This is a genomic window from Microtetraspora malaysiensis, assembly GCF_001528665.1.
In the GTDB taxonomy this organism is placed as follows: Bacteria; Actinomycetota; Actinomycetes; order Streptosporangiales; family Streptosporangiaceae; genus Microtetraspora_A; species Microtetraspora_A malaysiensis.
Genome location: NZ_BBYJ01000024.1, coordinates 55,242 through 110,948 on the forward strand (window position 1 = coordinate 55,242; position 55,707 = coordinate 110,948).

Annotated in this window: 57 protein-coding genes and 2 tRNA genes (1 of these 59 cut by a window edge); 18 read left to right on the forward strand and 41 right to left on the reverse strand. The window is 69.2% G+C overall.

Annotated elements, in window-relative coordinates; all coding sequences use genetic code 11:
• Positions 1 to 52: 52 nt before the first annotated feature.
• Positions 53 to 214, reverse strand: a complete 162-nt coding sequence (locus AWQ71_RS40680; RefSeq protein ID WP_169806652.1) for a nitroreductase/quinone reductase family protein — start codon at positions 212 to 214, stop codon at positions 53 to 55.
• Between the two features lie 79 nt (positions 215 to 293).
• Here AWQ71_RS40680 and AWQ71_RS28695 point away from each other — a divergent pair, with 79 nt between their 5' ends.
• Positions 294 to 680 carry a winged helix-turn-helix transcriptional regulator gene (locus AWQ71_RS28695; RefSeq protein ID WP_067138605.1) on the forward strand — a complete coding sequence of 129 codons (387 nt, stop codon included), beginning with the start codon at positions 294 to 296 and terminating at the stop codon, positions 678 to 680.
• Positions 681 to 938: 258 nt separating this feature from the next.
• Here AWQ71_RS28695 and AWQ71_RS28700 read toward each other — a convergent pair whose 3' ends face one another.
• The 12 genes from AWQ71_RS28700 to AWQ71_RS28740 all read right to left on the reverse strand — a co-directional run bounded on the left by AWQ71_RS28700 (position 939) and on the right by AWQ71_RS28740 (position 9,782).
• The gene (locus tag AWQ71_RS28700) at positions 939 to 1,859 is read right to left on the reverse strand and encodes a DUF8094 domain-containing protein (RefSeq protein ID WP_157570630.1); all 921 of its coding nucleotides are present in this window, start codon (positions 1,857 to 1,859) and stop codon (positions 939 to 941) included.
• 273 nt (positions 1,860 to 2,132) lie between these two features.
• Entirely contained in the window at positions 2,133 to 2,513 is a 381-nt protein-coding gene (locus AWQ71_RS28705; protein WP_218002000.1) for a tail fiber domain-containing protein, read from the reverse strand.
• A 26-nt stretch (positions 2,514 to 2,539) separates the two neighbouring features.
• Positions 2,540 to 2,728: a hypothetical protein gene (locus AWQ71_RS28710; protein WP_067138609.1), complete on the reverse strand. Its 189-nt coding sequence runs from the start codon at positions 2,726 to 2,728 to the stop codon at positions 2,540 to 2,542.
• Positions 2,729 to 3,452: 724 nt separating this feature from the next.
• Positions 3,453 to 3,875 (reverse strand): hypothetical protein, encoded by a 423-nt coding sequence (locus tag AWQ71_RS28715; RefSeq protein WP_067138611.1) that lies wholly within the window; start codon positions 3,873 to 3,875, stop codon positions 3,453 to 3,455.
• A gap of 75 nt (positions 3,876 to 3,950) precedes the next feature.
• Complete coding sequence (locus AWQ71_RS44695; RefSeq protein WP_369407219.1) at positions 3,951 to 4,106, reverse strand: DUF6193 family natural product biosynthesis protein; 156 nt, start codon at positions 4,104 to 4,106, stop codon at positions 3,951 to 3,953.
• A gap of 156 nt (positions 4,107 to 4,262) precedes the next feature.
• Positions 4,263 to 4,613, reverse strand: coding sequence for an SCO4225 family membrane protein (locus AWQ71_RS44920; RefSeq protein WP_500778566.1), 351 nt, complete (start codon positions 4,611 to 4,613; stop codon positions 4,263 to 4,265).
• Positions 4,614 to 5,040: 427 nt separating this feature from the next.
• Positions 5,041 to 5,847: a hypothetical protein gene (locus tag AWQ71_RS28720; RefSeq protein WP_218002001.1), complete on the reverse strand. Its 807-nt coding sequence runs from the start codon at positions 5,845 to 5,847 to the stop codon at positions 5,041 to 5,043.
• 229 nt (positions 5,848 to 6,076) lie between these two features.
• A complete protein-coding gene (locus AWQ71_RS42030) occupies positions 6,077 to 6,694 on the reverse strand; it encodes a hypothetical protein (RefSeq protein WP_157570631.1) in 618 nt (205 codons plus the stop codon).
• A gap of 104 nt (positions 6,695 to 6,798) precedes the next feature.
• Positions 6,799 to 7,092 carry a hypothetical protein gene (locus AWQ71_RS28725; protein ID WP_157570632.1) on the reverse strand — a complete coding sequence of 98 codons (294 nt, stop codon included), beginning with the start codon at positions 7,090 to 7,092 and terminating at the stop codon, positions 6,799 to 6,801.
• A 188-nt stretch (positions 7,093 to 7,280) separates the two neighbouring features.
• Positions 7,281 to 7,357, reverse strand: a tRNA-Thr gene (locus AWQ71_RS28730).
• A 65-nt stretch (positions 7,358 to 7,422) separates the two neighbouring features.
• The gene (locus AWQ71_RS28735) at positions 7,423 to 8,967 is read right to left on the reverse strand and encodes an alpha/beta hydrolase (RefSeq protein WP_245658539.1); all 1,545 of its coding nucleotides are present in this window, start codon (positions 8,965 to 8,967) and stop codon (positions 7,423 to 7,425) included.
• Positions 8,964 to 9,782 (reverse strand): PSP1 domain-containing protein, encoded by an 819-nt coding sequence (locus AWQ71_RS28740; RefSeq protein WP_387417352.1) that lies wholly within the window; start codon positions 9,780 to 9,782, stop codon positions 8,964 to 8,966. The genes AWQ71_RS28735 and AWQ71_RS28740 overlap by 4 nt, the downstream gene beginning before the upstream one ends.
• A gap of 115 nt (positions 9,783 to 9,897) precedes the next feature.
• On the opposite strand from AWQ71_RS28740, the gene AWQ71_RS28745 reads away from it, so the two are divergent.
• Positions 9,898 to 10,557, forward strand: a complete 660-nt coding sequence (locus AWQ71_RS28745; protein ID WP_067138618.1) for a trimeric intracellular cation channel family protein — start codon at positions 9,898 to 9,900, stop codon at positions 10,555 to 10,557.
• 1 nt (position 10,558) lies between these two features.
• On the opposite strand, the gene AWQ71_RS28750 is transcribed toward AWQ71_RS28745, so the two are convergent.
• From AWQ71_RS28750 to topA, 9 genes are all read right to left on the reverse strand, one after another.
• The gene (locus tag AWQ71_RS28750; RefSeq protein ID WP_218002002.1) at positions 10,559 to 11,821 is read right to left on the reverse strand and encodes an amidohydrolase; all 1,263 of its coding nucleotides are present in this window, start codon (positions 11,819 to 11,821) and stop codon (positions 10,559 to 10,561) included.
• 91 nt (positions 11,822 to 11,912) lie between these two features.
• Positions 11,913 to 12,539, reverse strand: a complete 627-nt coding sequence (locus AWQ71_RS28755; protein ID WP_067138622.1) for a permease-like cell division protein FtsX — start codon at positions 12,537 to 12,539, stop codon at positions 11,913 to 11,915.
• Positions 12,536 to 13,030, reverse strand: a complete 495-nt coding sequence (locus AWQ71_RS28760) for a SigE family RNA polymerase sigma factor (protein WP_245658541.1) — start codon at positions 13,028 to 13,030, stop codon at positions 12,536 to 12,538. The genes AWQ71_RS28755 and AWQ71_RS28760 overlap by 4 nt, the downstream gene beginning before the upstream one ends.
• A 163-nt stretch (positions 13,031 to 13,193) precedes the next feature.
• Positions 13,194 to 14,714, reverse strand: coding sequence for a hypothetical protein (locus AWQ71_RS28765; protein ID WP_067138624.1), 1,521 nt, complete (start codon positions 14,712 to 14,714; stop codon positions 13,194 to 13,196).
• Positions 14,711 to 15,214, reverse strand: a complete 504-nt coding sequence (locus tag AWQ71_RS28770) for a SigE family RNA polymerase sigma factor (RefSeq protein ID WP_245658543.1) — start codon at positions 15,212 to 15,214, stop codon at positions 14,711 to 14,713. The genes AWQ71_RS28765 and AWQ71_RS28770 overlap by 4 nt, the downstream gene beginning before the upstream one ends.
• 95 nt (positions 15,215 to 15,309) lie before the next feature.
• A complete protein-coding gene (locus AWQ71_RS28775) occupies positions 15,310 to 16,497 on the reverse strand; it encodes a DNA polymerase III subunit delta' (RefSeq protein ID WP_067138626.1) in 1,188 nt (395 codons plus the stop codon).
• A gap of 41 nt (positions 16,498 to 16,538) precedes the next feature.
• Positions 16,539 to 18,596, reverse strand: a complete 2,058-nt coding sequence (gene tmk, locus AWQ71_RS28780) for a dTMP kinase (RefSeq protein WP_067138628.1) — start codon at positions 18,594 to 18,596, stop codon at positions 16,539 to 16,541.
• Positions 18,597 to 18,752: 156 nt separating this feature from the next.
• The gene (locus AWQ71_RS28785; RefSeq protein ID WP_084259402.1) at positions 18,753 to 20,051 is read right to left on the reverse strand and encodes a metallophosphoesterase; all 1,299 of its coding nucleotides are present in this window, start codon (positions 20,049 to 20,051) and stop codon (positions 18,753 to 18,755) included.
• 90 nt (positions 20,052 to 20,141) lie between these two features.
• Positions 20,142 to 22,832, reverse strand: a complete 2,691-nt coding sequence (gene topA, locus AWQ71_RS28790; protein WP_067138632.1) for a type I DNA topoisomerase — start codon at positions 22,830 to 22,832, stop codon at positions 20,142 to 20,144.
• Positions 22,833 to 23,084: 252 nt separating this feature from the next.
• Between topA and AWQ71_RS28795 the strand changes: the two genes are divergently transcribed.
• Positions 23,085 to 23,270: a DUF5703 family protein gene (locus tag AWQ71_RS28795; RefSeq protein WP_067138634.1), complete on the forward strand. Its 186-nt coding sequence runs from the start codon at positions 23,085 to 23,087 to the stop codon at positions 23,268 to 23,270.
• Positions 23,271 to 23,459: 189 nt separating this feature from the next.
• Here AWQ71_RS28795 and AWQ71_RS44005 read toward each other — a convergent pair whose 3' ends face one another.
• The 3 genes from AWQ71_RS44005 to AWQ71_RS28810 form a co-directional block, all read right to left on the reverse strand.
• Positions 23,460 to 25,172: a chaplin family protein gene (locus AWQ71_RS44005; protein WP_067138636.1), complete on the reverse strand. Its 1,713-nt coding sequence runs from the start codon at positions 25,170 to 25,172 to the stop codon at positions 23,460 to 23,462.
• Between the two features lie 224 nt (positions 25,173 to 25,396).
• Positions 25,397 to 25,969 carry a hypothetical protein gene (locus tag AWQ71_RS28805; RefSeq protein ID WP_084259404.1) on the reverse strand — a complete coding sequence of 191 codons (573 nt, stop codon included), beginning with the start codon at positions 25,967 to 25,969 and terminating at the stop codon, positions 25,397 to 25,399.
• 95 nt (positions 25,970 to 26,064) lie between these two features.
• Positions 26,065 to 27,363 (reverse strand): M20/M25/M40 family metallo-hydrolase, encoded by a 1,299-nt coding sequence (locus AWQ71_RS28810; protein WP_067138640.1) that lies wholly within the window; start codon positions 27,361 to 27,363, stop codon positions 26,065 to 26,067.
• A gap of 193 nt (positions 27,364 to 27,556) precedes the next feature.
• On the opposite strand from AWQ71_RS28810, the gene AWQ71_RS28815 reads away from it, so the two are divergent.
• Positions 27,557 to 27,645 (forward strand) — tRNA-Leu (locus AWQ71_RS28815).
• A gap of 98 nt (positions 27,646 to 27,743) precedes the next feature.
• On the opposite strand, the gene AWQ71_RS28820 is transcribed toward AWQ71_RS28815, so the two are convergent.
• Positions 27,744 to 27,980: a tyrosine-type recombinase/integrase gene (locus tag AWQ71_RS28820; protein ID WP_067138642.1), complete on the reverse strand. Its 237-nt coding sequence runs from the start codon at positions 27,978 to 27,980 to the stop codon at positions 27,744 to 27,746.
• 35 nt (positions 27,981 to 28,015) lie between these two features.
• The gene (locus AWQ71_RS28825) at positions 28,016 to 28,753 is read right to left on the reverse strand and encodes a hypothetical protein (RefSeq protein WP_218002003.1); all 738 of its coding nucleotides are present in this window, start codon (positions 28,751 to 28,753) and stop codon (positions 28,016 to 28,018) included.
• A 135-nt stretch (positions 28,754 to 28,888) separates the two neighbouring features.
• Between AWQ71_RS28825 and AWQ71_RS28830 the strand changes: the two genes are divergently transcribed.
• Positions 28,889 to 29,305, forward strand: coding sequence for a hypothetical protein (locus AWQ71_RS28830; protein ID WP_067138644.1), 417 nt, complete (start codon positions 28,889 to 28,891; stop codon positions 29,303 to 29,305).
• A 37-nt stretch (positions 29,306 to 29,342) separates the two neighbouring features.
• Here the strand turns inward: AWQ71_RS28830 and AWQ71_RS44700 are convergent, their stop codons facing one another.
• The 3 genes from AWQ71_RS44700 to AWQ71_RS28845 all read right to left on the reverse strand — a co-directional run bounded on the left by AWQ71_RS44700 (position 29,343) and on the right by AWQ71_RS28845 (position 31,290).
• Complete coding sequence (locus tag AWQ71_RS44700) at positions 29,343 to 29,642, reverse strand: DUF6247 family protein (protein WP_067138646.1); 300 nt, start codon at positions 29,640 to 29,642, stop codon at positions 29,343 to 29,345.
• A gap of 106 nt (positions 29,643 to 29,748) precedes the next feature.
• Positions 29,749 to 30,714 (reverse strand): cation diffusion facilitator family transporter, encoded by a 966-nt coding sequence (locus AWQ71_RS28840; protein ID WP_067138648.1) that lies wholly within the window; start codon positions 30,712 to 30,714, stop codon positions 29,749 to 29,751.
• 195 nt (positions 30,715 to 30,909) lie between these two features.
• On the reverse strand, positions 30,910 to 31,290 hold the full coding sequence (locus tag AWQ71_RS28845) for an ArsR/SmtB family transcription factor (RefSeq protein WP_067138650.1): 381 nt from the start codon (positions 31,288 to 31,290) through the stop codon (positions 30,910 to 30,912).
• Between the two features lie 425 nt (positions 31,291 to 31,715).
• Here AWQ71_RS28845 and AWQ71_RS28850 point away from each other — a divergent pair, with 425 nt between their 5' ends.
• From AWQ71_RS28850 to AWQ71_RS28865, 4 genes are read left to right on the forward strand one after another with little or no spacing between them, the layout of a single operon-like run.
• A complete protein-coding gene (locus AWQ71_RS28850; RefSeq protein WP_218002004.1) occupies positions 31,716 to 32,492 on the forward strand; it encodes a transporter substrate-binding domain-containing protein in 777 nt (258 codons plus the stop codon).
• Positions 32,492 to 33,139 carry an amino acid ABC transporter permease gene (locus tag AWQ71_RS28855; protein ID WP_067138654.1) on the forward strand — a complete coding sequence of 216 codons (648 nt, stop codon included), beginning with the start codon at positions 32,492 to 32,494 and terminating at the stop codon, positions 33,137 to 33,139. The genes AWQ71_RS28850 and AWQ71_RS28855 overlap by 1 nt, the downstream gene beginning before the upstream one ends.
• Positions 33,136 to 33,858: an amino acid ABC transporter ATP-binding protein gene (locus AWQ71_RS28860; protein WP_281196290.1), complete on the forward strand. Its 723-nt coding sequence runs from the start codon at positions 33,136 to 33,138 to the stop codon at positions 33,856 to 33,858. Before AWQ71_RS28855 ends, AWQ71_RS28860 begins: the two co-directional genes overlap by 4 nt.
• Positions 33,855 to 35,024, forward strand: coding sequence for an aminotransferase class V-fold PLP-dependent enzyme (locus AWQ71_RS28865; RefSeq protein ID WP_067138656.1), 1,170 nt, complete (start codon positions 33,855 to 33,857; stop codon positions 35,022 to 35,024). Before AWQ71_RS28860 ends, AWQ71_RS28865 begins: the two co-directional genes overlap by 4 nt.
• A 3-nt stretch (positions 35,025 to 35,027) precedes the next feature.
• Here the strand turns inward: AWQ71_RS28865 and AWQ71_RS28870 are convergent, their stop codons facing one another.
• The 5 genes from AWQ71_RS28870 to AWQ71_RS28890 form a co-directional block, all read right to left on the reverse strand.
• Positions 35,028 to 35,615, reverse strand: coding sequence for a vitamin K epoxide reductase family protein (locus AWQ71_RS28870; RefSeq protein WP_067138657.1), 588 nt, complete (start codon positions 35,613 to 35,615; stop codon positions 35,028 to 35,030).
• Positions 35,596 to 36,318 (reverse strand): DsbA family protein, encoded by a 723-nt coding sequence (locus AWQ71_RS28875; protein WP_084259406.1) that lies wholly within the window; start codon positions 36,316 to 36,318, stop codon positions 35,596 to 35,598. Before AWQ71_RS28875 ends, AWQ71_RS28870 begins: the two co-directional genes overlap by 20 nt.
• 93 nt (positions 36,319 to 36,411) lie before the next feature.
• On the reverse strand, positions 36,412 to 37,341 hold the full coding sequence (locus AWQ71_RS28880; RefSeq protein ID WP_067138659.1) for a M56 family metallopeptidase: 930 nt from the start codon (positions 37,339 to 37,341) through the stop codon (positions 36,412 to 36,414).
• Positions 37,341 to 37,736 (reverse strand): BlaI/MecI/CopY family transcriptional regulator, encoded by a 396-nt coding sequence (locus AWQ71_RS28885; protein ID WP_245658545.1) that lies wholly within the window; start codon positions 37,734 to 37,736, stop codon positions 37,341 to 37,343. Before AWQ71_RS28885 ends, AWQ71_RS28880 begins: the two co-directional genes overlap by 1 nt.
• 66 nt (positions 37,737 to 37,802) lie before the next feature.
• A complete protein-coding gene (locus tag AWQ71_RS28890; protein WP_067138663.1) occupies positions 37,803 to 38,327 on the reverse strand; it encodes a DUF4232 domain-containing protein in 525 nt (174 codons plus the stop codon).
• A gap of 161 nt (positions 38,328 to 38,488) precedes the next feature.
• On the opposite strand from AWQ71_RS28890, the gene AWQ71_RS28895 reads away from it, so the two are divergent.
• The 5 genes from AWQ71_RS28895 to AWQ71_RS28915 all read left to right on the forward strand — a co-directional run bounded on the left by AWQ71_RS28895 (position 38,489) and on the right by AWQ71_RS28915 (position 44,259).
• Positions 38,489 to 39,532, forward strand: a complete 1,044-nt coding sequence (locus AWQ71_RS28895; protein WP_218002005.1) for a helix-turn-helix domain-containing protein — start codon at positions 38,489 to 38,491, stop codon at positions 39,530 to 39,532.
• Between the two features lie 280 nt (positions 39,533 to 39,812).
• Positions 39,813 to 40,685: an RNA polymerase sigma factor SigJ gene (gene sigJ, locus AWQ71_RS28900; RefSeq protein ID WP_067139010.1), complete on the forward strand. Its 873-nt coding sequence runs from the start codon at positions 39,813 to 39,815 to the stop codon at positions 40,683 to 40,685.
• Between the two features lie 65 nt (positions 40,686 to 40,750).
• Positions 40,751 to 41,905, forward strand: coding sequence for an NAD(P)/FAD-dependent oxidoreductase (locus AWQ71_RS28905; RefSeq protein ID WP_067138667.1), 1,155 nt, complete (start codon positions 40,751 to 40,753; stop codon positions 41,903 to 41,905).
• A 286-nt stretch (positions 41,906 to 42,191) separates the two neighbouring features.
• Positions 42,192 to 42,647 (forward strand): hypothetical protein, encoded by a 456-nt coding sequence (locus AWQ71_RS28910; RefSeq protein ID WP_218002006.1) that lies wholly within the window; start codon positions 42,192 to 42,194, stop codon positions 42,645 to 42,647.
• Positions 42,640 to 44,259, forward strand: a complete 1,620-nt coding sequence (locus AWQ71_RS28915; protein WP_084259407.1) for a multicopper oxidase family protein — start codon at positions 42,640 to 42,642, stop codon at positions 44,257 to 44,259. Before AWQ71_RS28910 ends, AWQ71_RS28915 begins: the two co-directional genes overlap by 8 nt.
• A 130-nt stretch (positions 44,260 to 44,389) precedes the next feature.
• Here AWQ71_RS28915 and AWQ71_RS28920 read toward each other — a convergent pair whose 3' ends face one another.
• The 3 genes from AWQ71_RS28920 to AWQ71_RS28930 form a co-directional block, all read right to left on the reverse strand.
• Positions 44,390 to 45,577, reverse strand: a complete 1,188-nt coding sequence (locus AWQ71_RS28920) for an NAD(P)/FAD-dependent oxidoreductase (RefSeq protein ID WP_067139018.1) — start codon at positions 45,575 to 45,577, stop codon at positions 44,390 to 44,392.
• A gap of 169 nt (positions 45,578 to 45,746) precedes the next feature.
• Complete coding sequence (locus AWQ71_RS28925) at positions 45,747 to 46,502, reverse strand: hypothetical protein (protein ID WP_067138669.1); 756 nt, start codon at positions 46,500 to 46,502, stop codon at positions 45,747 to 45,749.
• A 135-nt stretch (positions 46,503 to 46,637) separates the two neighbouring features.
• The gene (locus AWQ71_RS28930; protein ID WP_067138671.1) at positions 46,638 to 48,155 is read right to left on the reverse strand and encodes a DUF7405 family protein; all 1,518 of its coding nucleotides are present in this window, start codon (positions 48,153 to 48,155) and stop codon (positions 46,638 to 46,640) included.
• Positions 48,156 to 48,371: 216 nt separating this feature from the next.
• On the opposite strand from AWQ71_RS28930, the gene AWQ71_RS28935 reads away from it, so the two are divergent.
• Positions 48,372 to 49,181, forward strand: coding sequence for an AAA family ATPase (locus AWQ71_RS28935; protein WP_067138673.1), 810 nt, complete (start codon positions 48,372 to 48,374; stop codon positions 49,179 to 49,181).
• Here AWQ71_RS28935 and AWQ71_RS28940 read toward each other — a convergent pair.
• On the reverse strand, positions 49,178 to 49,522 hold the full coding sequence (locus tag AWQ71_RS28940) for a winged helix-turn-helix transcriptional regulator (RefSeq protein WP_067138675.1): 345 nt from the start codon (positions 49,520 to 49,522) through the stop codon (positions 49,178 to 49,180). The genes AWQ71_RS28935 and AWQ71_RS28940 overlap by 4 nt on opposite strands.
• A 96-nt stretch (positions 49,523 to 49,618) precedes the next feature.
• On the opposite strand from AWQ71_RS28940, the gene AWQ71_RS28945 reads away from it, so the two are divergent.
• Positions 49,619 to 50,500: an NAD(P)-dependent oxidoreductase gene (locus AWQ71_RS28945; RefSeq protein ID WP_067138677.1), complete on the forward strand. Its 882-nt coding sequence runs from the start codon at positions 49,619 to 49,621 to the stop codon at positions 50,498 to 50,500.
• 33 nt (positions 50,501 to 50,533) lie between these two features.
• On the opposite strand, the gene AWQ71_RS28950 is transcribed toward AWQ71_RS28945, so the two are convergent.
• Together AWQ71_RS28950 and AWQ71_RS28955 are read right to left on the reverse strand one after the other, a co-directional pair.
• The gene (locus AWQ71_RS28950) at positions 50,534 to 51,178 is read right to left on the reverse strand and encodes an SRPBCC family protein (RefSeq protein WP_067138679.1); all 645 of its coding nucleotides are present in this window, start codon (positions 51,176 to 51,178) and stop codon (positions 50,534 to 50,536) included.
• A gap of 72 nt (positions 51,179 to 51,250) precedes the next feature.
• The gene (locus AWQ71_RS28955; RefSeq protein ID WP_067138681.1) at positions 51,251 to 53,527 is read right to left on the reverse strand and encodes a polysaccharide lyase 8 family protein; all 2,277 of its coding nucleotides are present in this window, start codon (positions 53,525 to 53,527) and stop codon (positions 51,251 to 51,253) included.
• 142 nt (positions 53,528 to 53,669) lie between these two features.
• Here AWQ71_RS28955 and AWQ71_RS28960 point away from each other — a divergent pair, with 142 nt between their 5' ends.
• Together AWQ71_RS28960 and AWQ71_RS28965 are read left to right on the forward strand one after the other, a co-directional pair.
• Positions 53,670 to 54,401: an ABC transporter ATP-binding protein gene (locus AWQ71_RS28960; RefSeq protein WP_067138683.1), complete on the forward strand. Its 732-nt coding sequence runs from the start codon at positions 53,670 to 53,672 to the stop codon at positions 54,399 to 54,401.
• Positions 54,395 to 55,707, forward strand: the 5' portion of a protein-coding gene (locus AWQ71_RS28965; protein ID WP_067138685.1) for an FtsX-like permease family protein. It continues 1,072 nt past the right edge of the window; 1,313 of the gene's 2,385 nt are visible here — the first part of the coding sequence; the start codon lies at positions 54,395 to 54,397; the stop codon falls past the right edge of the window. The genes AWQ71_RS28960 and AWQ71_RS28965 overlap by 7 nt, the downstream gene beginning before the upstream one ends.

Genomic DNA, 55,707 nt, shown 5'->3' on the forward strand with positions numbered 1-55,707 from the left:
CCAGCGGGTAGGCCACAAGGCTCCTACCGCCTACGGACCCCAACGCCCGTCGTCAGACACGTTCCAGGAGGACCACGAGGATCTCGCGCGTAGTTTGCTCCTGGTAGACCGCATACTGCGGCATGGCCGACACGATCAGGCGCCACAGATGTGGACGCTCTGCCGCGGTGGCGGGGCGCGCTCGTGCGGTGAAGGTTTCCGTACCGACCTGCACGGTGACACATACTCCCAGCCGATTCCCGGACGCTATCCGGGGCCGCGGTTACCGCCGGGATACCGGCTATCGTGAGGCCATGAGGGAACCCCTGCCCGCCGACATGTTCGACGAGCTGTGTCCGTCCTCGCTCAATCCGATCCGATTCGGTGACAAGTGGGCGCCGCTCATCATCCGCTGCCTCGAGCACGGGCCGCGCCGGTTCTCCGAGCTACGCGTGCCGCTGAGGCGCGTCACTCCCAAGGTCCTCACCCAGTCGCTGCGGTCCCTCGAACGGGACGGCCTGGTCAAGCGCACCGTCTACGCCGAGGCCACCCCGCATGTCGAGTACGAACTGACCCCGCTCGGCCGCAGCATGCTCAAGCCGATGGCGGTCGCCTGCGCCTGGGCGGCGGAGCACTGGGACGAACTGCTCGACGCCCGCGAGTCGTACGACAACGCCACCCAGCTCGACCGCGTCGGCTGACGCGGTGGGGAACGGCCCCACACGTATCCGCTGCCCTGATCACCTCGTTCGCCATTTGCTTTCGATCACGACTGCCGGTCTGCCAGGCTCGCCGCATGGCGGTTTCGCAGCAGCTCGTCCGGGTTCCTGAGCCCCGGCTCGCCGGCTGCCGCCGGTCGGTCGAGGAACTGCACCGACTCTGCTCCTTCGAGCTGGCTCCTCGCGCGGATCATCTCGATGTGGACTGGGCGCCCGCGCCTTTGCTTTGTCAGCAGGCCTTTACGAGAACCAGCTTGCGCCGAGTTCCTGGATGGTCTTACTGCCCTTGGGCACCAGCAGTGCCTCGCTCAGCACATTGTTGACGCTCTTGGAGTCGTTGAGCAGGGCGAACAGGAAGAACGAGCCGCCACTCGCCGTACGGAAGCCGAAGACGGAACCGTAGCCGGCGAACCCGACATACAACCCCTTGTTGACCTCGGGGAACGCCTTGCGACTGTAATTGTTCTTGGCCAGGCGGTAGCCGGAGTCGCCCTCCTTCTTCCTCTCTCCGTTCCAGAAGTTCTGGTACTCCTCGGCCACGGCGCGCGCCACGGCGTTGTCCATGTCAGTGACATAGCCGTCGGCGTCGAGCAGCGGCTTGGGCATCTGCTGGCCCCAGTGAATCGGGGTCGCGACGGCCAGCCTGAAGGACTGCCCAGGGGAGCGGAAGAACCCGAGCACGTGCGGGCGGTCATGGCCCTTGGTGTCCTTGTAGGTCGCCTGCGCGATGAACCAGTCACCGGCCGATGGCTGCTGCTCCGGCCTGGGCAGGTAGACCGTCGGGGCGCCGGTCAGGTTGATCGGCTTGTGCTCCGGCTTCCATCCGTAGTCCTCACGGCTACGTTCGAGCACGCCCTCGTGCATTGCCCCCTCGATGAACAGCGCGTCAATCCGGGCGTTCGATCGCCACCACTTGCGCTTCTTGAGCACCGCGTTGTACTTGGCCGCCCACTGCCGCATGGCCTGCCTGGCTTGGGGGATTGTCAGGGCCGTCTTGGTCGCCGAGGGAGTGGGGGCGGCGCTCTCGGAGGGCGTGGCGCCCGACGACGGAGGCAGCGAGGTGGCATGTGAGGTGACCGGGGTCGGCGTGGGCGCGTCGACGGGCCAGACGAACACGCCAGGGACCGCACCGCAGCCGGACAGGCTCAGAACAAGAGCCACGATCAGCAGTATCGCGCGCACCGACAACGCCCCCAAAGGCAGCACAAAGGCATGACAAAGAGAACGTATCGGATTAAATCTGCCGAAAACTCCGTCCATACAGTTCAAGCGCGATGCGAGTACGCGTCGACCCCCGGCACGACGGGGAGGAGCGGAAGGAGATCCTCAAGAACGCGGGAGTGCGTGACGCCCGCGTTCACGACGGCCGCCACACAGCGGGAACACTCCTGATCGACAATGGTCGGGAACCCGTGCCGGGGCAGTCGGGCCAGGTCAGCCGGTCCGCGACGGGTTCTGCTGGCCAGGCCCGGATGTTGAGGCGATACGGCGGAGCTCATCGACTTGGTTCTGCAGGTCAACGACGAGCCGGTACAGGGTCTGGATGGCGACGAGAGCTACCCCGTTGGCGTCGACGGCCGGGATGCGGGTATCCGGCTGTCCGAAGTCGAAGGCGGCCTTCCAGTCCTGGGCCATCGGCCCCAGATGGCGTACCCCGTCCGGCTCCCACTCGTACCGCCACGTGCTGACGGGCAGCTCGGCGACCTTGGCGAGGATCTCGTAGCCGTTAACAGCGCTGGGATATGGCTCCGGCGGAGCATCGTCTCGATGGTCTTGGAGCGGCTGCGTAGCCGGCTGGTTATGTCGGTTACGCAACCGCATGAACGCTGACAGCTTCAAGATCAACGATCCCACTGCACGGGGACGATGTCGCGCTTGATGTTCCGGTCGCTGAAAAGAAGGGAGCCGAGGGGCACGAAGTGGACCTCCGCGCCGACACCGACGTCGGCGCTGGCAGCGGCGGCGGTGACCACGATAGTGCCGGCGGTGACGGCGGTGGACGTGGCGAGGAAACGAATGATCCTGCGCATGGAGCCCTCCCGAGGGACAGAGATCAACAGACTTGGCTACGCAGAGTACGTGATCGACTTCGGATCGCGCATAGTTTTCCGTCTGTCGAGCGAAGCAGAGCCGTTCAGGATCACTCGCCGACCAAGCCGGTAGCGGCGGCAGCCGACCCGGGTGTCGCGGCCACGAGCAAACCGCTCCTCGCGCTCGCAGCCGGCCAGTTCCATGACCGCACATCAAGTCGCGCCGTACTGGTTGCGTGAAACCGCAACTCGAACCGCACCCGGAAACGATCACAGGGCGTCTCCCGGATGGGAAACGCCCTGATCATTAATGGAGCCGCCTTGGGGAATCGAACCCCAGACCTACGCATTGCGAGAAGTAATCAAGTCGTCCACGAGCGTCCACGGATGCGTCAGCTTCGGAAGCGACGCGTGACGTGACCGCCTGCTTGCAAAGACGTATGCCGATCTTGCTCGACCTGCGTTCTTGCTGCTCATGCTGCCGATCGCGTTCCCCGTGAGTCCCCGCCATTCCCCCTTGATCGCCGCCCCATCGGGCACGCAACGGGCACGGCGCCGAACTGCCGACGGTTTTACAGCGGACCGGTATCACGACTGGCGTCATGCCCTCCACCTGGCCGGACGGAATGGTTACGCTCAGCAACCCTCAAGATCATGCCGTACATATCCCGGATCTTGACCCAATCGGTCCTGGGCGTGCCGAACTACGGCCGGCCCGGCGTGCTCACCGCTGGTCGCTGGCTTCCGTTCGCACGATGGGCAGATCCCGGCACGGCGCCAGGAACCTCTCCAAATACCAGCCCAGATCGACGAACTCGGGCATGTGCGCAATGGTGCGGTAATCCAGCAGGGGAATCAGCGAGACCGACGTCCTTCCCTCGTGGAACAGCATGTTCGCGAAGGTTTCCCCGTCGGGCAGCCTGGTGGTTATGCCTACCGCCTCCCCAACCTCGTAGGAGGCGCGCATGTCGCGCTTTGCCTCGGCCAGGCCGTCCAGCGGCAGATCCTTCCAGGCGAAGTCGGCCATATACCAGATGGAGTCTTCATTGCGGAGGAACGCCCAGCCCGCCAGGGCGAGCCGTTCGAGAATTTCCTCGAAGTCCATTTCGTGTTCGAACTGCAGGCTGATGATGACGTCGCGGCTCATCTTTCCTCGGCCAGATTGATGGAGAAATGCTCCTGGTGAGCGGTCCTATCGCGGATCGCCCTGGTACGGCGCGCTCTACTCCTCGTACCCCCCGGCCACGGCTGGCCCGATGTCGGCTGGCAGGTGGCTGATAGCCAGCGATACCGCCTCCTCCGCTGCGGTGGTTTCCCCCAGTACTGCCGTCCGCCAGCGTCCAATATTGTTCGTTGGCGTTGTCACGCAGTTGGTCACTCACCCGACCTTCTGTTTACAAGGGAAGGGGAGAAGCCTCGTCGGCCGCTCCTCGTCCTGCTTGGCCGGTAGTTACGGGCCGGTCAGGTGTGACGGTGTGAGGTGGGGTTGCTGTACGCGCTGCTGTACGGCGATCCTCTCGGCAGGCCTTGAAGGCTAGTCGCCTTGTCGGCGGTGCCGATCAATCCCACGCAGGAGTATGCGCAGAACTACCGCTTGAATAAGCCCCGAAAATAGGAACGGAGCCCATACCAGTATTGGAATCAACCAGTTAAGTTCGTCAGGCATCCCTTGAAATGAAATATGGTCACTCTGAAAAATAAGCGCCGGCAACATGCTCATTGGAAAGCCGACCAGCCACAGCGGCCAAAGAGCGACGCTATCCTTTCCATCTAGCATGGGAATGAGTGAAACTAAGCCGACAACTCCAACCAGAGCGGCGTACGAAGCGACTAATTTATCAATAACGGACAGGCTAATGACCCATCCACGGAGGCGCGCGAGCATAACATTTCCGCTACATCGATATCACCGAACTGTCCCGGGCACCTTGGAGTGCGCCAAGCGGTGGAATTCCTACTTTCGCTCCTGCCCGTACTACGGGCTTCAGCCTCCCATACTTCTGCATGCTCCTCCCCCTGATCACCTCGTACGCCGTCGACCCACCGCGAAGCGGCAGCGGGCCGGGTCCTGTGCGGGTAACACGTGGCCTTCTGCCCGAATCAACACCTCAAGGGATCACACGTCGTAGATCTGACGAGCAGTTGTTGATGTAGCGCGAACACCAGCGCCGCTACCAGGGCCTATGTACGCCGCTCCTGGTCAGGGCGCATATTCGCCCTTCAACGCCTTTCGTTGATCTCCAGGATTTCTCATGGTCATGTGCCCTGGATGTGCCCTGCCCTTGCAGATCCGGGTGATCTCAAGCGACTCCCTACGAATAGTCGGCGCGTGGCTGAGCAATGCCGGACCCCCCGGTGTGCGGTGTCGGCACGTAGCCGTCTGGGGGGATAGGGAGGGTGTCGATGCAGGCTGGCGAGCAGGCGTTGACCAAGAGAGGCAGGGTGTCAGTGCCGACCCGCAAGGAGATCCACACTTGGTAGAGCCCGGCTTCGGCGATCGGCCGACTGCAGACGCTACATGCCTGGATCACGTCGGTGCCCCACACCTTGGGGTCGAGGTCACTGATGTCGAGGTCCCGGATCGATGCCCTGCCCGGCTGGAGCGGAGGGAACGGCGGTCGAATCTTGAAGTTGCCGTATAGCGAACGGGTGCTGACCGTGCTGGCCTTCAGTTGTCGGCACCTGGTCAGCTCGTAAGGGAACCAGTGCAGGCGATGCGAAGTGTAGGGGGTGAACTCCTCCAAGTTGGTCATCGCGCCGATCTCCGGTGGGATCCGCACTAGGTTGCTGCCGTAGAGCACCAGGTGCTTGACATCGGTGAGCTTGGCGATGGTTGGCGGCAGGGTGACGATCTGCCGTCGTTCGGTCGGGCTGAGCTCTACGAGGGGCTGGAACACCTCTCGGCCGTCAGCCGCCGCTTCTTCCACAAGCTCAACTAGACGTTGCCACCCAGAAGATGCGGTGTCCTGACGCTGAGCATGGAAGCGCACCACGCGTGGTGAACGAGCCTTGTGCTGGTCGCAACACCGGCAGATCTCCCTGCTGGCCATGTAGCCTCCTTCGCCGACGGCGTCGGCCCATAGGTTGGCCATTAGGTGCGGGGCGGCTTCGTCCTCCATGGACGCACGGTAGGCGGTCTGCCGTTCTCTGATCAATCGGCCCGAGGTCGTGACAGGCTTCCCGCCCCGCGGGTTCATAGAGTCTGGCCACAAGATCAACGGTGTGCGGTCCTGCGCATCTTTCCCCTCGGTTGATGGTTGACATGATCAATCCGGAATGGGGCCGGGGGTGCGACTCGCGGCAGAAGAGTGCGTCGCTCAGTAGGGTTATTCGACCTTGGCTTCCAAATCAGGCGGCAGTTTTCAAGAGAGCGACTACGTCAATTCCGCAGCGTCTTGATTTGTCTGCCGATGCTGCCCCGCTCGACCCTGGCGGCGCAGCCACTTCGTGGAACGAACAGGTGATGATGGACATCACCGACGGTCGGCATCGTCGAGGCGTTGAGGACTGGATGCAGAAGCTGGTCGGCTGTGACACCGAGAACCGTTCGACCTCCGCCGCGAACGAGTGAGGACGCGGCGGGCCCCACATCGCCGCCAGCATGTTGGCGGCCTGCCTGCGCCGGACCTCGAACTCGGTGTACACCCGCTCGTAGATGTCGACGATCGTGCCCTCGTCGTCGGCTGGCGTCTCGTAGAGGCTTGGGCTCGACGCGATCGGCGCGAAGTGGCCGCCCGGCACGGACTCGGCCTCGCCGATGAGCCAGGACCCACGGCCGGATCCATCAGCGGGGAACGGCCGTGCGACCAGATCCAGGACCGCGGCCACAAGGCTGTGATCGTCTACGCGGGGGACTGTAAGAACAACTGCGACAGAGCCGTTGACTGGACAGCCCCCCTTCCGCGTGTACGCCCACGTCGTCCGCCAGGCGGAAGCCTCCGCCGCCGACATCTTCGCGAAGGCCATTTCAGAAGCCGGGTAGGCGTTCCTGATCGCAAGCCCTTCGCGATGATCCGTGAAGGGCTTTTGCGTTCTCTCGCTGCACGTCAGTGGTTGGAGCGATTAGGCAGTCATGTGTCTGCCTTCCGAAGGACCTCTTCCCGTTGTTCCTTCGCGTTCACCGCGCCGGCCGCGAACAGCGTGGCAACACCGGCCGCGATCAGCACGATTACTGGAATCCGGACGAGGTTCCGCACGTCCTTGCAGCCCGTCAGCCTGATCGAGACGTCATCGAGTGAGGTGATCCTTGACTCAACGAATGCTGAGCCGCAGTCTCGCCCGCTCGATGTAACGGGGAGCACACCGGCGAGCAGGCCCGAGCCGATCAGCAGGAACGCAACGAACGCGACCGCCTTGGAAGTCATGCAGTCGTCCTCTTTGTCGACGGGGGTTCCCCATTCACGAAGGATCATGTCATGTCGCCATGAATTGAGGAATCGAGGACCATCGCTGCTGTGGCGCCTGTTAGCACTAGCGTTAGCAAGATCGAGAGATTGTCCTGACAAACAGAAGACCCCTGCGCTGGTTTTCCCAGGTCAGGGGTCTTATTTGCTGGAGCCGCCTTGGGGAATCGAACCCCAGACCTACGCATTACGAGTGCGTCGCTCTGGCCGACTGAGCTAAGGCGGCGTGCCGTACGGCAGCGTAGAGAAGTCTACAGGCTCATGAGCCCTTCTCGCGCCCCCTCGGCGACGTCACGTGACCTTCGGGCACATCGTGCCCTGCTTGGGTGGCTTGAGGGAGATGAGATAGTCGTCGACCGCTTTGTCGACGCACGTCGAGCCCATCCCGTACGCGGTGTGCCCGTCACCGTCGTAGCCGAGCAGGACACCAGAGCTGAGCTGGGACGCGAGCCCCTCCGCCCACTCGTACGGCGTGGCCGGGTCACGCGAGGTGCCGACGACGACGATCGGCGGGGCGCCGGCGGCGGTGAGCTTCTTGTCGGCGCCCTTGGGCGCCACCGGCCAGTACGCGCACGGCAACGACCCCCACATCACGAAATTTCCGAAATGGGGGGCGATCTTCACCGCTTCGGCGGCTCCCTCGGCGTACGCGGACGGCTCCTTGGGATAGGGGTGATCCACGCAGTTGATCGCCATGTTCGCCTCGGTCTGGTTGGAGTACGAGCCATCCGGCTTGCGGTCCAACATCAGGTCGGCCATGCGCAGCAGGTCGGTGCCGTCACCGTTGAAGGCGTGCCCCAGCGCCTGGCGCAGCACCGGCCATGCCTGCCGCTCGTACAGCGGTGTGACGATGCCCAGGACGACCCACGACTCGTTGATCTCCCGGCCGTCGCCGAGGGTGTTCTTCAGGGGATGCGCGTCGGCCTTCTTCAACAGGTCGGTGAGCTCGTCCATGGCCCCCTCGACCGTACGGCTGGAGAAGGGGCAGGCGCCGTCCTCGAAGCAGTCCTGCAGGAACGCCTTCAGCGCCACCTCGAAGCCGACGGCCTGGGTCTCGTTGGACTTCAGCGCCGGGACCGACGGATCGACCGCACCGTCGAGAACCAGGGCGCGGACCTTCTTCGGGAACAGGTCGGCGTAGACAGCGCCCAGATAGGTGCCGTACGACTTCCCGAGATAGGTCAGCCCGGAGTCGCCGAGGGCGGCGCGCAGCACGTCCATGTCCCTGGCCGCGTCGGCCGTGCCGACGTGGGGCAGCAGCTGGGCCGCCTTCGCGCCACAGGCGTCGGCGAACGCCTTCGACTCCTTCTCCATCGCGGCGACCTCGGCCGGCGTGTCCGGGCTGGCGTCCAGCCCTGCATAGGCGTCGAGCTCGCTTCCGGACATGCAGCGGATGGGGCTGGACTCGCCCACGCCCCTCGGGTCGAAGCCGACGACGTCGAACTGCGACCGGACCTTCGCGCTCAGCACCGAACGCGCCGCCCGGCCGTACTGGATGCCGGAGCCGCCGGGTCCGCCCGGGTTGATGAGCAGCGAGCCGACGCGCTTCCCGGTGGCGGGCAGCCGGATCAGGCTGATGCCGATCTTCTCGCCGGACGGCGCGGAGTAGTCGAGCGGCACCTCGGCCCGCGAGCACTGGAAGCCGTCACCGCAGTCTTTCCAGTCGAGGTTCTGGCTGTAGAACGGCTGAAGCGCGGGTGTCGGGGCCTCCGCGCGGGGCTTCGCCTCCTCCTGCGTGTGCGTGCAGCCCGTGACGGCCAGCGCGAGCGCGAGGAACGCCGCCGCGGCTCCGCGGGCAGGGGTCGGGGGGACACGCCGTGATCGGAAGATCTTCACGCTTGCGGCTCATACCTCTCGTCGTGGGCCTTGCGCGGGCCGCAGACCGAGGCGCGCGAGCACTGGCAGCGCCGCCCCCCGTCGTCGAGCCGCACGGTGACGTAGTCTCCCGGCACGTTCCTGCCGACGACCTGGCCCGGCCCTTCGTCCGTCTCCACCCGGGCTCCCGCCCTCGGGAAGGTCCGCTGCGCCTCGACGTACAGCGGGTGCTCGAACTTGAGGCAGCACATCAGCCGACCGCACGCTCCGGCGATGCGCAGCGGGTTGACCGGCAGGTCCTGGTCCTTGGCCATCCGGACCGAGACGGGTTCGAAGTCCTTCAGGAAGGTCGCGCAGCACAGGTCCCGGCCACACGGGCCGATGCCGCCCTGGAGGCGGGCCTCGTCGCGCGGCCCTATCTGCCGCAGCTCCACCCGCGCCCGCAGGTTGCGGGCGAGGTCCCGCACCAGCGCCCGGAAGTCGACCCGGTGCGGGGCCGAGAAGTAGACAGTGAAGACGTTGTCGGCGTCCACATAGTCGACCCCGACGACCTTCATGGGCAGCTCGTGCCGCTTGATCAGGCGCTTGGACACGCTGCGGGCCTCGGCCCTGCGGCGCCGGTTGGTCTCGTCCCTGGCCAGGTGCTCCTCGGTCGCGATGCCCGCGCAGACCGGCAGGCCGTCGACGTCCTCGCTCACGTACTGCGGCGCCCAGATGCACTCGGCCACCTCGGGCCCGGAATCAGTCGGTACGAGCACCTTGTCGCCGACTTTGGGGGAATGCCCTCCGGGATCGAGGTAATAAAGCCGCCCGTACCGGGTGAAACTCACCGCCATCATCATGCCCAAGCGCCCGGCCTCCTCGATCTTGTACGGCTGCCGCCCGCCCTTACCCTACGCGGCATCGGCACCATGCCGTCAGGGCCGGCCGTATATCGGGTATCGACGCCAGGTGAACGCCGAACCGCCGCTGCTGCTGCTCGCCCTCGACTTGGCGGGCACCTTCGCGTTCGGACTCAACGGCGCGTTGACCGCGGTGCGCGCCGCCCGGCTCGACATCGTCGGCGTGGTCACCCTCGGCATGGTGACCGCGCTGGGCGGCGGGATCATCCGCGACATCCTGATCGACTCCCTGCCGCCCGCCACGTTCGGCGACTGGCGCTATCTGGCGGTCGCGGCCGCGAGCGGTCTGGTCGCGTACGCGCTCGGCCGGCGGCTGGACCGGCTGGCCGGCCCGATCATCGTGTTCGACGCCCTCGGGTTGAGCCTGTTCGCGGTGACCGGGGCGAGCAAGGCGCTGGACTACCGCCTCGGCATCGGGCAGGCGGTCATCCTCGGCGCGATCACAGCCGTGGGCGGCGGCACGCTCCGCGACGTGCTGATCCGGCGGATCCCCACAGTGCTGTACAGCGAGCTGTACGCCATCCCCGCCCTGATCGCGGCCGCGATCACCGCGGTCACCGTCCGCACCGGCGTCTACGGGATCCCCGCCGCCATCGGGGCCGCCGCCATCTGCTTCGTCGTCCGGCTGGTGGGCGTCCGCTTCGGCCTCAACGCTCCGGGCCCGCCGGGCGCCCGGGGCGACGTCCCCGGTTCCGGGGACCGGCGGTGAGTCAGCGGCCGAGCCACGCGAGAGCGGCGACGACCAGGGCCTGGGAACCGGTGTCCAAGGTGGGCTGCGGGATCGGGGCGAACGCGGCGGAATGGTTCACCGGGATGTCCTGCGCCACCCGGCCGGCGGCCTCGGCCCTGCGGTAGGTCTCGGGGTCGATGCCGCCGATGCCCCAGTAGGTGTACGGGACTCCCAGGGCGTTCGGGATGTCGCTGAAGTCCTCGCTGGCGGTCTGCCGGCCCATCGGCCCGGCCCGGTCGCCGAAGAACTCACCGAACGCGGCGGCCACCCGGCTGGTGGTCTCGGGATCGTTGTCGGTCAGCGGGAAGCGGTCGAACAGCTCGATCTCCGGAGCCTTCGGACACCGCGACGCCTGGCACTCGGCGAGGACGATGCGGCGCACCGCGTCCAGGATCGCGCTTCTGGTCCGCTCGTCGTAGGTGCGGATGTTGAACTCCAGCACGGCGTGATCGGGGATGATGTTGCTCTTCGTGCCGGCCTGGACGCTGCCGACCGTGACCACCGCGGTCTCCCCCGGCGAGGTCTCACGGGACACGATGGTCTGCAGCCGGATCACGATCATCGCCGCGAGGACCACAGGGTCGACGGCCGCCTGCGGCATCGAGCCGTGGGCTCCGCGTCCGTACACCGTGACGCGCCCGCTGTCGGCGGCGGAGAGCACCGGACCGGCATGAGTGCCGACGTACCCGGCCGGCGCCGGCAGCACGTGTTGCGCGAGCGCCACGTCCGGGACCGGAATCAGCTCGGCGAGGCCGTCGTCGAGCATGGCCCGCGCGCCGTCGCCGGTCTCCTCGGCCGGCTGGAACAGCGCCACCAGCGTGCCCCGCCAGCGGTCGGTCCCCTCGGCGAGCAACTGGGCCGCGCCGAGCAGACAGGTGACGTGTACATCGTGTCCACAGGCGTGCGCGATCGGTATCTCGCGCCCGCCGGGGCCCGTGACCGTGTCGGCGCTGGCGTACGGCAGGCCGGTCGCCTCTCGCACCGGCAGCGCGTCCATGTCCGCCCGGAGCAGCACCGTCGGGCCGTCGCCGTTACGCAGCACCCCGACCACACCGGTGCCGCCGACCCCCTGGTGTACCTGGCAGCCGATCCGGCCGAGGCGCTCGGCGATCTTCGCGGCGGTACGCCGCTCATGGTGCGACAGCTCAGGATGCCGATGCAGGTCCCGGTAGAGATCCTCCTGCCATCCCCGCACGGACCCCAGACGGGCCGCCACAGATGACGCGGGTGACATGGCAGCCATGACGCCCTCCTCACGGCGGCGGCACACGTGCCCTCCTTCGAGGCTAGGCCCTCCGGTTCGGCCGGGCGGGACCGCGTCCGGCGTCAGGGCCTCAGCACTTCGACCGGTCCCGAATGCACGCCGAGTCGACGACGTTCGAGATTCCGGGCAGGTGCTCGACGCCCCTCACCACCGCCTTGTGATCGGCCCCCTGCTTCAGCTTCGCACGGAAGGACTCCGGAAGATCCGTCGGTTTGATCACGTCGAGAAGCTTCTGGGTTACCTCTTCGTTGGGCCGGGGATTGCTCGCCCGGAATCTCTCGTAGGCCTCCATCTGCGACTCGAACTTCACGGACTCGACCCCGGGCAGTGACTCCAGCACCTGCCGGATCCGCCGCCGATCGTCCTCGGTCGCCGCACGCTCCTTGCACACCGGGAAGGCATCGTTCTTTCCGCAAAGGAACACCACGACCTCGTCCTGCCAGGAATCCGCCCCCGCCAGGCTGAGCTGGACCAGGCTGTACGCCACAGGACTGGCCGCCGTCGTCTCCGGAGGCGCGGGCCGTACCAGCAGAAACACTCCGACGGACATCGCGGCGACGAGCGCGGCGGGGATCACGACGAACCGGGAGATCCGGGCGCGGGAACGCCCGCGCGGCGCGCTCAGCGGGCGGACGGAACGGAGGTCGGCGGTCGCCGCCGCTTCGGACAGGGCTTCACGCAGACGTTGTTCGATCATGATTCCTCCCCAAGGGTCCGGCCGAGGGCGGCGAGCCCCCGTGTGATGGTGGAGCGCGCCGTGCTCCCGGCGACGCCCATGGTGTCGGCGATCTCCTCGTACGACAGATCGAGGTAGAACCGCAGCACGAGCGCCTCGCGCTGCCGTCGCGGCAGGCCGCTCAGAGCGACCAGGACCTCCCGGCGTTCCTCGCCGATCATCGCGACGCTCTCCGCCGACCAGACGGGCGGCGCGTACGGCACCGCCCGCCGGAAGGCGAGGCTCCTGCGCCGCAGCACGGATCGGCAGCCGTTCAGCACGGCCGACCGCACGTACGCCAGGGCGCTGCCCGGCTCACGCAACCGCTGCCGCCCCGCGTGCATGCGCGCGAACGCCTCCTGGACGACGTCCTCGGCCGTGGCGAGGTCACCCACCATGAGCAGCGCCAGCCGTACCAGGCCGAGATGATGGTCGGCGAACAGCGCCGCGACGTCGACGCGTTCCTGGATCAAGGGCTCTCTCTCCGAGAGCAGTTCGGCTTTCACACCAAAGAGACGCACTGGTGTGGCTTCTGCTGCTTCTGTTCCGGAAGAAACACTCCCACGGGGCGGAAACGGGAACGGCCGGCCTGCCCGGGCGGATCCCTCGGCAGGCCGGCCGTACCGGCGGTGACGGCTACCAGGCGAACCTGGAGCCGAAGACGCGGGAAGGTTCCTCGGTCTTGGTCAGCGCCCGGTAGCCCGCCGCGTCGACCGCGCCGATCTCGTCGCCCCGGGAGACGATCACGTGTTCGCCGGTGCCGTCGAGGTCGAGCAGCCGGATCGCCGCCTCGCCCGCGTCGTGGTAGACGACACCCGCCGCCTTCCCGTCGGCGGTGTCGTACGCGATGAGGTCCGCGGATCCGCCCACCTGCCGGCCCGTTTTACCGTCGATCTCCGTGTTCTGGAACGCGGCCACGATCCGGCTGCCGTCCGGGCTGATGGCGGCTCCCTGCATGCCGCCTGACGCTTCGCCGCCCCGTGCGGAGAGGGAGATGCTGCTCGCCTGCTCCAGGCTGTCGCCGGGCGCTCCGGTGTCCAGGAGGCGCAGATCCGACAGGCCGGGACACACCTTGACGACCGCGTGCACCTCGACCGGAGCCTCACCCGGAGCGACAGCGGGCGACGACCCCTCGCTCGGCTCGTCCAGCATGGTCGCCGAGGGGAAGCCGCACCACTCGGCCTCCACGCTCGGCTCAACCGGTGACACCTCGGTCATCACGAACGGCGTCTCGACACTCGGCGTCACAGAGGGCTCGGCCGTCGCGGGACTCGGGACGGCGGTCGCCGTCGCCTCGGACGCCACCGGACTCGCCATGATCGCATCAATCACTGGCGCCGGGGGTTCTCCCACCCGGCTGACCATCGGATACGGGGACGGCGCCTCGGTCGCCGTGGGCGTCGCCTCATCGGTCACCGGAGCCGATGACCCGAGCTCCATCCGAACGTAACCGGCGAAGAGCACGAAACGGCCATCGGCCGTCATCGACAGTTCGGAGACGTCGACGCCGGCCTTCGCGGTCCACGTGCGGCTGTCGCCGGTCGCCGTGTCCGTGACCACCAGGCGGCCTTTCTCGCCACCGCGGCACGGCACCACGCCATACGCGAGCTTGCCGCCGTCACCGCTGACCGCCAGGGAGGTCGGCCTGGTGCCCTCGGGCGGCGCGAAGGGCAGCGGGCCGAACGACCCGACCTTCCCCTCCTCGTCCAGCGTGAAGCGGTACAGCCGCGGCCGGCAGTCATCCTGGGCCGACACCGCATAGAAGAGCCGGTTGTCTTGCGCCGCCTGGATCCCGACGAACCGCTCTGTCCCGGAGGGGTTCGGGACCCGGGAGGTCTCCGCGCCGCCGCTCACGCTCCTGACGGTGATCCCGCCCTCCCCGGCCTCGGCGAAGAACGTGGGGGCGGCGGCGAGGCCCGCGCTCGTGGCGGCGTCCTGGCCAGGGCCCCCGCCCCCGCCCCGGGCGACCGCCACGCCGCCGGCCACCGCGACCGTCACGGACGCCGCCGCGGCGAGCGGGACCAGCCAGGCTCTCCGCGCCCGGCTCGCGCCCCCCGAGCGCGTACGGCCCGCGCTCAGCGAGAAGGCCGGCACCTGGTCGATGGTCTCGCCCACCGCCCTGGTGGCGTCGCGCAGGCGATCGGTGATGTCGTTCATCGTGCGTTCCCCAGCAGTCGGCCGAGCGCGTCCAGGGCTCGGGAGGTGGTCGACTTGACGGTGCCCCGGCTGACGCCCATGACCTGGGCGGTCTCCTCTTCGGAGAGGTCGGCGTAGTAACGCAGCACGAGCGCCTCACGCTGCCGCCGGGGCAGGCGGTGCAGCGCCTCCATGACCTCGCGCCGTTCGGCCCCCAGGAGGGCGGCGGATTCGGCCGACCACACGGGCGGCTCGTACGTCCCGGCGAACCAGGACGGCAGGCGCCTCCTGCGCAGCACGGTCCTGGCGTTGTTGAGCACGGCCGACCGCAGGTAGACGAGCGCCTTGCTCCGGTCCCGCAGGCCGCCGAACCGGCGATGGAGGCCGAGGAACGCCTCCTGGACCACGTCCTCGGCAGCCTCACGGTCGCCGAGCATGATCAGTGCCAGCCTGGCGAGGCCGATCGCGTGCTCGGCGTACAGAGCCGCGATCGTCTCGTCCGCAGATTCCGGGGCGGTCACCGACGCTCCGGGAGGTTTATGGATATCCAGCGTTTCGGCCTGCATGCACCAGAGACGCCGAATCGCCTCTCAGGTTGCTCCCGTCACCCGGCTCGCTATCGCGGGACGCGCGGATCCCGGAGGGCGAGGGTCATGGCCTCCACCGCGATCTGCGGGTTCACGTTCGCCGCGAGCCGCTCCCGGCAGATCATGATCGCCTCGGTACGGCGCAGCGTGTCCTCGGGGGTCGATCTGGCCGCGAGCGTCTCCACCTCGCGCCTGCGGTCCTCGTTGGCCAGCCCCACCCCGGCTCCGAGCTGCACGGCGAGGACGTCCCGGTAGTACGCCACCAGATCGAGCAGCGCCACGTCGATCGAGTCGCGCTTGATCCGGGTGGCGCGGGACTTCTGCAGCGTCTCCAGCTCCTTCAACGCGCCGGCGCCGCCGCGGACCAGGCCCTTGCCCAGCCCCTTGCCCGACGATCCCTCGCCGTAGACCCTGCGCAGCTCGGCGGTCTCGACCTCGTTCAGCGTGGCCGTCGCCGCGTCGGCGTCCTCGGCCGAGGTCTTCACCAGCCGTTCGGCCGCCGCGATGCACTCGCCAACGCCGGTGAGCGACGCGGGGATGGACAGCACCTCCTCACGGCGCCGCCGGACCTCCTCGTCCAGGGCCAGCCGCCGGGCCCGCCCGACGTCGCCGTGCGCGGCCCGCGCCGCGAACCAGGCCATGTCGTCCGGCACGTTGTCCCGGGTCGCCAGCACGTGCGCGACCGCCTCGGTGGACGGCGTACGGAGCGTCACGACGCGGCAACGGGACCGGATCGTGATGATCATGTCGTCGGGCGACGGGGCGCAGAGCAGCCAGACCGTCCGCGGCGGCGGCTCCTCGATCGCCTTGAGCAACGCGTTGGCGGCGGCCTCGGTGGCGCGGTCGGCGTCCTCGAACAGCACGATCCGCCAGCGGCCGAGCGTCGGGGCGCCCGCGCCCTTGAGCACGAGGTCGCGGGTCTGCTTGGCGCTGTAGGAGAGCCCCTCGGGCCGCACCCAGGTCAGGTCCGGGTGGGAGCCGATCTCGACCTGGTGGCAGGAGTCGCAGTGCCCACAGCCCTGGTCGGGGCAGAGCAGCGCCGCCGCGAAGGCGCGGGCCGCGTCGGAACGCCCGGAGCCGGGAGGGCCGGTGAAAAGCCACGCGTGGGTCATCCCGGCGCCGCGACCGCCCGCGAGGACGTCGGCGGCGGCGGAGGCGGCCTGTCCCAGCACGGCGGCGGCCCGATCCTGGCCCACCAGATCCTCGAACACACCCACGCGCCCAACCTACCGTCAGATCGCGAGCGCGCCCGGCCGTCTCAGTCGCGGATGGCCGGGATGGTGCCGGTGGCGGCCTCGGTCTCCCCCGGCACCGGGTCGGGCAGCACCTCGCGCACCCGGTCCTGGATGATGCGGGAGATCTCGTCCTGGGGCAGCGTGCCGTCCACGACCAGGTAACGGTCGGGCGCGGCCGCCGCGAGCGCCCGGAACTCGTGCCGGACCCGCTCGTGGAACTCCATCGGCTCGGACTCGATCCGGTCGGCGGGCGAAGCCATCCGGCGCAGCCCCACGGACGGGGGCACGTCGATCAGCACCGTCAGGTCGGGGAGCAGTCCGCCGGTCGCCCAGGCGTTGACCCGCGCCACATCGTCCGGGTCGAGCGTCCGGCCGGCGCCCTGGTAGGCCAGGGACGAGTCCACGTACCGGTCGCAGACCACCGTGGAACCCCGTTGCAGCGCCGGGCGGATCACCTTCTCCACGTGCTCGGCCCGGTCCGCCGCGTACAGCAGGGCCTCCGACCGGGCGGACAGCCCCTGGTGGGCGGCGTCGAGCAGGATGGCACGCAGCCGCATGCCGATCTTGGTCGAGCCCGGCTCGCGGGTCTGCACCACGTCGAAGCCCTGGTCGCGCAGCCAGATGGCGAGCAGCCGCGACTGGGTGGTCTTGCCCGAGCCCTCGCCGCCCTCGAAGGTCACGAACAGGCCGGCCCGGGGCTCCTCGTCCTCGACGGTGAAGCGCTCGCCCCGCAGCGCGGCGAACAGGTCGGCCCCGATGGGGACACCCGGCCGGTCGTCCATGTGGCGCAGCGCGAGTGCCCCGACCACGACCGCGAGCAGCGCGCCCAGGAGCAGCACCAGGTTCGTGCCGTCGAAGCGGTACGTCATGTCGCCGATCACGAGGAGGTGCGCGCCGAAGAGCCCGGCGAACGCGGAGACCACCGTGAGGACCAGGAGCAGCGTCACCCTGGCCAGCGACTGCAGGAAGGAGAACGTACGGCCGCGCAGGCCGTCCTCGACCTCCAGGCCGATCAGCGTGTATCCGATGATCCAGGCGGTCCCGGCGCAGGCGCCGAGCACCACGGTCAGCACGACCACCAGGGCCAGGTTGTGGATGAGCGCGATGGCCGCGAGCGTCACCCCGGCCAGGACGATGGCCACGCCGAACATGCGCCGCCGGGACAGCGCCCCGAGCAGCCGGGGGCCGAAGAACATGCCGGCCCCCATGCCCAGGAAGACCGCGCAGAACACCGCGCCGTAGCCCGCGTCACCGCCGCCAAGCGCGCTCACGTACGCCTTGGCCACGCCGACGACCGCGCCTCCGGCGGCGAAGGCGCCGAGCATGCCGATGACCAGCCCGCGCACCACGCGCTCGCCGCCGACGAACCGCCAGCCTTCGATCACCTGCCGCAGCACCGGCGGCGTGGACACCCTGAGCGTGTGGCCCTTCGGGATCTCCCGCAACGTGAAGATCAGAGCCGCCGAGACCAGGTACGCCAGGGCGTTGACCGCCAGGGCCACGTCCGTCGGCTGCGCGCCGAACCCGGGGGCGGCGGCGCTGATCATGCCCACGACAGCCGACAGCACCGCGAAGAGCGCCGCCGCGACCGGGGCCGTGCCGTACGTGACGAGCAGGTTGAGCCGGTTGGCCTCCTCCAGCCGTTCCCTGGGCACGAGGTTGGGCACCGTCGCGTCCTTGGCCGGCACCCAGAACAGGTTCGCGCACTCGACCAGGAACGACGCGATGATCACCCACTGGTAGCTGCCGACCAGCGGGATCGACGCCACGACGGCGAATCTCGCGACGTCGGCGCCCACCATGGTCAACCGGCGGTCGAACCGGTCGGCGACCGCCCCGGCGAGCGGCCCGAGCAGGATCGCCGGCAGCATCTTGGCGACGAATACGCCGCCGACGGCGAGGGTCTGCGTCTGAAATCCCGATGCCGCGGTGAGGTTCCCGGCGAGGGCGGTCAGCGCGATGATGTTCAGCCAGTCGCCGAGGCTGCAGACCGACATGGCCGTCCACAGCCTGCGGAAAGGCGCGTTGACCAGCACGTTCGGCGGCCTGCGTCGCGTGGCTGCCCGGCCATGGGTGCTCATGATGTCAGCGTATCCAGGTGCTCGCTGGGCGGGAGAACGGTGTGAGGGGGCCGGATTTCCGCCCGCTCGTCGCCTGAGGGTAGTACGTCCCGCCCTGTCCCGCAGGACGGATGCCGGGAACTGCCCCATATTTCCGGTCCGCGCGGGTGCCGACGGTCAGGCGCGAAGCTCGATGAGGGTGATCTCCGGCGGCGCGCCGACCCGGACCGGCGGCCCCCAGTAACCCGCGCCCCGGGTCACGTAGATCTGCGTGCCGTCCACCGTGTCCAGCCCCGCGACCACCGGCTGCTGCAAAGGAACCGCCAGGTTGAACGGCGCCATCTGCCCGCCGTGGGTGTGCCCGGACAGCTGGAGATCGACGCCGTACCCGGCGGCCTGCCTGACCTGGACCGGCTGATGCGCGAGCAGCACGACCGGCCGCGCGGCGTCCCGCCCGCCCAGGGCCTTCTCCAGGTCGGGACCGTCCCCGGACGGCGTTCCGTACAGGTCGTTGACCCCCGCGAGATCGAGTACGGCTCCCGCGTGGGCGATCTCGACCCGCTCGTTGCGCAGCGACCGGACGCCGAGGGAGTTCAGCTCCTCGATCCACTCCTGGGGGCCCTGGGACGTGTAGTACTCGTGGTTACCAGTCACGAAATATGCCCCGTAGCGGGATTCGAGGTGGCGCAGCGGGGCGGCCAACTGCCCGAGTTCGGCGACCGTCCCGTCGACCAGGTCGCCGACGATCGTCACCATGTCGGCCTGGAGACCATTGACCATCCGGACGATGCGCTCCGTGTGGCCCTTCCCCGTCAGCGGTCCGATGTGGATGTCACTCACCACGGCGATCCGCAGGCCGCTCATCCGCGGATCCAGCTTGGGCAGGCGGACCGGGATCCGCTCGATCACCGGGTCGCCCATCGCCGTGCGCATGCCGTACCCCACGGTGGCCAGCGCCCCGACGCCCGCGACCGTGGCGGCCGTACGCGCGATGAACACCCGCCGGTCGACCCGGGACGTTTCCGGGCCGGCGGATATCGGCGGGGCTGTGGATATCGTCGAGGCGCCGGACGTTCCCGATCCGGTGGACGGTCCCGGCGCCAGAGGCGATCCGAGCACAGGATCGCCTGAATCCACCGGCTCACGGGATTCCACCGGCCCGGGTGACTTCTCGGAACGCCTGGCCAGCCACAGGGCGATCGCCCGGGGAATCTCCAGGGCCACCGTGAACACGACGAGATAGAACATGATCGCCAGCCACATGTAGCCGGGCCACGCGATGACACGCTCGAACGACATCCCGAAGACCTGGCCACCGATGGTCCTCAGCGGCAGCAGGAACACGAGCAGGACGAGCCCCCACGTGAGCACGCGACGCGGCACGCTTCCCGGACGGGTGGCCGGCCTGACCAGCCGCCACCACAGGTAGCAGTGCACGACGACCACGACGGCCAGGATCGTGACCAGGAACCCCACGGCGTACTCCCTCTCGCTCCGCTGCCGGACGATCTTACGGAGCGATCCCAGAGGAGCGCGTCGAGCCCCCGACAGCGGGGGCTCGACGGGCTAGGACTTCGTGGTGGACTTGGCCGCGGGCTTCTTCGCGGGCGCCTTCTTGGCCCGGGTGGTCGTCGCCCGCTTGGGCGCCGGCGCCCGCTCGCGGCGCTCCGCCAGCAGCTCGGCGGCCCGCTCGGTCGTGATGTCTTCGACCGTGTCGCCCTTGCGCAGCGAGGCGTTGGTCTCGCCGTCGGTCACATACGGACCGAACCGGCCCTCCTTCACCACGATCGGCTTCTTGGAGTTCGGGTCCTCACCCAGCTCGCGCAGCGGCGGAGCGGCCGCGGCCCGGCCCCTGCCCCGGGCCTTGGGCTGCGCGAACAGCTCCTTGGCCTGGTCGATCGTGACCGTCAGCAGGTCCTCTTCGGAGGCCAGCGAGCGCGAGTCGGTGCCCTTCTTGATGTAGGGCCCGAACTTGCCGTTCTGCGCGGTCACCTCCTCGCCCTCGATCTCCCCGACGACCCGGGGGAGCGTCAGCAGCATCAGCGCCTGTTCGAGCGTGATGGTGTCCAGCGACATGGACTTGAAGAGCGAGCCGGCCCGCGGCTTGGGCACGTCGGCCTTCTTGACCCGCTTCTTCCCCTCGGCGGGCGCCGGCTCCTCCGGCAGGACCTCCGTGACGTACGGGCCGAAGCGGCCGCTCCTGGCCACGATGACGTTGCCGGTGACCGGGTCCTTGCCCAGCTCGCGGTCGCCACTCGGCCGGGAGAACAGCTCCTCGGCCTTCTCGGCGGTCAGCTCGTCGGGCGTCATGTCCTCGGGCACGTTGACCCGGGCGCCTTCGCGGTCGAGGTAGGGGCCGTAGCGGCCCACCCGGATCACGATGTCGCTGCCCCTGATCGGGAAGGAGCTGATCTCCTTGGCGTCGATCTCGCCCAGGTCGGTGACCATCTCCTTGAGGCCCTCGTCGCCGTCGCCGCCGAAGTAGAACCGGCGCAGCTCCGGCAGCCGCTCCGCACGGTCGTTGGCGATGTCGTCGAGGACCTTCTCCATGTCCGCGGTGAAGTCGTAGTCGACCAGGTTGCCGAAGTGCTGCTCCAGCAGGTTGACCACGGCGAACGCGAGGAAGGACGGCACCAGCGCGGTGCCCTTCTTGAACACGTATCCCCGGTCCAGGATCGTGCCGATGATCGACGCGTACGTCGACGGGCGGCCGATCTCGCGGTCTTCCAGCTCCTTGACCAGCGACGCCTCGGTGTAGCGGGACGGCGGCTTGGTGGAGTGGGCCAGGGCCTTCAGCTCGGCCGCGGTCAGCCGCTCGCCCTCCGACAGGTTGGGCAGCCGCTTCTCGGCGTCGTCCCGGTCGGTGGATGGGTCGTCCGCGCCCTCGACGTACGCCTTCAGGAAGCCGTGGAAGGTGATCGTGCGGCCGGTCGCGCCGAACTCGACCCTCTCGCCGGCGCTGGAGGTGCCGCCGACCTTGACGGACACCGACTCGCCGACCGCGTCCTTCATCTGGGAGGCGACCGTACGCTGCCAGATCAGCTCGTACAGGCGGAACAGGTCCCCCGACAGGCCGGTCTCGCCGGGCGTGCGGAACTCCTCGCCCGACGGGCGGATCGCCTCGTGCGCCTCCTGCGCGTTCTTGACCTTGCTCGTGTAAACGCGCGGCTTGTCCGGCACGTACGCGGAGCCGTACAGCTTGACGGCCTGGCCACGCGCGGCGGCGACGGCGGTCTCCGACAGCGTGATGCTGTCAGTACGCATGTACGTGATGAAGCCGTTCTCGTACAGCCGCTGCGCGATCTGCATGGTGTATTTCGCCGAGAAGCCGAGCTTGCGGCTCGCCTCCTGCTGCAGCGTCGTCGTCCGGAACGGCGCGTACGGCTTTCGCGTGTACGGCTTGCGCTCGACGGACGTGACGGAGAAGGACGCGTTCTCCAGGCGGGCGGCCAGCGCGCCGGCGGCGGCCTCGTCCAGGTGGAGGACGTCCGCGCTCTTGAGCGCGCCGGTGGACGCGAAGTCACGGCCCTGCGCGACCCGCCTGCCGTCCACGGAGGCCAGCGTGGCGCCGAACCGGCGCGGGTCCTCGTCCCTGCCCGTGTCGAAGAGGGCCTGCAGGTCCCAGTAGGCGGCGGCGGTGAAGGCCATCCGCTCGCGCTCGCGCTCGACCACCAGCCGGGTCGCCACGGACTGGACGCGGCCGGCGGACAGCCGGGGCTTGACCTTCTTCCACAGGACCGGGCTGACCTCGTAGCCGTACAGCCGGTCGAGGATGCGCCTGGTCTCCTGCGCGTCGACGAGCCGCAGGTTCAGGTCGCGCGGGCTGGCCACGGCCTCCTGGATCGCCTGCGGCGTGATCTCGTGGAAGACCATCCGGTGCACCGGCACCTTCGGCTTCAGCACCTCGCGCAGATGCCAGGCGATCGCCTCGCCCTCGCGGTCCTCGTCGGTGGCGAGGTAAAGCTCGTCGGCGTCCTTGAGCAGCTGCTTCAGTTTGGAAACCTGGGACTTCTTGTCCGGGTTGACGACGTAGAGCGGCTCGAACTCATGGTCGACGTTCACCCCCAGACGGGCCCACGCCTCACCTTTGTACTTTTCAGGGATGTCGTCGGCTTTCTCCGGAAGATCTCGGATGTGGCCGATGCTGGATTCCACGATGTAGCCGCGCCCGAGGTACCCGGCGATGGTCTTCGCCTTGGCAGGCGACTCGACGATCACCAGGCGGGTTGCGCCGGCGTTGCCGTCCTTGGCTGGCACGCTGCTTCCTACCTCGCTGTTCCCTGTCGTTCCCCGTGTCCCCGGTCGGGACGGCCGCCTTCACAGGCTCGGCCGGCCCTTGCCCCGGCTCGGCCACGGGACCGTCTCGACGGTAACCCGTCGCCGGTTGTCCTTCCCCCTCGGGCTACCCGGTCCGGCCCCTGTGTGTAACTCACCTGGACCTTCTATCCGCAAGGACGCAGAATAGAGCCAGGAGCGTTCCCCTAACACACCTCTCGGAGACTAATCGCTTTGCTGGACTACTCCTACAAGGACCTGTATCTGCCCTGCGGGACCTCACGCGAGGCCGCCAGGCAGGTTCTCACGGAGCATGCCGAGTACGGAAGCTGGGAGCTGGACCGGCTGCGACTCTATCCCGACGGAAGCAGGCGCATCCGACTGCGCCGCAAGATCATACGTGTCGTCCGCACCATGTGACCACGCCCCGTGCTGATCCGCGGACGGTTCACATCGGGCGGGGATCACACGGCGATCGAGCACGGCTGTCAGACATGGCATTGCCCGCCCCGGGCCGCGCCCCCGGAGCGGGCAAGCTCTTCATCCTCCGGAGAGGAGAAGCGCTTCTACTCGTTCACGTGTGCACCCGTGACGAGCACGTACGTGTCCCTACCGCTGGCCGCGCGGGCGCAGTCGCCGCACGACCGCGAACATGGTGGCCGAGGCGGCGAACAGGGCGCCCAGGGCCAGGGCGATCAGGGAGCCGGGGTTCATCCCGGTCACGCCGACCGGCTGCTCGGCGCTCATCAGGCCGAGGTTGCCGAGCGGGAGGACGTCGGTGGCCCCGCCGAGGGAGTTCGCGACGGGCAGCGAGCCGACCAGACCGGTCACCGGGGCGAGCGCCCCGGCGGCGCCGCCCTTGCCCGCGGCCGGCCGGGCCGGCGACGCGGCGGCGGTGGGCAGCAGGCCGCTGTCCGGAACGCCGGGGACCATCGGCAGCGCGGAGAGCATCCCGCTCGTGTGCACCTTGTGCGCGCCCTTGCGGGCCTTCTTGTTCCAGGTGCCGTGCCAGTTCGTGCGGCCGTGGTCCTGGCCGCCCACGCTCGCGCCACCGAGGCATCCGGCGGCGGCGTCGCCCAGAACGGCGACGGCGTTGCCGCACAGGTTGATGGGCGCGGTGATCGGGGCGACGATCTGGTTGCCGCCCAGGATGCTCTGCGCGCCGCTCGTCACGTTGCGACCGCCCCCGGTGCCGCCGGTGACGGAAGCTCCGCCCTTGCAGCCGGCCTTGGCGTCGCCGAGCACGGCCACGGCGTTGCCGCAGACATTGATCGGCGCGGTGATCGGCGCCACGATCTGGTTGCCGCCCAGGATGCTCTGCGCGCCGCTCGTCACGTTGTGGCCGGCGCCGTTGCCCCTGCCGCCGCCGCTCACCGAAGCGCCGCCCTTGCACCCGGAGAAGGCGTCACCCAGGACGCCGACCGAGTTGCCGCACAGGTTGATCGGCGCCGTGATCGGAGCCACCACCTGGTTGCCGCCCAGGATCGAGGAACGTCCCGAGGTGATGTTGCCGCCTACGCCCGAGCCGCCGGAGTTCTTGACGGACGTGCCACCCGCGCACCCGGCTCGGCCGTTGCCGACGGCGTTGCCGCAGACATTGATCGGCGCGGTGATCGGCGCCACGATCTGGTTCCCGCCGAGGATGCCGTGCTCACCACTCGTGATGTTGCCGCCGGCGCCGCCGCCGCTCCAGTGGCCCCGGCCGCGGCCGCGGTAGCCCTTGCCACCACCCTTGCCGCCCTTGCCGCCGCCGCTCACCGAAGCGCCGCCCGTGCACCCGGAGAACGCCTCACCGAGGACGCCGACCGAGTTGCCGCACAGGTTGATCGGCGCCGTGATCGGAGCCACCACCTGGTTGCCGCCCAGGATCGAGGAACGGCCGGAGGTCCGGTTGCCGCCGGCACCCGAGCCGCCGGAGTTCTTGACGGACGCCCCGCCCTTGCACCCCGCGGTGGCGTCACCGAAGATCGCGATCGCGTTCCCGCAGGCGTTGATCGGCGCGGTGATCGGGGCGACGATCTGGTTGCCGCCGAGGATGCTGTTCTCGCCGTTCGTGGTGTTGCCGCCGGCGCCTCCGCCGGAGCCGCCCCGGCCGCTGTCGACGACCGCCGCCCCGCCCCGCGAGGAGGCGGTCGAGTCACCGAGGACGCCGACCGCGTTGCCGCTGATGTCGATCGGAAGCGAGATGGGGAGGTTGAGCTGGTTGCCTCCGCCGATCGAGCCGCGGCCGTCGGTGTCGGCGAAAGCCGTACCGCCACCGAGGGACAGGACACCGACGGCGAGAAGCGCCACGGGGGTCGAACCCTTCGCCCACGTTCGCATGATGGATGCTCCTAGGTTTTCTGGGGGATTACCTGACGGGCTCATGACGGAGTGCGGCCGGGCACAGCGAGGCCGTGGGCCGTCATGAGTGATTGGGAAAAGAAACTCGCGTCCACCCGCACGGAGCCGCGCAGACGATACGACTCAGAGGAGTCGAGGCCGTCGCAGGGCGCGCTCCGCCACCGGTCCGACGTTCGATGAGCAGGACCGGCGCGATGGCGGGATCAGTCCGGCGAGATGGATGGGTCGTCCGCCGCTGTGCGCACGACCGGGGGAAGGACTGCCGCGCAAGGTGCGGGCAGCGCCACGAGCCGCACGTCGGAGATAGAACGTGCGACGTCCCCGAACAGAATGGATCCACCGCTCCCCTGGGGGACCATGCCCTGGCTCCCTGGGGTGTGATCGGCGGTGGACGGTGATGGGAAACCGGGCTTCGACTGACTCGTCAGCCCGTCGACATTGCGCCCGGCCATCGCTTCGGCGTTGACCGACGCGTCGTCAGTCGTGGGGAAACCGTCGGCCCTCGTGGAGGCACCACCCTCGACGACCGACCCGATGACGCCCGCTGAGGGGACCGCGTCGGCACTGGCCGGGGCCGCGCCGAAGACGCCGAAGATCACACCGAGCACCCACGCGGCGGCGACGAATCCGCAGACGATCAGAAAGCGGACCACACGCGAACCGGCCGCGAACCGCGCGACCCGGCTGCGCTCGCCGACCTCGGAAGCAATCGCGGGCACGCACGGGTCGGCGGCGGGCATCTCTGCCCGCGACCGCTCGTCCGGCGTGCGTGCCACGCGACCTCCCCGAGATCAACCGAGTCCGCCTGATGCGGATCGCCCCTCAACGGAGAGTTACTTTAGCGGTACGCCAAGTGATCGCAACCGATTTCTCAGCAGTAATCGAGGAAACGGTCAAGAACTCGAACCCCGAATTTGAGCGAATCCACCGGAACCCGCTCATCTACCCCATGGAACATTCCGGAGAAATCCAGATCCGCCGGAAGACGCAGGGGGGCGAAACCGAATCCGCGGATGCCCAGACGGCTGAACGCCTTGAGGTCCGTGCCCCCGCTCAGCGTGTACGGCACCGCCTTGGAACCCGGGTCCTCCGCCTGGAGCGCGTCGGACATGGCCTTGACCAGCGACCCCTCGAAGGCCGTCTCCAGGGCCACGTCGTGGTAGACGAACTCCCTGGTGACGTTGGGGCCGAGGAGCTCGTCCACCGTGCCGAAGAACTCGTCCTCGTACCCGGGCAGGAAGCGGCCGTCCACGTGCGCGGTGGCGGCCTGCGGGATGACATTGGCCTTGTAGCCGGCGTCCAGCATCGTGGGATTGGCCGTGTTCCGCAGGGTCGCGCCCACCATCCGCGCCAGCGGGCCGAGCTTGGCCACGGCCTCCTCCGCGTCCTCGGCCTTCAGCTCGATGTCGAACGCCTCGCGGAAGAAGGACCGGACGGTCGGCGTCAGCCGCACCGGCCACTGGTAGCGGCCCAGGCGGCCGATCGCCTCGGCCAGCTCGGTGACCGCGTTCTCGTCGTTCAGCATGGAGCCGTGACCGGCCCGGCCGGTCGCAGTCAGCTTCATCCAGGCGATGCCCTTTTCCGCCGCCTCGATGAGGTAGAGACGGCGGCTGTCCGAGATGCTCACACTGAAGCCGCCGACCTCGCCGATCGCCTCGGTGCAGCCTTCGAGGACCTCCGGGTGCCGATCGACCAGCCACTGCGCGCCGTACGTGCCTCCGGCCTCCTCGTCGGCGGTGAAGGCGAGCACGATGTCGCGCGGGGGCTTCCTGTTCTGGCTGAGGCGCTGCCGTACGACCGCGAGGATCATGGCGTCCATGTCCTTCATGTCCACGGCTCCGCGGCCCCAGACGCACCCGTCGGCGATCTCACCGCTCATCGGGTGGTGCGTCCAGTCGGCCGCGTTGAACGGGACCACGTCCAGGTGCCCGTGGAGCACCAGGGCACCGCGCCCGGAGTCCGCGCCCTCGATCCGGGCGATGACGTTGGCCCGCCCGGTGTCGGACTCGAGGATGCGCGGTTCGAGGCCCACCTCGGCCAGTTTCTCCGCGACGTACTCGGCGGCCCGGCGCTCGCCCGGACCGGCGTTGTCGCCTGCGTTCGTGGAGTCGATGCGGATCAGGTCACGGCACAGGCCGACGACCTCTTCCTCACCGTTGAGCGGAGTCATGCGCCTCTCTCCGGAATCTTCCGTGCTTCGGTCGGTCACGGCGTGCTCCTCCTGTTCGGTACGGCCTGCGCCTCCCATCCTGCCGTCCACCCGGCCAAAGGAGGAGCGCCGATTCTCGGTGTGAACCACGCGCCGGAGAGTGCTAATCTGTGTGAGCCGACGCGGGATGCAGGTCCCGCGGGTCAGGCACCAAGTCCGGGTGGCGGAATAGGCAGACGCGCTAGCTTGAGGTGCTAGTGCCCAGTGATGGGCATGGGGGTTCAAGTCCCCCCTCGGACACCAAGGAGGCCCCGAGTTTGTGCAGGTCACAGACTCGGGGCCTTTGCTTTTTCGTCACCAGAACGAGCCGTGATACTGCTCTGACTACTTCCCGGCCTTGATCAGCCGTTGCCGCCCATGATCGCGGCGAACCTCTCAACGACTTCACGCTGGATCGTCGGGAGGCAGTGCGAGTAGATGTCGAGCGTGATGCTCACCGTCGAGTGCCCGAGGCGCTCGCTCACGATCTTCGGGTTCACGCCGGCAATCAGCATGATCGTGGCGTGCGTGTGGCGGAGGTCATGGAGCCGGATGTCGGGCGGCGGCTCGACCCCCTGCTTGGCGAGTTCCGGTCGCACCGCATTTGTGGGGGAGCCTTTCGCGATATCCCCTATTACGGTCGCATCAGGTCAAGGTCCTCGCCCCACGCGTCCAGCACCGCGCCGTGCCCTGCGCGCCGGGCCGCCGCCTCGACATGGGCGAAGACGCGCCGTTGCAGGGGCACGTCGCCCGTTGTTGAGATGCGGTGCGCGGCGTCCAGCAACATGCCGGTGTCCCAACCAGGCAGCGGGTATCGGGCGAGTTCCCATTCCAGGTACTTGTTGTAGGGCCGGGAGCGATGGTCCATTGCGAAAAGCAGCTCCAACAGAAACCGGATGCTGTCAGCCGCATCGAGGCGGGCCGCGAGTGAATGTCCGTCACGGTCGTTCTTGACGGAGCGGTAGAGAGAGTTGGCATAGGCGTCGAGCCATTCGCCGGAGTCCCGGAATGCTTCATCGGCGTCGAGCCGTGCCTTAGCGGCCAGGATGTGGGCGATGCCTCCGTCGAGCCGGTCGAGCACGACCCTGGCGCGAGCGAGGGCGTAGCGCTCGAAGCCGGGCATTCCGGCCCTGCGGAAGTCGGCGAGGGAGATGATGACGAGGTCGAGTTCCGGGGTGCGGTAGCCCACAAACCGCGTGAGATCCGTTGTCGCGCCGTCTGCGAGGACAACGTACAGGTCATAGTCCGAATACTCGGTGATCATGCCGTCGTGGGCGCGGGAGCCCTTGAGGACGAGACCGACGACGGCGGGGTCGGCTGCGGCGAGTTCAACGAACGCGTGGTACGTGAAGGGCTGCTCAGCGGTCATCATGTGATCTCCGTGGGATGGTGACGGCTACGCCTGTCGGGGCGCCGACGAAGCCGGTGCCACCGATACCGCCATCACGATGGGCCTCGACATCGCCTGATCCAGCAGTTCACCACCGCCAACAACCTGAACGACGAGGTGGGCAGGTCCCTGGCCGAGCTGTTCCTGGACTACGGCGAGGGCTACATCGTCTCCGGCCCGCTGGCCTGGAGCCCAACCGAGGTCATGCTGCTGCTCACCGACTGGCTACCCCGCAAAGCCATCCTCGACGCCGCCCAGCGCACAGCCCTCCCCGACGTCCTGCGCCAGTGGTTGACCTACGCCCTTGGTGAGCGCGGCGTCGATCCCCGATGGATCACCCCGGTCGTCGACGCCGTCGACGACCACCTGCGCGAGTTCCGCCAGGCGTTCGATGACCACACCTCCTGGGGTCCCGCCAAACAGATCGCCGCCGCCCTCACCGTCCGCGGCATCGACCTCACCGACCGGCGAGCCGTCGACGACGCCATCCGCACTCTCAACGCCGAACAACTCGCCCGTCGCCTGCACCCGTGATCAGTTGGAGGTACCGCGTGGCATCGAGGGCGGGGGGTCACCGCCGGCCTTCCCACTCCGGCGGGGTGTAGCGAGTGAACATCTCCGCACGCCCCTGGAGAGCATCATCGACGGCCTCCCCGTAGCCGGGGCGGGAGTAAGCGATCGCACGCAGGCGCCACTGACGCAACAGAGTCTGTACCTGCTTGAAGCGGACCAAGTCGTGCGCGGCATCCAGAGCCTCGTCATACTCTGACCGGAATCGGGCACGATGCGACGGCGGAAGCGCCTCGAAGATCGCGGCTGGGTCCTCCCCAGGATCACGGGGCGCGACGGGTTCCAGCGGCTGAGCAGTCATACCGAACAATCCATCTTCCCGAACGCGGCGTCTCCGCGAACCTGTAAATCGGCGCCGCCGAGGCTCCAGATCACTATCGCAAGGCCAACGACGTCTTCGCCGGCCATCAGAGCCCGTCTCCACTCTTGTGCACCGGTCCGTGCGGGTCGGCGCAGTGATCGCTTTCCCCGCCGATGGTCAGCAGCTTGGGTGCGGCGTGGTCGACCTGAAGGGTGGTGTGCTCGATGCCGTAGCTGTCGTGCAGCATGCGTTCCACGGCCTGCCGTACGGCGTGGCAGTCGGCGCCGGGCTCGACCAGGATGTGCGCGGACAGGGCGGCATACCCGGAGGTCACCTCCCACACGTGCAGGTCGTGCACCTCCGACACGTTCTCCAGGGCCGCAGCCTTCTGCCCGATGTCCCACGGGTTCATACCGGCGGGCGCGGCCTCCATGAAGACCCGCCCCGAGTCTCGCACCAGTCCCCAGCCCGCCTTGAGCATCAGACCCGCCACCACCAGCGCCGCAACGGCGTCGGCGCGCGCCCAACCGGTCCACCACACGATCGCTCCGGCGACCGTAGTGGCGATGAAGGCGAACAGGTCGTTGAGGATGTGCTGGTAGGCGCCCTCGACGTTGAGACTGGACCGGTTGGCCTTCGACAGCAGCCAGGTCGCGCCCAGGTTCACCACGATCCCCGCGAGTCCGGTGGCGACCACGAAGGCTCCCTCGACCTCCGGCGGCGTGATCAGGCGCGCGATGCCCTGGTAGATGAAGTAGACGGCGAGCAGCAGCAGCGTGATGCCGTTGATCTGGGCGGAGATGATCTCGGCGCGCTTGAGCCCGTAGGTGAAGCCACCCTGTGGCGGCTTGGCCGCGATCCGCATCGCGACCAGCGCGAACACGATGGCCATCGCGTCGGTGAGCATGTGGCCGGCGTCGGAGATCAGCGCCAGCGACTGCGCGATGAAGCCGATGACCACCTCGATGGCCATGAAGCCGACGATCAGGGCCAGCGCGCCGCTCAGGTAGCGGCGGTCCGCCCCGGCGTCGACCCCGTGACCATGCCCGTGGCCATGCCCATGCCCAGCCATCACATCTCCAATACTTGAACACATATTCAGATATAGAGTCTGCGGGCACGATCGCGCTTCTGTCAATCGTCGAGTTACGTGCCGATCTCCGGACGGACGACGTCATCCTGGCGCAGGTCTTCGCTCGCACCGATCCGCCGGCCAAGCGGGATCAAGGCCCGGTTCCGCCCCGGCAGCCTGACCCCGCGCGAGCGGTTAGGCCTCCCGCTCGGGGTGGATGGCCTCGGTGTGCTCGGTGTGGGCGACCGCCAGGTCGAGGAGCATCCTGACATGGGCGTCGTCGAGCCGATAGTAGGCCATGCGGCCCGCACGCCGGACCGACACGACCCGGTGGGCGCGCAGCAGGCGGAGGGCGTGCGAGGTCGCGGACTCGCTCAGCCCGCTCACCGCCGCGAGATCGCAGACGCAGAGTTCGCCTTCGAGCAGGGCCAGCAGCAGGCGAAGCCGCCCCGGATCGGCGAGCAGCCCGAAGACGTCGGCCGTGTCGGTCAGGTCGCGGTCCGTGGGCATGCGGACGTTGACCGCCGCGACCCGATCGGCGTCCACCACACGGGTGCCGCAGCTCTCGATCGCCATGACTTCACCATCTGAAGAACCCTTCACATGAAAACCATAACCCATACCAAAGTTGGTGAAGCTCATACGAAACGCGGCGGGCACCCAGCGCGAAGCTCCTGACCAGGACCTCCGCGCGTTCATGAGAAAGAACGGCGCCGCCACCTGCTCACCGCCCGCGCACCATGCCGTCGCCGACGACGAGAGTGCCCGCACTCCTGGGTCAGGCGTTCATGGCGCGGGAGTTGTTACCTCCGTCCACCCTCTTGACGGGCACCACGGTTCGGCGCACCCTTCGCATAGTCAGTCATATGAACAGATATGACGATATTGGCCGTGAGGTGCTTTGACGAGCGCCGGGGGGCAGGGCCGACCGGCGAGTCGTGCGTGAGCACGAGAAGGAGGCACCGGCGGTGGCGAGCTGTTGCAGGTCGATGGTTCGGTTGATGGTGGTGGTGGCCGCGGCGACAGCCTTGACCGCCTGTGGCGGTCAGGCCAAGGGAGATCTCCTCCAGCAGATCAAGGACGCGGGTGTCATCCGCGTCGCGCAGACCCAGGCGAACCCTCCATGGAACTTCCTGGAGAACGGCAAGCCCGCCGGCTACGACGTCGACGTCGCCAACGAGCTGGCCAAGCGGCTCGGCATCAAGAAGGTGGAGTTCGTCGCGTCGAACTTCCAGAGCTTCATCGCCGGAGTCCAGGCGGGCAGGTTCGACGCAGTGATCGCGGGTCAGACCATCACCGACGAACGCGAGAAGCAGGTCGACTTCTCCAGGCCGTACCAGGTCAACGGCATCTCGATCTTCGTCGGCAGCAACTCGTCGATCGTCGGGGCGGCCGACCTGGAAGGCAAGAAGGTGGCGGTGACGGCGGGCACCACACAGGCCGCCTTCGCCGAGAAGTCGATCCCGGGCGCTGAGATCAAGACCTACGAGAACGCCACGCTCGGGCTGACCGAGGTCGGCAGGGGACGCGCCGACGCGGCCCTGGTGTCCCGCTTCCAGGGCGCCTTCCTGGCGCAGAAGAACGGCTTGGCGGTCAAGCCGGCCGGACCCCTGCTGGGGTCGGAGGTCAACGGCATCTCCTTCGCCAAGGGGTCGACCGCGTTCAAGGCGGCGGTGGACAAGGCGCTCGGTGACATGATCGCCGACGGAACGCTGACCGCGATCTCCAAGAAGTGGCTCGGCGGCCTGGACATGGCCGAGCAGCTCAAGGGGGTCTGATGGACCTCCTGGTCGACTTCCTGCCCGACCTGCTCACCGGCCTCTGCGTGACGATCACGCTGGGCGTGGTGTCGTTCGTCCTCGGCAGCGTCGTCGGAGCGCTCGTCACCGTGGCGCGGATCTCGGGCAGCCGGGTGCTGCGGGCATCGGCCGCCGCCTATGTGTCGGTTTTCCGCGGAACGCCGCTGCTCATCCAGATCATGATTGTCTATTTCGGGCTGCCGCAGCTGGGAGTGGAGATCCCGCCCATCCCGTCGGCGATCGTGGCGTTCACGCTGTTCTCCGCGGCCTACCTGAGCGAGAACTTCCGCGCGGGGATCCTCGGGGTGGACAAGGGGCAGTGGGAGGCGGCGGCCTCGATGGCGATGCCGTACTGGCGAACCCTGCGCCGGATCGTCTTCCCGCAGGCGATCAGGATCGCCACCCCCGCCGTGGGCAGCAGGTTCGTCGCGTTGATGAAGGACACCTCCCTGGCCTCGGCGGTCACGGTCGTCGAACTGACGCGGGTGGCCGAGGGGATCGGCACCTCGACCTTCCGCTACATGGAGGCGCTGCTGCTGGTAGGCCTCCTGTACTGGGGGATCAACACGTTGCTACAGGTCGGCCAGCAGGTGCTGGAGCGCAGGATGAGGAGGGCCTACGCGTGATCGTCAGCGTGCGTGACCTGCACAAACGCTTCGGCGACCTGGAGGTGCTCAAGGGCGTCGACCTGGACGTGGAGCGGGGCGAGGTGGTCGTGGTCATGGGCCCTTCCGGTTCGGGCAAGACCACCTTGATCCGCTGCCTCAACCTGCTGGAGGTTCCCGATGCGGGGACCGTGCGCATCTGCGGCCACGAGCTGACCAAACGGTCCGCTCGGGAGGTGCGCCGCCGTACCGCCATGGTCTTCCAGCAGTTCAACCTCTTCCCGCACATGACGGCCCTGCAGAACGTCATGGAGGGCCCGCTGTCGGTACGGCGCGTGCCACGAGCGCAGGCCGAGCCCCAGGCGCGCGAACTGCTGGCCCGGGTCGGGCTGGCCGACAAGTGCGACTGCTATCCGGCCAAGCTGTCGGGCGGGCAGAAGCAGCGGGTCGCGATCGCCCGGGCGCTGGCCATGAAGCCCGAGGTGATCCTCTTCGACGAACCGACTTCCGCACTCGATCCCGAGCTACACGCGGAGGTGCTCCAGGTGATGCGCGAGCTCGCGCGGGAGGGCATGACGATGGTGGTGGTCACGCACGAGACGGCGTTCGCGCGGGAGGTGGCGGACCGGGTCGTGTTCATGGACGGCGGCACGGTGATCTCCCAGGGGCCGCCGTCGAGCTTCTTCACCGATCCCGACCATCCCCGCGTCCGGGCGTTCCTGCGGCTGGTGGCCTCGTGATCGACGTCGCCCGCGCACGGGAGCTCACCCCCGGTGTCGGTAAGGTCGCCCACTTCAACAACGCCGGGGCCGCGCTGCCCTCGCGCGGGGTGCTCGACACCGTGATCGATCATCTCCACCGCGAAGCGGACACAGGCGGATATGAGGCGGCCAACCGCGCAGCCGCACGGCTTGAGGCGGTCTACCACTCGGCCGCTCGCCTGCTGAACTGCGCACCCGACGAGATCGCGCTCGTCGACAGCGCCACCCGGGCCTGGGATCTGGCCTTCTACGCCATTCCCTGGAAGCCCGGCGACCGCATCCTCACCAGCAAAGCCGAGTACGCCAGCAACTTCATCGCCTACCTCCAGATCGCCGACCGCCACGGCGTCCAGGTGGACGTGGTACCCAACGACGGCCTCGGCCAGATCTCCGTCGAGGCACTGCGTGAGATGGCCGACGAGCGGGTCAAACTCGTCTCGCTCACCCACATCCCCACGAACGGCGGCCTGGTCAATCCGGCGGCCGAGGTCGGCAAGGTGGCCGCGGAGGTCGGCGCGCTGTACCTGCTGGACGCCTGCCAGTCCGTCGGGCAACTCCCCGTGGACGTCTCCGTCATCGGCTGCGACCTGCTGTCGACGACCGGGCGCAAGTACCTGCGCGCCCCGCGCGGCACGGGCCTGCTCTACGTCCGGCGCACCGCCCTCCACCGGCTCGACCCGCCCTTCCTCGATCTGCACGGCGCCCGCTGGGTCTCGCCCGGCAGCTACGAGCAGCAGCCGGGCGCGCGCCGTTTCGAGACGTGGGAGTACGGCGTGGCCGCCCGCCTGGGGTTGGGCACGGCCATCGACGAGGCGTTGGCGTGGGGCCTGGACGACATCCGGGACCGCGTCTACTCGCTCGCCGAGCTGCTACGTGAACGGCTCGGCGAGCTCCCTGGCTGCCGGGTTCATGACCGAGGCGCCGAACGCTGCGGCCTCGTCACCTTCACCCTCGACGGCGTTCCCGCCGACGAGATCAAGACTCGCCTGAGTGCCCGATCCATCAACGTGAACGTCTCCCGCGCCCCGTCGACCCTGCTCGACATGACCGACCGCGGGCTGGGCGAGCTCGTTCGCGCCTCCGTCCACTACTACAACACCGCCGAGGAGATAGATCATCTCGTGCGGGAGCTCGCCACCGTTTAGACGCTAGATCAGGCTGCTCCAGTACGACCAGAACCGGATGAGGATCAACGTGATCACGGCGAGGAACCAGAGAGCCACGATCACGCTGTGGTACCGGGTCAGCCGCCTGGCCGGGAAGTTCCGCAGTGTGACGTAGACGAAGGTCGGGATGGTGACTGCCCAGACGATCATGCAGTAGGGGCACAGCGCGCCGATGACGAAGAGGCTCTGGTAGATCAGCCAGTGCACGAAGACGACCCCGAGCGTGGCTCCGAGCTGCAGGCCGTACCAGAACCAGCGGTGGAAGCGCGCGCCGGCCAGCAGCGCCGCGCCGACGGTGACCAGGACGGCGAAGGAGGCGACGCCCAGCAACGGGTTGGGGAAGCCGAACAGCTCGGCCTGCGGGGTCTTCATGATGGAGCCGCACGACAGCACCGGGTTGATGCTGCAGCTGGGCACGTAGTCCGGGTCCTTCAGCAGGGCGATCTTCTCGACGGTGAGGGCGAACGCCGCCGCGAGCCCGATCAGGCCGCCGACCAGCAGAAGAACGGGCAGCAGGCGCGGGAAACCCGCCCGGTCCTGCTGTGCGGTGTCAGCCGGCGAGAGCAGCATCGATGGCCGCCTTGATGTCGTCGGTGGACGTGGGCTGGAGCTTCTGGCCGTTGAGGAAGAACGTCGGGGTGCCTTCGACGCCGAGCGCCTTGCCGTCGGCGACGTCCTGTTCGACGCGGGCCAGCGTGGTGGGATCGTTGTAGGCCTTCTCCCAGGCCGCCATGTCCAGGCCGAGCCCGCGGGCGAAGGAGCGGAACAGCTCGTCGGCGGGCACCTTCTTCTCCGCCCACTGCTTCTGCACCTGGTACATCTGCTGGTACATGGCCTCGAACTTGCCCTGCTTGGCGGCGGCCTCGACCGCGCGGGCGGCGCGTTCGGCGTTGAAGTGGCTGGCTATGGGGAAGTAGCGGGCCACGAAGGTCACCTTGCCTGAGTACTGCTTGCGCAGCTGCTCGATGACGGGGAAGGCGGCGCCGCAGGCCTCGCACTCGAAGTCGAGGAACTCCACCAACGTCACCTTGTCACCGGGCGCGCTCTGCAGCCTGTGGCTGTCGGACCGCACCAACTGGACGTTCTGTGGCTCGCCGCCTCCCGAGGTGGCCTTGGTGACGGCGAACACACCGGCCACGATCACGAGGAAAGCACCGACCACGGCGAACGTGACGGTGGTGTTGCGCCTGCGGGCCGTGGATCTCTCCTGCTCGGCTTGGACGGCCTGGAGCTTGGCGCGCCGCGCCTCGCCCCGGTCCTGCTGCTGGGACATCCGGATCTCCCTTCCAGTAACTTCTACATAGCGTAGAAGATGACGGCGGGGTCGATGTGCCAGATGACAGCGGTGGCTCGCCCAGAGGGGTGGTCACCCTGGCCAGATGACGACGCAGGCGATGGGGGCTGCCAGAACGACCACGGGACCCATCATGAGAGCTATCGCCGTGCCGTAGGCGGCCGCTCCGGCCCATCTGGTCGTCGTGGTTCGAGCGTGCAGCAGGCGCTCCACCCGCTGGACGACAGCGGCGTCGGCCAGTCCCGGTGCGGCGGCCACCGGGGACGATCCGGGTGTGATCATGTGCACGATGGCGCGGGCGAGGTCCAGGCGATCACGCCCGCGGCAGGCCCGATCGTCGGCGATCATCTCCAGCAGGACGGGAACGGCCGAGCGTGCTGTCCGTACGGCAGGCAGCCACGGAAACGCGCCGGCCAGCGCGATGAACGGGAGCAGGACGCGGTCGTGGCGCCCGCGGGCGTGGGCGCGTTCGTGGGCGAGTACGGCGGCCAGTTCCCGCTCGCTCAGCAGCTGGAGCGCCCCGCGACTCAGGACGACCCGCGCGGTGGACCCCGGCACGCAGTAAGCGACCGGGCTGCTGCCGGGCAGTACGTAGATATCGTGCTCGGCCCGGTGCTCGGCCGCCACGTCCACCAGGAGGCGCTGGCGCCGCTGCTCGGCCACCGTTCGCACTGTCGCCCTGACGGTGTGGAGCAGCAGCCAGGCCGGTACCACCACGGCCCAGGCCAACGCGGCGACGCGCACCGGCCCCAGGCCGGCCAGCCCGCGGCCATCGACGACCTGGTGCCCAAGCTGGTGCAGGCCGTGCGGGAAGACCGTCACCGCTGCCACCAGGCCGGCCCCGATCGCACCGAGGCCGCCGGCCAGCCCGATCGCCTGCCACAGCACGAGCGCGGCGCGCGGATGCCTGCTCGCCCATGCGGCGGTCGCCAGGCGTTCCGCCATCCGCCCACCCAGCAGGATCGGCGTCATGGCGATGGCGGTGGCGATCAGCCAGCCCATCACGAGGATTCCCGATCCGCCAGCGCCGCCCGCAGCGCTTCGGCCACCTCGGGCGGGACCGTGCCCACGAACCGGTTGACCGCGGCCTCCAGATCTCCCGCGTCGGCCAGCGCGGCCCGCATGGCCTCGGCCGCGAGAGCGTCCTTGCTCATGCTGGCCGTGTACAGATGCGCCCTGCCCTGGCGCTCGCGCGAGACCAGGCCCTTGTCGACCAGCCGTACCAGCACCGTCAGGACGGTGGTGACCGCGGGGCGAGGCGTGAGCGCGGCAGCCACGTCCTGTGCCAGCACCCCCTCGGGGTGCTCCCACAGCGCTTCCATGATCGAGCGTTCCAGACTGCCGAGCCGCACCCGCGCACCCCTCTCCACCGGTTTGTCCACAGCGTAGAAGGTCACGGCAGCCCAATGCGGGCCCGCCGCCACGAGCGGCGAGCGGCGCCCTTACCCGCGTTTGCCGGGCCCTCACCAGGTGAGCGCGTCCTGCAGCGTCGACTGCCAGTAGGTGACCTTGAGCGAGCCGTCGACGTAGACGCCACGCGCGGGCAGGGCGGGAGTCGCGGGGCGGCCGACGCCGCCGGTCAGGCTGCGGTTGAGGAAATAGACCTTGAGACGCTTGACGGTACGGCCGCGCGAGCCGCTGCCGTCCGCCGCGGACAGGATGACGGACGCGTAGCCGGACTTGCCCGGCCGCAGCGTGACTACCGACTGGGGCCGGGAGTCCTCGACAGCGGGGGCGAGCGCCTGCGCCCCGCTGAACCGCAGTCCGGGGTAGCCGTACAGATCACAGGCGGTGCCGCCGACGTTCTTGACCGTGATCACCAGGTGGTTGATGGGCCGGCTGACGGTCCGCGCCGTGACCTTGGTGTGGGCGGCGGTGCACGCCACGGGGCGCCCTTGTGCCTGGGCGCTCGCAGCTCCGGCGTTGAGGGAGAGCGCCGCGAGGGCGACACCGGAAGCGGCGATCGTACGGAAAGCGTGTGCGAGCATTATTGGTCCTTTGATCACATGTGGAGCTCTGTCTGGGCTCCACCTTGCTGTGCGATTCGTCCCAGCAGCCACATCCGGCGGACGGGACGGGACGGCGGGACGTCCCGGTTCGCTTGACCAGCAGAAACGACTGCCCGATGGGACGTAGAGGGGGACGGCGCATGACGGGTCTCGCCGAGTTGATGCTCGAACTGAAGGAACGGTCGGGCATGAGCTACGGGGCGCTGGCCAAGCGGCTGCACGTCAGCACGTCCACGCTGCACAGGTACTGCAGCGGTGAGGCGACACCGGCGGAGTTCGCCGTGGTGGAGCGGTTCGGGAAGGTGTGCAGGGCGACCCCGGAGGAGCAGGCCGATTTGCACCGCCGATGGCTGGTCGTCGACGCACTGCGGCAGCAGGCCGCCCAGCGCCATGAGCCCCACCCCCACCCCCCGGAGGCCCCGCCCCGGGAAGCCGCGGCCACCCCGCGCCCGCGCCTGCGCCCACGCCCGGGGTGGATACTCGCCGCGACAACCGCCGCGCTGCTCCTGGCCAGCGCCGTGCTCGCCGCCGATCTCCGCCAGGAGGCTCCGTCCGCGCACGTCTCGGCAGCGGAGACCACCCCGCTGGCCGTCACCGTCAACCCATACGCATGGCCGGACCCGTGCACGCCGCGCTATCTCGTCAACCGGCCTCCATCCCAGGTGCAGGCCCCGCCCGCAGGGCAGGAGGCGCCCACCTGGGTTGCCGCGCACGGTGCCGTCACCTCCGGCGACCAGCTCATCGAAATCGCCGTCCAGGGAACCGGCGCCGAGGCGGTCGTGCTCCACTCGATCCGCGTCCGCGTGGCGGCTAGCGACCCGGCACTGCCGTGGAACGACTACCTCATGGGGTTCCGAGACGTGGGCTGCGGCGGCCCGCTGACTCCGAGAGGATTCGAAGTGGATCTGGACGCGGCCCGGCCGATCGCCACCCCTGGCGGCAAGCAGCGCGGCTTCCCTCTGAAGGTGGACGTGTCCGATCCCGAGGTGCTCATGGTGACCGCGCGCTCGACCATGCGGGATGTGCGCTGGTTCCTGGAACTTGAGTGGTCCAGCGGAGCCCGTCGCGGCCTGCTGCGCATCGACGACGCCGGCGCGCCGTTCCACGTCAGCGGGGCACGTGGGCGGCCGTCTTACGACTACTCACTCGACGCCCATAAATGGATGAACCGCACAGATCGGTAAACGACTACCCGATCGAGGGATGTGCCGATCCGGCTGGGCCGGAACTCTGCGGTTGCGTGCCGGGATGTCCAGCCTGTTCCCGATGGACATCGGCTGGCGGCTCGCGGACGGTCTGCATTCCAACGTGCGGCGCCCGGCCTTCGGACCGGAGTCGGAATTCCTCGACTACATCGCGAAGGGAGAGCCGACGTGGCGCTCCACAGCCGACGAGGGCGCCCTTCGGAGGGGCGGGGCGTTCTGCCTAGGATCGGAAGTCGATCACCGATCCAGGAGGCCGAGGGTGGAGCTGACCGGCCCGTTGGCGGAGGCCGACTGGGAGTCGCATCGCCCCGCGGTCTTCGGTGCCGCCTACCGGATCCTCGGCACCGTGGCCGAGGCCGAGGACGTGACGCAGGAGGTCTGGTTGCGCGCCGCCGCCGCCGACCTGTCCGAGGTACGGGATCTGCGGGCCTGGCTGGTGACCCTGGCCGCCCGGGCGTCGTACAACGTGTTGAAGTCGGCGCGGGTCCGGCGCGAGTCCTATGTCGGCTCCTGGCTGCCCGAACCGCTGCTGACCGGGCCCGACGCCGCCGCCCGGGTGCTCATGGACGAGTCGGTGAGCACCGCGATGCTGGTGGTCATGGAGACGCTCACCCCCGCCGAGCGCGTCGCGCTGGTGCTGCACGACGTCTTCGACTTCCCGTTCGGCCGGATCGCCGAGGTGCTCGGCGGCACTCCCGCCGCCGGCCGCAAGCTCGCCTCCCGGGCGCGGGCGCGGGTCGCCGCGGTCAAGGAGCGGCCCCGGGCGTCCAGAGCCGAGGCCGAACGCGTGCTCAAGGCGTTCAAGGCGGCCGCCGACGCGGGGGACATCGCCGGGCTCGTCGAGCTGCTGGACCCTGGAGCCGTCTATGTCGCCGACGGCGGCGGCAAGGTGACCGCCGCGCGCAGGCCGGTCCGGGGCGCCGAGCGGATCGCCCTGCTGGCGGCCAGGCAGATCGAGCTCAGACGCCCCGACGCGTTCCAGATCATCGAGGTGAACGGGCACCCGGCCCTGGCGACCTACCACGGCGGCGAGCTGGTCTGGCTCGACACCGTGGAGATCGCCGACGGGCGGATCACGGTGTTCAGGAGGCTGGCCAATCCCGAGAAATTCCGGCACATCGGTCACATCTGAACCCGCCGTCTTGTCTCCCTGCCGAACCCCGATCTTCCGGGGCGAGGCTGAGAGAGGACAAGACGATGGCGCACGTTGTGATCATCGGAGGCGGTTTCGCGGGCGTGTGGAGCGCGGCGGGAGCGGCGCTGGCGCGCGGAGAGGGAGACCTGCGCATCACGCTCGTCGCACCGAACGAGCACCTGGTGCTGCGGCCGCGCCTGTACGAGCCGGAGCCGGACCTGGCCAAGGTGGAGCTCAGCAGGATCCTCGAACCGATCGGCGTCGAGCACCTGCGGGCCTCGGTGAGCACGATCGACACCGACCGCCGCGTGGTGGTGGCCGACGGCGAGGAGATCGGCTATGACCGCCTGGTGCTGGCGGCGGGCAGCGAGCTCGTTCCGCCTCAGGGCCTGCCGGGCGCCGAACGGCTCTTCGACATCGACACCCTGGACGGGGCTCGCCGGCTCACCGACCATCTGCGCGGCCGGGAGGACTATTCGGCCGTGGTCGTCGGCGCCGGGTTCGTCGGCCTGGAGGCCGCGACCGCGCTGGCGGCCGGGGGCCGGGTGCTGCTGGTGGACCGGTCGGAGGCGGTCGGAGACCAGCTCGGCCCGGGCCCGCGCGAGGAGATCGAGGCGGCGCTGGACGGGCTGGGCGTCGAACGCCGCCTCGGGACGACGGTGACGGAGGTCGGCGACGGATACGCCGTCCTCTCCGACGGCACCAAGGTCGAGGCGGACGCGGTGGTCTGGTCCGTGGGGATCAGGGCCAGCGAGCTCACCCGGCAGATCTCCGGCGAGCTCGACCACCTCGGCCGGGTTCCGGTGGACCGGCGGCTGCGCGCCCTTCCCGAGGTGTTCGTCGCGGGAGACACGGCCGCGGCGGCGTTCGACGCCGAGCACACGGTCATGCAGGCCTGCCAGCACGCCACCCCGCTCGGCAAGGTCGCCGGGTACAACGCGGCGGCCGACCTGCTCGGCGTGCCGCTGCGCGATTTCACTCCCGGCCCGTACGTCACCTGCCTGGACCTGGGCGGCGCCGGTGCGGTCTTCACCAGGGGCTGGGACCGCAGGGTGATGGCCTCGGGCGCCGACGGCGCGGCGGTCAAGAAGCGGATCAACCAGCTCATCCATCCGCCGGTCGACGACGCCGCGAAGATTCTCGCCGCCGCCGACCGCGTCTACATCGAGCTCCCCTTCTTCCCCCGTGACGAGGAGAAGACCACCCCCGCCGGCTGAGCCCGGCCCCCCTCAGAACGCGGCGGCCCGCCGGGCCGCCGCGTTCCCCTTCAGAAGCTGATCATCCGCGAGGGGCGCCGGTGACCCAGTTCCAGCTGGTGATCGTGGCGCGCATCAGGCGGGCGGCGGTTGAGAGACGGCTGCCGGCGCCCCAGAGCACGCCCCGGCACCGTCATGCCTCCCAGGACATAACGACATAGCGATATTTATCTTGGACAGGACAACTTGATGATCATAACGTCGTGGGGCGCTCGGGAACCGAGAGCAGAAGTGAGGAGGACGCCCCATGGCTACCGCGGCCAAAAGCGTGGCCACGCCGGCCCGAACCGAAGCCGCGCATCGGACGAGCCTCACCGGGTGGATACTGCGAGCCCTCGTCAGCGCGCACGTGGTCGCGATCTTGGGCCAGCCGGTGTTCGCCGGCGTATATCTGAGCGGTGACTATGACGGCCTGGGCTGGCATGCGGCCGGCGCCAACGCCGTCACCTCCATCGGCTACCTGCAGGTGATCGCAGCCATCATGGTCTGGATTCGGCTGCGTCAGGTCGGGCCGTTCCTGGCCACGACGGCGGTGGTGGCGGCCGAGACGGTGCAGTACTTCGCCGGCATGTCCGGCGCACTGTGGCTGCACATCCCGCTGGGGGTGATGACCGTCGTCGCGGTCGTCGTGCAGTTCATCGCCGTATGGCGCCGGCCACTCCAGCGGCGACCGGCGGAGCAGAAGGACACCGAAGATGCGTGAGCAGTACGACGACCGATCCGGCCGTACCGGTGGAATGACCAGGCGCCGAGTGCTGGGCATCGGCGGGGCGCTCGGGGTGATGGCGGCCACCGGACTGTCGGCCTCGGCCGCGCTGGCCCGCCGGCCGTCGATCACCGGTGCCGAACTGCGCAGCGCCGTACCGCTGCCGCCGCCGTTCCAGGTGCCGTTGCCGCTCCCCTCCGTGCTAAAGCCGGTCAGCACCTCGGGCGGTGTCGACCGTTACGAGATCACCCAGCGCGAAGCGAGCGCGGAGATCCTGCCCGGTGTCAGAACGCCGCTGTGGACGTACGAGGGCACCTTCCCCGGGCCGACGATCGAGTCGCGCCGCGGCCGGCCGGTCACCGTGTCCCACCGCAACGAACTGCCCGTGCCGACCGCCGTGCACCTGCACGGTGGCCGGACTCCGGCGGATTCCGATGGGTACCCGACCGACCTCGTCCTGCCCGAAGGCTGGCAGGAGCACTCCATGCACATGGGGCACGGCTCCGGGCATGGGATGCGTGATCCGCGGGCCGTGGTGACCGAGCTGACGAGGGACTACACCTTCCCGCTGGACCAGCGGCCGACGCTGCTGTGGTACCACGACCACCGGATGGACTTCACCGCCCCCGCGATCTGGCGGGGCCTGGCCGGGCTGCACATCATCCGCGACGACGCCGAGGACTCGCTCGGCCTGCCCGCGGGACGGCGCGAACTGCCCCTCGCGATCGCGGACCGCGCGTTCGCCGCCGACGGCAGCCTCGACTACCCCGCCCTCGACCCCACCCTGCGCGAGCGGCCGGGCGTTCGCGGGTCCTATCTCGCCGGAGTCCTCGGTGACGTGATCTTGGTCAACGGCGCCCCGTGGCCCGTGCACGAGGTCGACGCCGCCCGTTACCGGCTGCGCATTCTGAACGCCTCGAACGCCCGGCATTACGAGCTCGAAGCGGTCACCGACGACGGGCGCCGGCTCGATCTCGTCCAGATCGGCGCCGACCAGGGACTGCTCGCGGCGCCGGTCACCCACCGGCTCCTGCCGATGGCACCGGCCGAACGCTACGACGTGGTCATCGACTTCTCGCGCGTCCCCGTCGGCAGCCGCGTCAGGCTCCTCAACCGGCTGGGTGCCGGCCGTACCGGCGAGGTGATGGCCTTCCGGGTCGCGCGCACCGCCGCCGACGACAGCCGCATCCCACGCACCCTCTCGAACGATCTGCCGACCTGGCGCCGCGCGGATGCCGTCAGGGTGCGTGACTTCTCCTTCCGCGCCGGGCAAATGGGCGGCGGTCATGGCTGGCTGATCGGCGGGCTGCCGTTCGACCCCGCCCGCTCCGATGTCACCGTCCGTCTCGGCGATGTCGAAGTGTGGCGGCTGGTCGCCGACGTGCACCATCCCGTCCACCTGCATCTGGTCGGCTTCCGGGTACTCTCGCGCGGCGGCCGGCCACCACTGCCCCACGACGCGGGTCTCAAGGACACCATCTCGCTACGACCGGGCGAATCGGCGGAGATCATCACCCGTTTCGACGGCTATCGCGGCCGCTATCTCTTCCACTGCCACAACGCCGAACACGAAGACATGGGAATGATGGCCAACCTCGAAGTCATCTGACGTCCCCACAGAAGGCAACAGATGACCATCGGATCGCAGTCGCCGCCCGGACCGGTGGAAAGCCCTGCCGCGGTGCAGGACAGCGGCAGGGCTGACTCAAGCGGCATTCATCGACTTCTCGGGCGTCCGGTCACGGGGATGTGACCGGCCGTGCAGCGGAGGCCGGCTGCTCGGGACGCGGGCCGCCCTTGACCCAGAAGACGGAGCCCGGCTTGCGAGCCTCGCGGCGGATCCTCGACACCGCGAACTTGCAGGTCGCCTCCTTTATCACCGCGCCCATGCGGCCGCCGACGTAGGCGTTCACCGCGGTGTCGTCCTTGCGGGCGAGCTGTCGTATGCCGGCGTGCCGGCCGAGGCTGACACACGCACCCGAGAAGGCCAGGGTGATCACCGCCGGATCGGTCCCCGCGATGCGGCTCAGCACGGTGTCGGCGGCCTGCGCCCCGAGCGGCCCGGCGGCGTAGCAGCTCATCCGCAGCGGCTGGTCCGACGGTGCGGCGGCGTCCCCGGCCGCGACGACGCGGTCGTCGTCGACGCTGGTCAACGTCTCGTCGGTGAGCAGCCGGCCGAGCGCGTCGGTGCGCAGCCCGCTCGCGGCCGCCAACTCCGGCACACCGAAACCGCCCGCCCAGATGGTCAGCGCGCTCGGGCGCACCGCGCCGTCGGCGAAGACGACCTCGTCCGGCCGGACCTCGCTCACCACGGCGGCCTCGAGCACCGCGACGCCGTGCCGGGACAGCCACTTGGCGATGGATCGGCGACCCGACGCGCTGAATGACGGCGCCAGGGCCCGGCCACACACCAGCGTGACCCTGCGTCCCCGTTCAGCGAGCTCGGCGGCCGTCTCGATGCCGGTCAACCCACCGCCGACCACGGTGACCGGAGCATCGCGGGGCACCTCCTCCAGCCTGGTACGCAGCCGCTGCGCGGGCTCGAATTCAGCCATGTCGAACGCGAATTCGGCCGCGCCGGGCACCGACGCCGGTACCGCTCCGGTGCTGCCGACCGCGTAAATGACGTAGTCGTAATCCAGCGCGCGGCCTGAGGCCAGCCGCACGGCGCGGGCGGCGGTGTCGATGCGCGTGGCGCTGTCGACAACCAGCTGAATGCCCTCACCGAGCAGCGTGCCGTAGTCGACCGTGGCCTCGCCGGTTCCGGCCACGAACTGGTGCAGGCGGACTCGTTCGACGAACTCCGGGCGGGGATTGACCAGAGTGATGTCGACGTCGGCGCGCATCCGCAGGTGGTTGGCCGCGAGCGTGCCGGCGTAACCGCCACCGATGACGACGACCTTGGAGGATGGGTGGTGTCGGGACATGGTGAGGACTCCCTCGACGGCGATCCGCATACCCCGGGGGGCAGCTACCTTGCGTGGTGGATGGTGTCTCACTGATACGACGACACAACGCCCCGGAATGTGAGGCGACAGGTGAGGCGGCGCGAAGCTCCGGGAAGGCCGTCGCGACGGCCCCGTGGACGACGGGGCTCTAGTCCATGACCTCGTCGGCGGGCGGAGCGGCGATGACAAGACGGAATCCCCAGCCGGTGTAGCGCGTGTCGACCCGCATGATCGCCGGATCCTTCCCCGCCCCCAGAGCATCGGTGGTGTACAGGCGCTTGAGCAGACCGCCGCGGTCGGCCCAGAGCCGCCAGGAGATCGTCCCCTTGCTTTTCTTGTTGACGGGCATGCCCGTGAAGCGGTTGATGTAGCCGCCCGTGGAGATCTTGTTCAGTTCCTTGTAACTGATGGTGCCCCGGTACAGGAAGCCGCCGGAGACGGGCGTGGTCGTCGAGCGCGTCAGCACGGCCTTCAGCATGGACGGGTCGTACACGTTGAACGGCTGCAGGCTGGCGGTCGGCGCGATGTATCGGGTCAGGCCGACCGACAGGCTTCTCCGGGTCCATGTCTTCCCGTCGGGAATCGCCTCGGAATCCTGACCGCTGTCGTAGTACACGTCCTTGCCGACGCGGATCACACGATGGGAGGCCGCCTTCTCGGCTCCCGGCTTGGGAATGTCACGCCAGGTGAAATCGGTGGCCACCGCTCCCGATGGACCGAGCTGCACGCTTCCCTTGATCCGGAACCCGCCTTCGGACTTCTTGCTGAAGATCACGCGCGCGGTCTCGGACGTCCGAACGCCGTGCTCGTTCTTGAGCTGCCGCTTGAGCGCACGTGCCGGATCGGGACGGTCCGCCTGCGCGGCGGCGGGACCCGCGGCGACCGGTACGGCCGCGATCAGCACAGCGGCCGTGAGAACAACCCGTCGTTTCGTAGGGGGATTTATCGTCATTTGCGGATTCTTCCAGCAATCACCGCACGACGGCGCCACACCGTCCGGACCGCCGCTCGGCGGGGTCTCCCCGGCGGGCCCGCCAGGTCAGGCGAGGAACTCGGCGAGCGGGAAGGAACGGTGGGAGCGCGGGGGAATCAGGAAATTCTGCCGGTGCGTCGTGTGCACAACAGAATTCAATCCGGCGCCCGAGGAGCGCGGAGAGAAAGAGGCGCGCTTGCCGCCGGGGAACTCACCGTCCATCGCGAGCCGCACGCGATTGAAGGTCTCGGTGGTCGGAGCGAAGAGCAGGAAATGCAGCCCGGCCGCCTTCTGAATGCTGTAATGGTCGCCGGCGGGATCCGAAGTGTAGTGAAATGGATTGTCCAGTGTGGCGAAGTCCCCACGATTCGTGATCGCCGTGTTAACGGGATAGACGTGACCGTAGTTGCTGGTCGTTTGCGCCTGCAGGCGGTTCACCGGCTGCATGCTTCCGTTATGCCCGTACGCGTGATATTTCTGCGCGTCACTCAGGACGTCGGCCTCCTTTTGCTCGGGCGGGTCCGCCGTCACGGTTCCCGACGCGAAGGAGACTCCCGGACGGAACATCGCGTGAATACGAGCATCAAAGGTCGGAAATGCTTTCGAGTACCACGCGACGAGGTCCTGGAACAGATGCGAGAGGGGCATGATCGTCCCGTGTTTGAAGTATCCGTTGGGCCATTGGTCGGTCCAGCCGGGCAGCGCCTCAAAGTTGGAGAGCGGGACGGAGCTCTCCGCGTCCCGGAGCGTGGTGGTGAACCCGAGGAAGACCGGCGACCGCTTGGGGATCAAATCCGCGCCGGGAATGCCGGCCGCGAGCGCCAGCTTGCTCGCCAGCCCCTGACCCCCGGTGTGGGCGCCACCGGTGAAACCGCGGCGGATGCTCGTCACCTTGAACAGGCCACCCGCCTGGTTGTTCCCTGTTCCGAAAATGGCGTTCGTGGCGGCCATGATGTTGTCGAGCGAGTCGCCGCGCAGCAGCACGGCCACATCATTCTGTTCCAGGCGGACCGCCCCGAAGCCGGGAGGCGGCTCATCGCTCGGAAATGTTCTGGCCTCCTGCAGCGCATAGACGGTGTGGCCACGCTCCTTGGAAGTGATCAAGTCAACCGGCAAATAGGCCGGGTACGACGTTCCGGCGTGGAAATAGCTCGAACTCTTTTCGAGCCTGGGGATGTAATGCTGGAAATAAGGGAGTCCCCAGGCGACCACGACACCCACCCCGCTCGGCGGAGGCGGGAACTGCTTTTCCAGGTGCTGGAGCGCGCTTTCCAGCTGCCGCTGCGCCTCCTGCAGAGCCTTTGCGTTCGCCGGCACATTCAGCTTCGCCGTGACGATATGGTTGTGGAACGGCGGGATCAGGACGGGGATCTTACCTTTACCGCTGGCGACTCCGAATCCGTTGTCCATAATGTGCCGCGGATGCGGGATGGCATATTGCTCCGGAAGCAAGGGCTGTTCAGCCGTCGCGATCAGCGGTCGCTCAAGCGGCCCGACCAGTGCGTCGACCAACTCGTAGATTCCCGCGGAAGCCAGGGCCGCAGCGAACGTCCCTCCCCTGAGCACGCTCCGCCTGCTCAGCATTCTGTGATTCTCTACCCCATATGGGGGCGTTCCATCGCCGTCTGCCATATCGGCGTTGTACCACGTCATCGGCCCATCAAACGCCTAGTTCTGTCATCATTTGCCATAAACGTCCGCCATATCCGAATTAGCGAAAATGATGGCTGATGAGAGCCAGCGGATTCCGTGCTCACTTTTCGCGACCGGCGTCCGGGACGGTGCGGGCATCATGGAGTGATGGGAGACCTCTCCTCCGTGTTGTGGATCGGCGGCCCGCCCGGGGCGGGCAAGACGACCGTCGCGCGGCTGATCGCGCGACGGCGCGGCCTGCGCTGGTACAACGCCGACGTCCACACCTGGGAGCACCGCGACCGGGCCATCGCGGCCGGACATCCGGCCGCGATCCGCTGGGAGGCCATGACGCCCGCGGAGCGCTGGTCGGCATCACCCGAGGACATGATCGCGATGTCCCTGCACGAGGAGCGCGGGCCGATGATCGTCGACGACCTGCGCGCGCTCCCGGCGGCTCCGCTGACCATCGCCGAGGGCACACCGATCACGCCGTCGGCGGCCGGGGCGGAGGCGCGGGCGGTGTGGCTGCTGCCGTCGCCCGAGGTGCGGGAAGCCCGGCTCGCCACGCGGGAGCTGACCCCGGGGGTGGTGGACCTGTATCGGTCGCTGGCCCAGGTGATCGAGAAAGAGGTGGTGGAGTACGGCGCCACGACGCTGGTCGTCGACGGCCGACGCGGCATCGAGGAAACCGTGGCCGACGTCGAACGGATCTTCGCGGACGCTCTCGACACCGGTCCGGTGGCCACGACACCGCAGGAGAGGCGGCGCCTGCTGCGGTACGCCAACAGGGCCGTCGTCACGCAGCATCTGACCTTCTTCGCCCGCCCCTGGGCGTCCGGGGACGCGCGGAGCGCCGTTCGCGCCTTCGACTGCGAGTGCGGGCAGGACGGCTGCGACGAACAGGTCCGACTCGCCATCGCCGACTTCCCCGCGCTCCCCGTGGACGCCGAACCGGTGCTGGCCCCCGGGCACTAACCGGAGGCGTGGGCGACGCCGGGGACGTTCTCGCGCCCCCACGCGCCCAGGGGCCGCAACGCCTCGTTGAGCGAGACGCCGAGCGGGGTCAGCGAGTATTCGACGTGGGGTGGCACCTCGTCGTACACCTCCCGGTGCACGATGCCGTCCGCCTCCAGCTCCCGCAGGTGCGAGGCGAGCACCTTCTCGGTCACGCCCGGCAGCAGCCGGCGCAGCTCACCGAAACGGCAGGGCCGCTCGTTGAGCGCCCACAGGATGAGCACCTTCCACTTGCCGCCGATCACGTCCATCGCCGCGTCGATCCCGCAGACATACGCCCCCGGCCTCCGGCCGATCGCCATGTCCCGCCCCCCTGCCTGCTCGCTCACCCCCGGGTAACCACGCACTTCAAAGTGCGTACTTGAGCGCCCGGGGGGCCGGCGGCAAGCCTAATCGGCATGACTGACATCGGTATCGACAAGCCTCACCTCACCCTTCTCGGGCTCGGCGCCATGGGGACGGCGCTCGCCCGCGCCTGGCTCGCCGCCGGGCACCCGCTGACCGTGTGGAACCGTACGCCGGGCCGGGCGGAGCCGCTCGCCGCCGAGGGCGCGAGAGTCGCCGGTACGGCCGCCGAGGCGGTGGCCGCGAGCGACCTCGTGGTGGTCTGCCTGCTCGACGACGCCTCGGTCGGCGAGACGCTGGACGGCGCCGACCTCACCGGCAAGAACGTGGTCAACCTGACCACCGGCACGCCCGCCGAGGCCCGCGCCCGCGCCGAGTGGGCGGAGCAGCGCGGCGCCCACTACCTGGACGGCGGCATCATGGCGGTCCCTCCGATGATCGGCTCCCCGGAGTCGGGCGGCTTCGTCTTCTACAGCGGCTCGCAGGCCGTCTTCGGCGACCATCAGCGGACGCTGGCCGTACCGGCCGGCACCAGGTACGTCGGCGAGGACCCCGGCTTCGCGGCTCTCCACGATGTGGCGCTGCTGAGCGCGATGACCGGGATGTTCGCCGGTGTCACGCACGCCTTCGCCCTGGTCCGCAAGGAGGACGTCGCGCCGGGGGACCTCGCGCCCCTGCTGGCCGAATGGCTCACGGCCATGACCGGGTACGCGTACGGCCTGGCCGGACACCTGGAGAGCGGCGACTACGCCAAGGGGGTGACCTCGAACCTGGCCATGATGGTCCAGGGCAACTCCACCCTGCTGGAAACGGCCGCAGCGCAGGGGGTCAGCGCCGAGCTGCTGGCCCCGTTCACCACGCTGATGGAACGCCGCCTCGCCGACGGCCACGGCGACGAGGGGCTGGCCGGACTGGTCGACATGCTCACCCGCTGACGCCGGACCGATCCGGCGTCAGCGGGGCGCGGATCAGAGCGCGCCGCTCTCGATCGCCTGCTTGAGAGCCGTCTGCAACTGCTGGTGGGCGGCGACGCCGTTCGTGGCGGCGAAGTCGATCATGTCATCGTCCGCCTCGAAGGTGAGATTCTCGGTGACCTTGGTCTTGCCGCCCTTCAGCTGGTTGAAAACGATCTTCTGATGCGTGACGACACCAGGGAAGGACCAGCTGTCCGTCTCGTAGTAGAGCTCCTTCTCGTGGAGGCGCTGCTGTGCGTGGGTCTCGCTGACGACCACCGTGCCCTCGTACGGGATCTCCTCGATGGCGGTGAGGTTGATGGTGCGGGTGCTCGCGCTACACCAGTCCTTGTGGGTGATGACCCGGCGCAGGAACGGGTTCATGCCGATGTGGTGGTTGAAGTCGGAGTACGCCGGGAAGACACGCGCGGCGGGCGCGTTGATCTCGACGGAGATGCTGCTCGTGACCCGGCGGCGCCCGGAGCCCTCGGCCGGCGGCGTGGTGTCGGAGAAGTGGTAGGTGTCCCACGCGGTCTGCCACTCCTGGGCGATCGCGGCGTCGGCGTCCTGCGCGTTGGCGTGGGCAGAGCCGGTGAAGGCGGTGAGAAGGAAGGCGGCGGCGAGCGTCTGCGCCGCGGCACGTCGTGCGAGCTTCTTCACGAATACCCCAAGAAGAGACATCAGATGTGCGTGCTCTTCTATCACGAAATGATCTATAAAGGATCCCCCTGCCTACGGGTCCACAAGGCGGACGGTCACGGTGATGGAGCCACCGTCCAGGTCGGCCAGCCGCCCGAAGCGGAGGGTCAGCCGGGCCCCGGTCGCGGCGCCGTCCAGGAGCGGCTGGCGGTCGAGCACCCCGGCCACCGGCCGGTCCCAGGTCAGGGTCAGCTCGTCCAGATCGCAGCGGGGGTCGGAGACGGTCAGCGCGGCGGTGCCGTCACCACGCTCCCTGACGAGGACCGCGCACGGAGCGGAGGCGGTCAGGCCGCCGGCGGTCCCGCCGGTCCAGAAGTTGACCGCCGTGATCCCGAGCGACGGCACCCGGACGGCCTGCGTCCGGGCGGTGTTGGCGAGCACCGCGACCCACGCCGGGTCGGCGGCGCGGGCCCGGGTGCGTTCCCGGCTCGCCCCCGGCAGGAGCAGGTACGCGTATCCGTCCGCGACCGGGTCCACGCCGTGGTCGAGCCACAGGGTCACGTACGTCCGGGGGACCCCGCCGCGGCGCTCCTCGCGGAGCCGGCGCAGGCGCGCGCCGCCGTACACGACGTAGCCCGCGTGCCCTTCCAGGTGCGCCCAGCCCGCCCGGGCGTCCACGACGAGCGGGGCGTCGGTCCTGCGGTTGTCCACCACGGTCTCGACCGGGACGCCGTCCTCGGCGGTGATCCCGGCGCCCAGGCAGACCACCCCGTCGTCGAGGAAGAACCACGACTTGAACGCCTCAAGGGTGCTCTCCACGCCGTTCAGGTGCTGGCCGACCGACGCGTACACGCCGTCGGTGGCGCCGCCGACCCAGCGGCCCGGCGGGCGGGTGGCGCCCCACGCCTCCCCGGCGCCGTCCGGGAGCCGCCGGGTGGACACGGTCGTCCCGGGCAGCCGGTACGGGTCCACGGTCGGCCAGAAGTGGTCGGAGTACTGGTCGCCGTGGCCCTCGGCCCACCAGTAGAGCATCCCGGAGCCGGTGTGCCAGCCGCGCGGGTTCTCGCCGTTGCCGTGTTCGTAGTGGCCGACGCGGTGGGAGGCCATGCTCAGCGCCGTGCACCAGCCGGGACGGCGGTGGACGGCGCGGGCGCTCGCCGGGAACAGCCGGTGTCCGGAGGGCTCGTCGGCCGCCGGGATCGCGTCGTCGGCCATGATCGCGGCCAGCCGGGCGTGGAACCCCAGGTCGGCGCGCTCGGCCGCCCTGAGCATGGAGACCGAGGTGTCCCGCAGCGCCCACCCCTTGACCATGGCCTGCCACCGCGCGCGTTCGGCGGCGGAGGCCGTCTCCCCCAGCAGCAGGATCGCCGCGGCGATCTCGCGCCCCTTCACGTGGTCGCCGTACGGCTGCCGGCCGACGCCCCGGCCGCGGACGAGGTCCATGCAGAACCCGTCGTGGACGAACGGCGCGAACGACCTCTCGACCGTGTCGAGCACGATCTGCCGGTGCGGGGCGGCGATGTCCCAGGGCGAGCCGCGCAGCACCGCGAACAGCGTCGCGAGGCCGGAGAGCAGCACCACGCCGTATCCGCCCTGGTAGGGGACGTACGTGTGCTGGATGAACGAGCCGTCCCGGTGGAAGCCGTCGCCTTCCCGCACGTACGGGAAGACCGGCGCGAGGGCGGCGACGGCGAGCGCGGCCCGGTCCGGGTCGGATCCGAGCACGGCGCGCAGCAGCGTCACCACGCACAGGTCCACCCGGTTGGCCCCGGTGCTGGTGCCGTCGTAGTCGTCCAGCAGGCGCTCGGGGACGAAGTGGTCCACCGCGTCCCCCAGGGCGGCGCTCTGCCGTGCGGTGAGGTGCGGGCCGATCAGGAGGGCGGCGTCCAGCAGCGCCTTCGGGACGCCGATCTGCCAGGTCCACCAGTTCCCGGCCGGGTCGGCGCCGTCGGCGTACACGTGCCGCCGGTAGTGGTCGATCCCGGTGGCGACGGCCGCGCCGAGCCCCGGGTCGCCGGTCAGCCCCGTCCCCGGCAGCGCGTACGCGCGGGCCATGGCGCGCAGCCGCGCCGGGGTGGTGGCGAAGGAGGGGAAGGCGAGGTCGGGCCAGAGTGACGAGGCGGTCGGCGCCATGGTGTCGCGGTGGCCGGCCGCCACCGTCCCGAGCGTCGCCAGCCGGTTCTGGTACGGCGCCGCCGCCGCGTCGAACCCCGACCCGGCGGTGGCCTCCCGCCACCTGCGGCGCAGGAGGGCGAAGGCGTCCGCGTACCCGCGCTCGGTTCCCGTGTGGCCGGTGCACCCCGAGACCAGCGCTCCCGCCGCAGCGATACCACTGAGCTGCAGAAATAATCGCCGCGGATATCCGTTCACGCGTAGATTGTCACGCGAAAATCACTCCCACGCCGTCACAGGCGCTGGTCACATGTCCGATACCGGGCCGACAGCCGCTTCCGTAGCGTTCCGATCACGGGGAACATCTTGACCTGAACGGAAGCGAATCACCGTGAAACTCATGGAACGCCTGCACACCACTGTGGAACTGGCGTCAGTCACCAAGCACTACAGCCACGGGGTCACGGCGCTCGACAACGTGACGATCGGATTCCATCACGGCACCTTCACCGCCGTGATGGGACCTTCCGGATCGGGCAAGTCGACCTTGCTGCAGTGCGCCGCGGGCCTGGAAAAACCCACGTCGGGGCACGTCGTGGTGGACGGCAGGGATCTGACCCGGCTGAGCGAGCGGAAGCTGACGCTGCTACGGCGTGACCGGATCGGGTTCGTGTTCCAATCCTTCAATTTGCTGCCGTCGCTGACCGCGGCGCAGAACGTCGCCCTGCCGTTACGCCTGGCGGGTCGCCGCCCGGATCCCGAACTCGTCGAGCAGAGCCTGGCCTCCGTCGGACTCGCCGACCGGGCGGCGCACCGTCCGGCCGAGCTGTCCGGAGGGCAGCAGCAACGGGTGGCCATCGCGCGGGCGCTGGTCACCCGGCCCGCCGTACTCTTCGGTGACGAGCCGACCGGCGCCTTGGACACCAACACCAGCCGGGATGTGCTGCGCCTGCTGCGCTCCCTGGTCGACAAACAGGCGCAGACCGTCGTGATGGTCACCCACGACCCCGCCGCGGCCGCCTACGCCGACCGGGTGCTGTTCCTGGCCGACGGCCGGGTCTGCGGCGAGCTGCCCGATCCCACACCCGAGGCCGTCGCCTCCCGGATGTTGACGCTGGAGGAGTCGTGCTGAGCATCGCCCTGAGCACTCTGCGTACCCGACTGACCTCCTTCATCGGCACCTTCGTCGCGCTCGCCCTCGGCGCGGCGCTGATCGCCGCGATGGGCCAGGTACTGGACACGACGGTCGGCTCACCCGACCGGGCCCCGCAGCGGTACGCCTCCGCCCCGGTCGTGGTGGTGCCGGACAACCGGCTGACCGTCGGCACCTGGCAGGGCGAACAGAGTGCTCCGCTCGCCGAGCCGCGCGGACTGCCCGACGAGCTCGTCGCCCGCTTCCCCGACGCGGTCGTGGACCGCGCCTTCCCCGCCCGGCTCGTCGACGGCCCGGACTCCACGGGACGGCCCTGGTCCGCTTCCCGTACGGCACCGCAGAAGCTCATTCAGGGGAGGGCCCCGAAGACCGACAAAGAGGTCGTGGTGAGTGCGGGCGCCCAGGTCGGCCTGAAAGTCCGGGTCGTCACGGCCGGCGGCGTCCGGCCGTACACCGTGGTGGGTGTGACGACCGCGCCGTCCACGGTGTTCTTCACCGACGCGGAGGCGGCGACGCTGTCTCCGCGGATCGACGCGCTCGCCCTGTGGCATCCGGTGCCCAGCGTGGGAGGCGGTGCCAGGGTGCTCACCGGACATGACCGCGCGCTGGTCGATCCCACACGTGTGAGCGACGAGCGGGCCCGCGACAACGCCAACACGATCGTCGGCATCGCGGCCGGCTTCGCCGTCTTCATCGCCGTCTTCGTGGTCTCGTCGACGTTCGCCTTCGCGGTGGCGCAGCGGCGGCGGGAATTCGCGCTGCTGCGCACGGTGGGCGCGACCCGCCGCCAGGTGCGGTGGATGCTGTACAGCGAGGCCGGGATCGTCGCGGTCATCGCCTCCGCGGTCGGCGCGGTGGCCGGGCCGTTCGCCGCGGGGCCGATCCTGGACTGGCTGGTCGGCCTGGGAATGGCGCCTGCGTGGCTGGTACCGAGCACCGCTGCCTGGCCCTCCGTCGTCGCCTTCTGTACCGGTGTGGCGGTTGCGGTGTCCGGTGTGGCGGCCGCCGCCAGGAGAGCGGGTCGGGTGCATCCGGCCGAGGCGATGCGCGAAGCCGCGATCGAAGACCGGGGGATGGGCTGGGGCCGCTGGGCGGCGGGTGGTGTCCTGTTCTGTGCCGCGCTGATCAGCATGGGCGTGACCGCCGTCACCGACCCCACCGGGGCCACGAACAACAAGTCCTTCATGCCGATCGTGATGCTGCTGATCGTCGCCGCCGGACTGCTCACCCCCGCGGTCGTACGGCCGGTCACGCGGCTGCTCGCGGCGCCTCTGGGGCGGTTGCG

Coding starts and splice junctions, on each gene's coding strand:
- AWQ71_RS44920 (WP_500778566.1), bottom strand. CDS start 4,613: ATGCTCGCGCGCCTCCGTGGATGGGTCATTAGCCTGTCCGTTATTGAT.
- AWQ71_RS28715 (WP_067138611.1), bottom strand. CDS start 3,875: ATGAGCCGCGACGTCATCATCAGCCTGCAGTTCGAACACGAAATGGAC.
- AWQ71_RS28895 (WP_218002005.1), top strand. CDS start 38,489: ATGACGGGTCTCGCCGAGTTGATGCTCGAACTGAAGGAACGGTCGGGC.
- AWQ71_RS28960 (WP_067138683.1), top strand. CDS start 53,670: ATGGAACGCCTGCACACCACTGTGGAACTGGCGTCAGTCACCAAGCAC.
- AWQ71_RS28855 (WP_067138654.1), top strand. CDS start 32,492: ATGGACCTCCTGGTCGACTTCCTGCCCGACCTGCTCACCGGCCTCTGC.
- AWQ71_RS28845 (WP_067138650.1), bottom strand. CDS start 31,290: ATGGCGATCGAGAGCTGCGGCACCCGTGTGGTGGACGCCGATCGGGTC.
- AWQ71_RS28880 (WP_067138659.1), bottom strand. CDS start 37,341: ATGGGCTGGCTGATCGCCACCGCCATCGCCATGACGCCGATCCTGCTG.
- AWQ71_RS28725 (WP_157570632.1), bottom strand. CDS start 7,092: ATGACTTCCAAGGCGGTCGCGTTCGTTGCGTTCCTGCTGATCGGCTCG.
- AWQ71_RS28870 (WP_067138657.1), bottom strand. CDS start 35,615: ATGCTGCTCTCGCCGGCTGACACCGCACAGCAGGACCGGGCGGGTTTC.
- AWQ71_RS44005 (WP_067138636.1), bottom strand. CDS start 25,172: ATGCGAACGTGGGCGAAGGGTTCGACCCCCGTGGCGCTTCTCGCCGTC.
- AWQ71_RS28825 (WP_218002003.1), bottom strand. CDS start 28,753: ATGATGACCGCTGAGCAGCCCTTCACGTACCACGCGTTCGTTGAACTC.
- AWQ71_RS28695 (WP_067138605.1), top strand. CDS start 294: ATGAGGGAACCCCTGCCCGCCGACATGTTCGACGAGCTGTGTCCGTCC.
- AWQ71_RS28765 (WP_067138624.1), bottom strand. CDS start 14,714: ATGAACGACATCACCGATCGCCTGCGCGACGCCACCAGGGCGGTGGGC.
- AWQ71_RS28840 (WP_067138648.1), bottom strand. CDS start 30,714: ATGGCTGGGCATGGGCATGGCCACGGGCATGGTCACGGGGTCGACGCC.
- AWQ71_RS28920 (WP_067139018.1), bottom strand. CDS start 45,577: ATGTCCCGACACCACCCATCCTCCAAGGTCGTCGTCATCGGTGGCGGT.
- AWQ71_RS28935 (WP_067138673.1), top strand. CDS start 48,372: ATGGGAGACCTCTCCTCCGTGTTGTGGATCGGCGGCCCGCCCGGGGCG.
- AWQ71_RS28905 (WP_067138667.1), top strand. CDS start 40,751: ATGGCGCACGTTGTGATCATCGGAGGCGGTTTCGCGGGCGTGTGGAGC.
- AWQ71_RS28810 (WP_067138640.1), bottom strand. CDS start 27,363: ATGACTCCGCTCAACGGTGAGGAAGAGGTCGTCGGCCTGTGCCGTGAC.
- AWQ71_RS28850 (WP_218002004.1), top strand. CDS start 31,716: ATGGTGGTGGTGGCCGCGGCGACAGCCTTGACCGCCTGTGGCGGTCAG.
- AWQ71_RS28755 (WP_067138622.1), bottom strand. CDS start 12,539: ATGATCGAACAACGTCTGCGTGAAGCCCTGTCCGAAGCGGCGGCGACC.
- AWQ71_RS28915 (WP_084259407.1), top strand. CDS start 42,640: ATGCGTGAGCAGTACGACGACCGATCCGGCCGTACCGGTGGAATGACC.
- AWQ71_RS28740 (WP_387417352.1), bottom strand. CDS start 9,782: ATGGCGGTGAGTTTCACCCGGTACGGGCGGCTTTATTACCTCGATCCC.
- AWQ71_RS28930 (WP_067138671.1), bottom strand. CDS start 48,155: ATGCTGAGCAGGCGGAGCGTGCTCAGGGGAGGGACGTTCGCTGCGGCC.
- tmk (WP_067138628.1), bottom strand. CDS start 18,596: ATGAGCACCCATGGCCGGGCAGCCACGCGACGCAGGCCGCCGAACGTG.
- AWQ71_RS28940 (WP_067138675.1), bottom strand. CDS start 49,522: ATGGCGATCGGCCGGAGGCCGGGGGCGTATGTCTGCGGGATCGACGCG.
- AWQ71_RS42030 (WP_157570631.1), bottom strand. CDS start 6,694: ATGGCCTTCGCGAAGATGTCGGCGGCGGAGGCTTCCGCCTGGCGGACG.
- AWQ71_RS28945 (WP_067138677.1), top strand. CDS start 49,619: ATGACTGACATCGGTATCGACAAGCCTCACCTCACCCTTCTCGGGCTC.
- AWQ71_RS28710 (WP_067138609.1), bottom strand. CDS start 2,728: ATGCGCAGGATCATTCGTTTCCTCGCCACGTCCACCGCCGTCACCGCC.
- AWQ71_RS28750 (WP_218002002.1), bottom strand. CDS start 11,821: ATGGCTGCCATGTCACCCGCGTCATCTGTGGCGGCCCGTCTGGGGTCC.
- AWQ71_RS44700 (WP_067138646.1), bottom strand. CDS start 29,642: ATGACTGCTCAGCCGCTGGAACCCGTCGCGCCCCGTGATCCTGGGGAG.
- AWQ71_RS28875 (WP_084259406.1), bottom strand. CDS start 36,318: ATGTCCCAGCAGCAGGACCGGGGCGAGGCGCGGCGCGCCAAGCTCCAG.
- AWQ71_RS28890 (WP_067138663.1), bottom strand. CDS start 38,327: ATGCTCGCACACGCTTTCCGTACGATCGCCGCTTCCGGTGTCGCCCTC.
- AWQ71_RS28910 (WP_218002006.1), top strand. CDS start 42,192: ATGGCTACCGCGGCCAAAAGCGTGGCCACGCCGGCCCGAACCGAAGCC.
- AWQ71_RS28720 (WP_218002001.1), bottom strand. CDS start 5,847: ATGGAGGACGAAGCCGCCCCGCACCTAATGGCCAACCTATGGGCCGAC.